This is a genomic window from Aliiroseovarius sp. PTFE2010, from assembly GCF_049943335.1.
GTDB lineage: Bacteria > Pseudomonadota > Alphaproteobacteria > Rhodobacterales > Rhodobacteraceae > JBNFVY01.
Window position 1 is genome coordinate 1 of sequence record NZ_JBNFVY010000007.1, and the last position, 55,120, is coordinate 55,120.

57 protein-coding genes, 3 tRNA genes and 3 pseudogenes (1 of these 63 cut by a window edge) are annotated in these 55,120 nt (G+C 56.7%); 30 read left to right on the top strand and 33 right to left on the bottom strand.

Going from position 1 to position 55,120, the window contains the following annotated elements; all coding sequences use genetic code 11:
* Positions 1-25: 25 nt before the first annotated feature.
* On the bottom strand, positions 26-1,081 hold the full coding sequence (locus ACP2AV_RS10920) for an ABC transporter substrate-binding protein (RefSeq protein WP_426372755.1): 1,056 nt from the start codon (positions 1,079-1,081) through the stop codon (positions 26-28).
* Between the two features lie 60 nt (positions 1,082-1,141).
* A complete protein-coding gene (locus tag ACP2AV_RS10925) occupies positions 1,142-2,233 on the bottom strand; it encodes an ABC transporter ATP-binding protein (protein ID WP_426372756.1) in 1,092 nt (363 codons plus the stop codon).
* A gap of 546 nt (positions 2,234-2,779) precedes the next feature.
* Here ACP2AV_RS10925 and ACP2AV_RS10930 point away from each other — a divergent pair.
* The 3 genes from ACP2AV_RS10930 to ACP2AV_RS10940 all read left to right on the top strand — a co-directional run bounded on the left by ACP2AV_RS10930 (position 2,780) and on the right by ACP2AV_RS10940 (position 5,330).
* Positions 2,780-3,475 (top strand): fumarylacetoacetate hydrolase family protein, encoded by a 696-nt coding sequence (locus tag ACP2AV_RS10930; protein WP_426372757.1) that lies wholly within the window; start codon positions 2,780-2,782, stop codon positions 3,473-3,475.
* A gap of 66 nt (positions 3,476-3,541) precedes the next feature.
* Positions 3,542-4,762, top strand: coding sequence for an MFS transporter (locus tag ACP2AV_RS10935; RefSeq protein ID WP_426372758.1), 1,221 nt, complete (start codon positions 3,542-3,544; stop codon positions 4,760-4,762).
* Between the two features lie 349 nt (positions 4,763-5,111).
* Positions 5,112-5,330 carry an Arm DNA-binding domain-containing protein gene (locus ACP2AV_RS10940; protein ID WP_426372759.1) on the top strand — a complete coding sequence of 73 codons (219 nt, stop codon included), beginning with the start codon at positions 5,112-5,114 and terminating at the stop codon, positions 5,328-5,330.
* 295 nt (positions 5,331-5,625) lie between these two features.
* Here ACP2AV_RS10940 and ACP2AV_RS10945 read toward each other — a convergent pair whose 3' ends face one another.
* From ACP2AV_RS10945 to ACP2AV_RS10955, 3 genes and pseudogenes are all read right to left on the bottom strand, one after another.
* Entirely contained in the window at positions 5,626-6,582 is a 957-nt protein-coding gene (locus tag ACP2AV_RS10945; RefSeq protein ID WP_426372760.1) for a hypothetical protein, read from the bottom strand.
* A gap of 83 nt (positions 6,583-6,665) precedes the next feature.
* Positions 6,666-6,917 (bottom strand): annotated as a pseudogene (locus ACP2AV_RS10950) (cupin domain-containing protein); the annotation flags it as partial.
* A 671-nt stretch (positions 6,918-7,588) separates the two neighbouring features.
* Positions 7,589-7,663, bottom strand: a tRNA-Thr gene (locus ACP2AV_RS10955).
* Positions 7,664-7,839: 176 nt separating this feature from the next.
* On the opposite strand from ACP2AV_RS10955, the gene ACP2AV_RS10960 reads away from it, so the two are divergent.
* From ACP2AV_RS10960 to ACP2AV_RS11010, 11 genes and pseudogenes are all read left to right on the top strand, one after another.
* Positions 7,840-7,980 carry a hypothetical protein gene (locus tag ACP2AV_RS10960; RefSeq protein WP_426372761.1) on the top strand — a complete coding sequence of 47 codons (141 nt, stop codon included), beginning with the start codon at positions 7,840-7,842 and terminating at the stop codon, positions 7,978-7,980.
* Positions 7,981-7,996: 16 nt separating this feature from the next.
* Positions 7,997-9,262, top strand: coding sequence for a UDP-N-acetylglucosamine 1-carboxyvinyltransferase (gene murA / locus ACP2AV_RS10965; protein WP_426372762.1), 1,266 nt, complete (start codon positions 7,997-7,999; stop codon positions 9,260-9,262).
* Entirely contained in the window at positions 9,259-9,738 is a 480-nt protein-coding gene (locus ACP2AV_RS10970; RefSeq protein ID WP_426372763.1) for a DUF2948 family protein, read from the top strand. The genes murA and ACP2AV_RS10970 overlap by 4 nt, the downstream gene beginning before the upstream one ends.
* A 99-nt stretch (positions 9,739-9,837) precedes the next feature.
* Positions 9,838-11,145 carry a histidinol dehydrogenase gene (gene hisD / locus ACP2AV_RS10975; RefSeq protein WP_426372764.1) on the top strand — a complete coding sequence of 436 codons (1,308 nt, stop codon included), beginning with the start codon at positions 9,838-9,840 and terminating at the stop codon, positions 11,143-11,145.
* A 3-nt stretch (positions 11,146-11,148) separates the two neighbouring features.
* Entirely contained in the window at positions 11,149-11,628 is a 480-nt protein-coding gene (locus ACP2AV_RS10980) for a UPF0262 family protein (RefSeq protein ID WP_426372766.1), read from the top strand.
* Between the two features lie 3 nt (positions 11,629-11,631).
* Positions 11,632-12,105: a low molecular weight phosphatase family protein gene (locus ACP2AV_RS10985; RefSeq protein ID WP_426372767.1), complete on the top strand. Its 474-nt coding sequence runs from the start codon at positions 11,632-11,634 to the stop codon at positions 12,103-12,105.
* Positions 12,106-12,222: 117 nt separating this feature from the next.
* Entirely contained in the window at positions 12,223-12,441 is a 219-nt protein-coding gene (gene infA / locus ACP2AV_RS10990) for a translation initiation factor IF-1 (RefSeq protein ID WP_011455993.1), read from the top strand.
* A gap of 14 nt (positions 12,442-12,455) precedes the next feature.
* Complete coding sequence (locus ACP2AV_RS10995) at positions 12,456-13,034, top strand: Maf family protein (protein WP_426372768.1); 579 nt, start codon at positions 12,456-12,458, stop codon at positions 13,032-13,034.
* Positions 13,031-14,068, top strand: coding sequence for a ribonuclease E/G (locus tag ACP2AV_RS11000; RefSeq protein ID WP_426372769.1), 1,038 nt, complete (start codon positions 13,031-13,033; stop codon positions 14,066-14,068). Before ACP2AV_RS10995 ends, ACP2AV_RS11000 begins: the two co-directional genes overlap by 4 nt.
* A 3-nt stretch (positions 14,069-14,071) precedes the next feature.
* Positions 14,072-14,146: pseudogene (gene yacG / locus ACP2AV_RS11005) on the top strand (DNA gyrase inhibitor YacG); the annotation flags it as partial.
* A 200-nt stretch (positions 14,147-14,346) separates the two neighbouring features.
* Positions 14,347-14,421: transfer RNA gene (locus ACP2AV_RS11010), tRNA-Phe, on the top strand.
* Between the two features lie 100 nt (positions 14,422-14,521).
* Here ACP2AV_RS11010 and ACP2AV_RS11015 read toward each other — a convergent pair.
* The 4 genes from ACP2AV_RS11015 to ACP2AV_RS11030 all read right to left on the bottom strand — a co-directional run bounded on the left by ACP2AV_RS11015 (position 14,522) and on the right by ACP2AV_RS11030 (position 18,432).
* Positions 14,522-16,444 (bottom strand): AAA family ATPase, encoded by a 1,923-nt coding sequence (locus ACP2AV_RS11015; protein WP_426372770.1) that lies wholly within the window; start codon positions 16,442-16,444, stop codon positions 14,522-14,524.
* Positions 16,444-16,959, bottom strand: coding sequence for an ABC-three component system middle component 5 (locus ACP2AV_RS11020; protein ID WP_426372771.1), 516 nt, complete (start codon positions 16,957-16,959; stop codon positions 16,444-16,446). The genes ACP2AV_RS11015 and ACP2AV_RS11020 overlap by 1 nt, the downstream gene beginning before the upstream one ends.
* The gene (locus ACP2AV_RS11025; RefSeq protein ID WP_426372772.1) at positions 16,952-18,154 is read right to left on the bottom strand and encodes an ABC-three component system protein; all 1,203 of its coding nucleotides are present in this window, start codon (positions 18,152-18,154) and stop codon (positions 16,952-16,954) included. The genes ACP2AV_RS11020 and ACP2AV_RS11025 overlap by 8 nt, the downstream gene beginning before the upstream one ends.
* Before the next feature lie 71 nt (positions 18,155-18,225).
* On the bottom strand, positions 18,226-18,432 hold the full coding sequence (locus ACP2AV_RS11030) for a hypothetical protein (RefSeq protein WP_426372773.1): 207 nt from the start codon (positions 18,430-18,432) through the stop codon (positions 18,226-18,228).
* Positions 18,433-18,726: 294 nt separating this feature from the next.
* Between ACP2AV_RS11030 and ACP2AV_RS11035 the strand changes: the two genes are divergently transcribed.
* Complete coding sequence (locus ACP2AV_RS11035) at positions 18,727-18,984, top strand: hypothetical protein (RefSeq protein WP_426372774.1); 258 nt, start codon at positions 18,727-18,729, stop codon at positions 18,982-18,984.
* 379 nt (positions 18,985-19,363) lie between these two features.
* On the opposite strand, the gene ACP2AV_RS11040 is transcribed toward ACP2AV_RS11035, so the two are convergent.
* From ACP2AV_RS11040 to ACP2AV_RS11080, 9 genes are all read right to left on the bottom strand, one after another.
* Positions 19,364-20,326 (bottom strand): AAA family ATPase, encoded by a 963-nt coding sequence (locus tag ACP2AV_RS11040; RefSeq protein ID WP_426372775.1) that lies wholly within the window; start codon positions 20,324-20,326, stop codon positions 19,364-19,366.
* A gap of 14 nt (positions 20,327-20,340) precedes the next feature.
* Complete coding sequence (locus ACP2AV_RS11045) at positions 20,341-21,324, bottom strand: DNA-primase RepB domain-containing protein (RefSeq protein WP_426372776.1); 984 nt, start codon at positions 21,322-21,324, stop codon at positions 20,341-20,343.
* A 115-nt stretch (positions 21,325-21,439) separates the two neighbouring features.
* Positions 21,440-21,637, bottom strand: coding sequence for a hypothetical protein (locus tag ACP2AV_RS11050; protein ID WP_426372777.1), 198 nt, complete (start codon positions 21,635-21,637; stop codon positions 21,440-21,442).
* A gap of 2 nt (positions 21,638-21,639) precedes the next feature.
* Positions 21,640-21,867, bottom strand: coding sequence for a helix-turn-helix transcriptional regulator (locus tag ACP2AV_RS11055; protein ID WP_426372778.1), 228 nt, complete (start codon positions 21,865-21,867; stop codon positions 21,640-21,642).
* 101 nt (positions 21,868-21,968) lie between these two features.
* Positions 21,969-22,550, bottom strand: coding sequence for a hypothetical protein (locus ACP2AV_RS11060; RefSeq protein ID WP_426372779.1), 582 nt, complete (start codon positions 22,548-22,550; stop codon positions 21,969-21,971).
* A gap of 17 nt (positions 22,551-22,567) precedes the next feature.
* Positions 22,568-23,755: a tyrosine-type recombinase/integrase gene (locus ACP2AV_RS11065; RefSeq protein WP_426372780.1), complete on the bottom strand. Its 1,188-nt coding sequence runs from the start codon at positions 23,753-23,755 to the stop codon at positions 22,568-22,570.
* A 116-nt stretch (positions 23,756-23,871) separates the two neighbouring features.
* Positions 23,872-25,626, bottom strand: a complete 1,755-nt coding sequence (locus ACP2AV_RS11070) for a hypothetical protein (RefSeq protein WP_426372781.1) — start codon at positions 25,624-25,626, stop codon at positions 23,872-23,874.
* A gap of 144 nt (positions 25,627-25,770) precedes the next feature.
* Positions 25,771-28,620 carry a UvrD-helicase domain-containing protein gene (locus ACP2AV_RS11075; protein ID WP_426372871.1) on the bottom strand — a complete coding sequence of 950 codons (2,850 nt, stop codon included), beginning with the start codon at positions 28,618-28,620 and terminating at the stop codon, positions 25,771-25,773.
* Between the two features lie 424 nt (positions 28,621-29,044).
* Complete coding sequence (locus ACP2AV_RS11080; RefSeq protein WP_426372782.1) at positions 29,045-30,172, bottom strand: tyrosine-type recombinase/integrase; 1,128 nt, start codon at positions 30,170-30,172, stop codon at positions 29,045-29,047.
* Positions 30,173-30,495: 323 nt separating this feature from the next.
* Between ACP2AV_RS11080 and ACP2AV_RS11085 the strand changes: the two are divergent.
* Positions 30,496-31,314: pseudogene (locus ACP2AV_RS11085) on the top strand (recombinase family protein); the annotation flags it as partial.
* 36 nt (positions 31,315-31,350) lie between these two features.
* Here ACP2AV_RS11085 and ACP2AV_RS11090 read toward each other — a convergent pair.
* Positions 31,351-31,641: a hypothetical protein gene (locus tag ACP2AV_RS11090; protein WP_426372783.1), complete on the bottom strand. Its 291-nt coding sequence runs from the start codon at positions 31,639-31,641 to the stop codon at positions 31,351-31,353.
* A gap of 184 nt (positions 31,642-31,825) precedes the next feature.
* A tRNA-Tyr gene (locus ACP2AV_RS11095) sits at positions 31,826-31,909 on the bottom strand.
* A 112-nt stretch (positions 31,910-32,021) separates the two neighbouring features.
* Between ACP2AV_RS11095 and rlmB the strand changes: the two genes are divergently transcribed.
* The 4 genes from rlmB to ACP2AV_RS11115 all read left to right on the top strand — a co-directional run bounded on the left by rlmB (position 32,022) and on the right by ACP2AV_RS11115 (position 35,829).
* Positions 32,022-32,807 (top strand): 23S rRNA (guanosine(2251)-2'-O)-methyltransferase RlmB, encoded by a 786-nt coding sequence (gene rlmB, locus ACP2AV_RS11100; protein WP_426372784.1) that lies wholly within the window; start codon positions 32,022-32,024, stop codon positions 32,805-32,807.
* Between the two features lie 106 nt (positions 32,808-32,913).
* Positions 32,914-33,357, top strand: a complete 444-nt coding sequence (locus ACP2AV_RS11105) for a YHS domain-containing (seleno)protein (protein WP_426372785.1) — start codon at positions 32,914-32,916, stop codon at positions 33,355-33,357.
* Positions 33,358-33,580: 223 nt separating this feature from the next.
* A complete protein-coding gene (locus ACP2AV_RS11110; protein WP_426372786.1) occupies positions 33,581-34,021 on the top strand; it encodes a CoA-binding protein in 441 nt (146 codons plus the stop codon).
* Between the two features lie 422 nt (positions 34,022-34,443).
* Entirely contained in the window at positions 34,444-35,829 is a 1,386-nt protein-coding gene (locus tag ACP2AV_RS11115) for an MATE family efflux transporter (protein WP_426372787.1), read from the top strand.
* Here the strand turns inward: ACP2AV_RS11115 and ACP2AV_RS11120 are convergent.
* Together ACP2AV_RS11120 and ACP2AV_RS11125 are read right to left on the bottom strand one after the other, a co-directional pair.
* A complete protein-coding gene (locus tag ACP2AV_RS11120) occupies positions 35,818-36,237 on the bottom strand; it encodes a hypothetical protein (RefSeq protein WP_426372788.1) in 420 nt (139 codons plus the stop codon). The genes ACP2AV_RS11115 and ACP2AV_RS11120 overlap by 12 nt on opposite strands.
* Before the next feature lie 10 nt (positions 36,238-36,247).
* The gene (locus ACP2AV_RS11125) at positions 36,248-37,450 is read right to left on the bottom strand and encodes a pyridoxal phosphate-dependent aminotransferase (RefSeq protein ID WP_426372789.1); all 1,203 of its coding nucleotides are present in this window, start codon (positions 37,448-37,450) and stop codon (positions 36,248-36,250) included.
* A gap of 81 nt (positions 37,451-37,531) precedes the next feature.
* On the opposite strand from ACP2AV_RS11125, the gene ACP2AV_RS11130 reads away from it, so the two are divergent.
* Positions 37,532-37,849, top strand: a complete 318-nt coding sequence (locus ACP2AV_RS11130; protein ID WP_426372790.1) for a succinate dehydrogenase assembly factor 2 — start codon at positions 37,532-37,534, stop codon at positions 37,847-37,849.
* A 94-nt stretch (positions 37,850-37,943) separates the two neighbouring features.
* Positions 37,944-38,459, top strand: a complete 516-nt coding sequence (locus ACP2AV_RS11135) for a MarR family winged helix-turn-helix transcriptional regulator (protein ID WP_426372791.1) — start codon at positions 37,944-37,946, stop codon at positions 38,457-38,459.
* Here the strand turns inward: ACP2AV_RS11135 and ACP2AV_RS11140 are convergent, their stop codons facing one another.
* The 4 genes from ACP2AV_RS11140 to ACP2AV_RS11155 all read right to left on the bottom strand — a co-directional run bounded on the left by ACP2AV_RS11140 (position 38,460) and on the right by ACP2AV_RS11155 (position 42,107).
* Positions 38,460-39,227, bottom strand: a complete 768-nt coding sequence (locus ACP2AV_RS11140) for a DUF1194 domain-containing protein (protein ID WP_426372792.1) — start codon at positions 39,225-39,227, stop codon at positions 38,460-38,462.
* Positions 39,194-39,622, bottom strand: a complete 429-nt coding sequence (locus ACP2AV_RS11145; protein ID WP_426372793.1) for a VOC family protein — start codon at positions 39,620-39,622, stop codon at positions 39,194-39,196. The genes ACP2AV_RS11140 and ACP2AV_RS11145 overlap by 34 nt, the downstream gene beginning before the upstream one ends.
* Positions 39,623-39,691: 69 nt before the next feature.
* Entirely contained in the window at positions 39,692-41,065 is a 1,374-nt protein-coding gene (locus ACP2AV_RS11150) for a hypothetical protein (protein WP_426372794.1), read from the bottom strand.
* A gap of 46 nt (positions 41,066-41,111) precedes the next feature.
* Positions 41,112-42,107, bottom strand: a complete 996-nt coding sequence (locus ACP2AV_RS11155) for a hypothetical protein (protein WP_426372795.1) — start codon at positions 42,105-42,107, stop codon at positions 41,112-41,114.
* A gap of 195 nt (positions 42,108-42,302) precedes the next feature.
* Between ACP2AV_RS11155 and thyX the strand changes: the two genes are divergently transcribed.
* Together thyX and ACP2AV_RS11165 are read left to right on the top strand one after the other, a co-directional pair.
* Positions 42,303-43,208, top strand: a complete 906-nt coding sequence (thyX, locus tag ACP2AV_RS11160) for an FAD-dependent thymidylate synthase (protein WP_426372796.1) — start codon at positions 42,303-42,305, stop codon at positions 43,206-43,208.
* A 318-nt stretch (positions 43,209-43,526) separates the two neighbouring features.
* Positions 43,527-43,928, top strand: a complete 402-nt coding sequence (locus ACP2AV_RS11165; protein ID WP_426372797.1) for a DUF2177 family protein — start codon at positions 43,527-43,529, stop codon at positions 43,926-43,928.
* Positions 43,929-43,974: 46 nt separating this feature from the next.
* Here the strand turns inward: ACP2AV_RS11165 and ACP2AV_RS11170 are convergent, their stop codons facing one another.
* Positions 43,975-44,181, bottom strand: a complete 207-nt coding sequence (locus ACP2AV_RS11170) for a cold-shock protein (protein ID WP_426372798.1) — start codon at positions 44,179-44,181, stop codon at positions 43,975-43,977.
* 213 nt (positions 44,182-44,394) lie between these two features.
* Here ACP2AV_RS11170 and ACP2AV_RS11175 point away from each other — a divergent pair, with 213 nt between their 5' ends.
* A complete protein-coding gene (locus ACP2AV_RS11175; RefSeq protein WP_426372799.1) occupies positions 44,395-44,709 on the top strand; it encodes an arsenate reductase family protein in 315 nt (104 codons plus the stop codon).
* Here ACP2AV_RS11175 and ACP2AV_RS11180 read toward each other — a convergent pair.
* The 5 genes from ACP2AV_RS11180 to thrS form a co-directional block, all read right to left on the bottom strand.
* Positions 44,688-45,224 carry a DoxX family protein gene (locus ACP2AV_RS11180; protein WP_426372800.1) on the bottom strand — a complete coding sequence of 179 codons (537 nt, stop codon included), beginning with the start codon at positions 45,222-45,224 and terminating at the stop codon, positions 44,688-44,690. The two genes, ACP2AV_RS11175 and ACP2AV_RS11180, sit on opposite strands and share 22 nt — an antisense overlap.
* Entirely contained in the window at positions 45,221-45,952 is a 732-nt protein-coding gene (locus ACP2AV_RS11185; protein ID WP_426372801.1) for a DNA-binding domain-containing protein, read from the bottom strand. Before ACP2AV_RS11185 ends, ACP2AV_RS11180 begins: the two co-directional genes overlap by 4 nt.
* The gene (locus tag ACP2AV_RS11190) at positions 45,949-46,794 is read right to left on the bottom strand and encodes a DUF692 domain-containing protein (protein WP_426372802.1); all 846 of its coding nucleotides are present in this window, start codon (positions 46,792-46,794) and stop codon (positions 45,949-45,951) included. Before ACP2AV_RS11190 ends, ACP2AV_RS11185 begins: the two co-directional genes overlap by 4 nt.
* A gap of 59 nt (positions 46,795-46,853) precedes the next feature.
* Positions 46,854-47,141: a DUF2282 domain-containing protein gene (locus tag ACP2AV_RS11195; protein ID WP_426372803.1), complete on the bottom strand. Its 288-nt coding sequence runs from the start codon at positions 47,139-47,141 to the stop codon at positions 46,854-46,856.
* A 312-nt stretch (positions 47,142-47,453) separates the two neighbouring features.
* Complete coding sequence (thrS, locus tag ACP2AV_RS11200; protein WP_426372804.1) at positions 47,454-49,403, bottom strand: threonine--tRNA ligase; 1,950 nt, start codon at positions 49,401-49,403, stop codon at positions 47,454-47,456.
* A gap of 315 nt (positions 49,404-49,718) precedes the next feature.
* Here thrS and ACP2AV_RS11205 point away from each other — a divergent pair, with 315 nt between their 5' ends.
* From ACP2AV_RS11205 to ACP2AV_RS11215, 3 genes are all read left to right on the top strand, one after another.
* Positions 49,719-50,462, top strand: a complete 744-nt coding sequence (locus tag ACP2AV_RS11205) for an alpha/beta fold hydrolase (RefSeq protein ID WP_426372805.1) — start codon at positions 49,719-49,721, stop codon at positions 50,460-50,462.
* A complete protein-coding gene (locus ACP2AV_RS11210) occupies positions 50,462-50,893 on the top strand; it encodes a VOC family protein (RefSeq protein ID WP_426372806.1) in 432 nt (143 codons plus the stop codon). Before ACP2AV_RS11205 ends, ACP2AV_RS11210 begins: the two co-directional genes overlap by 1 nt.
* A gap of 155 nt (positions 50,894-51,048) precedes the next feature.
* Positions 51,049-51,756, top strand: coding sequence for an alpha/beta fold hydrolase (locus ACP2AV_RS11215; RefSeq protein ID WP_426372872.1), 708 nt, complete (start codon positions 51,049-51,051; stop codon positions 51,754-51,756).
* On the opposite strand, the gene phaZ is transcribed toward ACP2AV_RS11215, so the two are convergent.
* Positions 51,753-53,024, bottom strand: coding sequence for a polyhydroxyalkanoate depolymerase (gene phaZ / locus ACP2AV_RS11220; protein WP_426372807.1), 1,272 nt, complete (start codon positions 53,022-53,024; stop codon positions 51,753-51,755). The genes ACP2AV_RS11215 and phaZ overlap by 4 nt on opposite strands.
* A gap of 114 nt (positions 53,025-53,138) precedes the next feature.
* Between phaZ and ACP2AV_RS11225 the strand changes: the two genes are divergently transcribed.
* Together ACP2AV_RS11225 and ACP2AV_RS11230 are read left to right on the top strand one after the other, a co-directional pair.
* Positions 53,139-54,932 carry a PHA/PHB synthase family protein gene (locus ACP2AV_RS11225; protein ID WP_426372809.1) on the top strand — a complete coding sequence of 598 codons (1,794 nt, stop codon included), beginning with the start codon at positions 53,139-53,141 and terminating at the stop codon, positions 54,930-54,932.
* 156 nt (positions 54,933-55,088) lie between these two features.
* A protein-coding gene (locus ACP2AV_RS11230) for a Phasin (RefSeq protein ID WP_426372810.1) crosses the window boundary here: on the top strand, positions 55,089-55,120 show its start. Its footprint extends 418 nt past the window's final position; only the first 32 of its 450 coding nucleotides appear in the window; the start codon lies at positions 55,089-55,091; its stop codon lies off the right edge, out of view.

A 55,120-nucleotide genomic window follows, 5' to 3' on the forward strand; every position in this document is an offset into this window, starting at 1 on the left:
GGTCGGGGGCGCGGGCAGGGTCAGTTTACTGCAAGAGCCATTCGTTGAACTTCTCGCCCAGGCTTTCGCCGTAGTCGGCCCAGAAAATGCCGTCGGCTTTCAGCCCTTCGTCAAGGTGTGCGGTGGGCAGATCGCCCTTCACATCTTCAGGAACCAGCGCCATTGCCGATTTACGGGTGGGGCCGTATGCCACTTCGTACATGCCCGACAAGGGCTTGGTCTGGGTGGCGTAGGCCACGAATTCCATCGCCTTGTCCTTGTTCGCGGTGCCTTTCATGACGGACCAGACGTCCAGGTCATACACGTGGCTGTCCCAGACCATGGTGAACGGCGCGCCGTCTTCCTTGATTGCGGCATAAAAGCGCCCGTTGGCCGACTGCACGTATTGCGCGCCGCCATCGTTCAGAAGGACGGGGGCCTGCGACCAGCTGTCGTACCAGACGATATCATCCTTGATGGTGTCCAGCTTGGCAAAGGCGCGGGCCTGACCTTCTTCGGTGGCCAATACGTCATAGACGTCTTCCTTGGCCATACCGTCGGCGATGAGCGCCCATTCCATGTTCACCTGCGGGCGTTTGCGCAATCCGCGCTTGCCGGGGAACGCTTCGGCGTCAAAGAATTCGGCGATGGTCGAGGGGGCGTTTTCAGTCGTTTCGTTGTTATAGGCAAAGAGGACTGTCCAGACGATGTTGCCCACGCCGCATTCATTGGCCAGAGCGTCGGGGATGAAATCCTCGGTTGCGGGGGTGCCGTCGTCACCGGGTGGCAGCATCGACGTATCGATGACTTCCAGATACCCTTCCGAGCAGGCGCGTTCCAAGTCGATCACTTCGATGTCGACCGCATCCCACTGGATGTTTCCGGCTTCGACCTGCGCTTTCATTTCGGCCACGCCCCCGCCGTAGTCTTCGAACAGCACCGTGGTGTCGGTCTCGGCCATATAGGGGTCGATCATGTGTTTCTTTTGGGCAGCGCCGTAGGCACCGCCGAACGACGTTACGGTCAGGTTCTGGGCTTGCGCCAGACCAGCCGTCATGGCCAGCGCAGCGGCACCGGCCAACAGTTTGAAAGTTCTTTTCATAAGTACCTCCTTGTCATGCCGGGAAAACGGGGCCCCGGCTGCCCCTGTCATGCGCATCCCTCAGGCGGGGAAGGCAATGCAATCCGTAGTCAGCCAATTCAACTTTGCGTTCTGGCCTTGGGTAAAGGTCGGGGCCGACAGGTCGTTCAGGACCTTGACGACGATTTCGGTCTGGTCGGCCAGCCGGAAATAATAGCGGATAAAATCGCCGACGTAGATGCGGGTCACGTAGGTGACAGCGATGTCATTGTCGGAGGCGTGGGCGGTGGGGTGGATGAACAGCTTTTCGGGGCGGATCGATACCTTTGCCGCGCTGCCCTGCACCACACCGTCGCCTGCTTCTGCTGTGATCTGGCCGCCCGGGGTCGTGATGCGTGCGATCGCGCCGTCGATAGTGTCCACTGTGCCGGAGATAAAATTGTTTTCACCGATGAACTCGGCCACAAAGGCATTCGCCGGCTTTTCATATAGTTGCGCGGGGGGCGCCAGTTGCTGAACGACCCCATCGTTGAACACTGCAATACGCGACGACATCGACAGGGCTTCGGCCTGGTCGTGTGTGACATAGACGATTGTAAAGCCCAACTGTTCATGCAGGCGCGTGATCTCGTACTGCATCTGCTCGCGCAGCTTTTTGTCCAGCGCGCCCAGCGGTTCGTCCATCAAGATCAGCGACGGATCGAAGATCATCGCACGGGCCAGCGCGACGCGCTGTTTCTGGCCGCCCGAAAGTTGGCCGGGGTAGCGCGCGCCAAATGCACCAAGTTCGACCAGATCAAGGTATTCCGTGACGCGCGCCGTCCGATCCGCCTTTGGCATGCCGCGGACGGACAGGGGATAGGCCAGATTTTCGGCCACGGTCATGTGCGGGAACAGTGCGTAGTTCTGAAAGACCATGCCGATGTTGCGTTTGTAAGGTGCGGTCTTGTTGATCGACTTGCCCTTGATGCGAATGTCACCCGAGGTCACGCTTTCAAACCCCGCCAGCATCATGAGCACAGTCGTTTTACCCGACCCCGAGGGACCGAGCAGCGTGATGAATTCGCCCTCGGCCACGTCCATATCAAAGCCCTTCACGACCAGCGATTTCTGGTCATAGCTTTTCTTGACGTTGTCGAATTCCAGAAAGGCGTCCGCGCCAGGTGTCGCCATATGTGTTCGCCGTGCCCCCGCTGTGGTTTTCCGAAGGTCTTGGCGCTCTGCTCAAAAACCCACCGGTCGGTCAAAGGTTAAGCGCGAGTCTTCGCGGCATGCAAGGCGCCCTGGGACATAAACCTGCCCCGGACCTGGAAAACCTTTGCAGGTCTGCCTCTATTCTGGGCGTTTGCCGCCCCCCGTGCAGGCCTTTGATCGCCTCGGATTTACCCAGGCCGTGTTCGTCCGCCCGTGTGCTTTCGATCCGACGTTGTAAAACCCCGTTTGTCAGCTCTTTTACGGTCGCCACACGCAGCGCTCCGGTGGTTTCCGTCAAAGGACTATTGCTTGAACGTCATGATGACCGGTCGGCGCATGTGCCCGCCCATTTCATTGTCTGACTACTATCCTGCATTTTGCCACAGGGTCGGGCGCCGAGCGCGCGGTGAGTGGCCGGAAGAATGTGGATGCTTTTCGCTTTCGGTTTAAGAATTTGCACACTGTTGCCAAATTCCGGCGCAGCAGTTTTGATGGCAACTGGACGGGTCGAAAAGGACAAGCGCGATGGAATTTGTTTTTGAACCACCGCCACCCGCCAGCGTTGCAGTGCGCGATCAGCAGGCGCGTTTTCCGGTCCGCCGCATCTATTGCGTTGGCAGCAATTACGCGGATCATGCCCGCGAAATGGGGCGGGACCCCCAACGCGAACCGCCGTTCTTCTTTTCCAAACCCGCCGACGCTGTGATCGATGATGGGGCGGAAATACCTTATCCTGCGGCGACGAAGAATTTCCATTTTGAAGGCGAATTGGTGGTTGCCATTGGCTTGGCAGGCCACCGGATTCGGCAAGATCAGGCCTTGGATCATGTATGGGGTTATGCCGCAGGGAATGATCTGACCCGCCGTGATCTGCAACAATTGGCAAAAGATACCGCCCGCCCGTGGGATATGTCCAAAGGGTTTGATCAGTCGGCCGCAATTGGCCCGATCGCGCCGGTTTCGGAAATTGGACATGTCACCGGTGGCGCGATCCGCACACAGGTCAACGCGATCCCGCGACAGCAGAGCGATCTGGACCAAATGATTTGGCCCGTACCGGACATCATCGTGTTCTTGTCGAATCTTGTGTCATTGGCGCCGGGCGATCTGATCATGACCGGAACGCCCGATGGTGTTGGGCCGCTGGAGCCGGGGGATGTTGTCAGCGTTGCAATTGACGGTATAGGGTCAGTGACTACCAAAATCGCTCCGATGCGTTGACCGTGACGGCCAACTGGGCGACATGGCTAGCAGGTCCGCCGCCCCGGCCAAAAGGTTGCCACGCATATGACCACCACCCCAGATCAAAACGCAGCACCAAGTGCCCGGGCCTTCGCGTATCCGGGTTTCCGGCTGTTTTACGTTGGATCTGTTGCAGGTACGAACGCGGGTTGGATCTTGCGAATTCTGTTGTCATGGCTGGCTTGGGATTTGACGCGTTCGCCCAGTTTCGTGGGGCTCGTCGCCAGCGCCAGCCTGCTGCCGGTCGCATTTCTGGGGCCGATCTTTGGCGCCGTAACCGACCGGATGTCGATCAAGACAGCGTTCATGCGTGTTACCGCGGCGCTCTTGGTTGTGCCGGTCGCCATGTTGGTGCTGCTGGCCACGGGTGCGATGACCCCGACGGCGCTCCTGATTTTGGCAACGGTCTTTGGGTGCGGCATGGCGGCCTATCACCCGGCGCGCCAATCAATTGGGCCTCGGTTGGTGGACGCGCCAGCGATTGGCGCAGTCGTGGCTTTGTCGGCGGTCAATTTCAATCTGGGGCGGCTGTTGGCCCCTGCGATCGGGGGCATCTTGATTGCCGAAGTCGGGACGGTTCCAGTTGCGGTAATCGCTGTTGCCATGCTGGTGCCCAACGCGGTGATTGCGCCGTTCTTGCACCCGCGGTCCGGATCGGCGCGCCGCGAAGATTCTAGCCTGCGCGCAGATTTGGTCGAAGGTTTTACTGTGGTTTGGCAGCGTTGGCCGATCCGGCGCAGCCTGATGATCGCCGTGGCTTCGCTGGGTTTGATCCGTGGCGTTTCCGAAATCCTGCCGCTTGTCGCGGACGGACTGTTCGAACGCGGCGCTCAGGGTTTGGGTCTGCTCACCTCGACGGTCGGGGGCGGGGCATTGGTCGCGTCGCTTTTCCAGGTTGCGGCGGGCGCGGCGCTTGTGCGGCAGCGGTCGCTGCGCTTTGTGATCATCCTGATCGGTTTTGCCGGGACGCTGGGGCTGGTTTATTTACCGACATTCGAGATGGCGATGGCCGCCGCCGCCCTTATCGGGTTTTCGTCCACCTATGTGGGGGTGTCGCTACAGATCGGATTACAAGCACGCCTTGAAGATGATCTTCGCGGCCGTGTGATGTCGATCTGGATGCTGTCAAATACCGCCTCGACCGCGGCGCTTGCTTTCGTGATCAGTTGGTTGACCGAGGTGATTGGCATGCAAGTAGCGGTGCTTTTGTTTGTTCTGATCTGCACCGCCGCTGTCACCGCAATCTTTTTGACACGGACCGAATAGACCCGCGCTGATACAAGCGCAACCGGTCCAGGGTGGGCGCCGGTTTCCTTGATTCATTTGGCGCCGATCATGGGGCCGGATACCAGGGTGCAGGCGGCATCGTTCGCTAAACAGCCGCGAATGAAAATCACCATGCCCCGCCCGCGAACACAAGATCGGACTTGGTCGCGCAGGTTTTCGACTTTGCGGGGGGGGGGGGCTGGAGAGAATTGTACCTCTATATCTTGGGGCGCCACAGTATATCGGGAAGCGCCCTTTCTGCATATTCTAATGATATTGATTAATCTTCGGTGTTTCGCTGTATCCCGCGGCATACTATATGTTGAGGGTGGACTTTAAGGTGGACCGAATGACACGAGCATTGAACAAGCTATCAACCCAGACCGTGAAAGCGGCGGACGCAGGCAAGTACTCAGACGGCGGTGGGCTCTGGTTTGCCAAGTCAAAGGATGGCAACGCAAAGTGGTTCTTGCGGGTGGTTGTGCATGGGCGCCGGCGCGAGATGGGTTTGGGTGCCTATCCTGCCGTATCTCTGAGAGATGCGCGGGTAGCTCTGAAGGTCGGGTGACAGCACTTCTGGCTGACGGTAGACCCAAGCGTAGTTTTCTATCTCGCCTTCTTCGTCAGTAACTTACCAGCTCACGTCGGCATATCTTCATCATGCCAGGTCGGCTAAGACAAAGCGCCAGTTCCTGCATGTCGGTAACCTGAGCAGATCCCGCTGGGTCGATACACCTTCGCGGCAAGGTTTCTGAAACAACGGTAATAAATGGCCATATTTTCAATGATATAGGGCCAGTTAGCTCGCTTTCGATCCTCGGTTGCGGGCACGCTTTGATAAACCAATATCGTTTACCGAACTTTTATGCCGAAATCCGCTTGAGTTGCTTGGCCAAAGCCTCGTTTATTCTTGGGGTCGTCGGTACAAAGTCAATGATATCCGGCAGATCAAGCTGATCGGGTATCAAGCCGAGACTATCACAAAGTGCGTGATACTCATCGATAGCAGGTGTAAAATAGGATTTGTCGACCGTAATACGTCGAGAAAACGTTGATTGAAGTGTCAATGCGTGATGCGCGAAATCCTCGCTTGCATTGAATTTTATTTCACTGCGTGCATTGCTGACAAGCACTAGGGCTTTGGCGGGTATTTCGTAGAGAGCTCCGTCGTACTCCACAAACGAGCCACTTTTACCGCCATATATGTAATATGGAAGCCAGCCACCAGGGTTTGAAACTTTTTGATTCTGGAAGGGCTGAAGCTCAATGCTCAGAAAATTTCCAATTACTCCAGAGGCATCGCTCTTAAATAGGTCTTTTTGGTGCATACCGAGAATTTTATCATAACCGACGGTACGGAGGCGCTTGATTTCTTCGGATCGCTTTTTAACGTATTTCTGTAGTATCTTCGGATCCCAAATTGAAAACGTATCAAACTCTTTGAGTCTGCGCATTCTTCCGATATTTGACTTCAAATCGTGATAGTAATGTGAGATAAGCGCTTCTACCGGGTTCCGAACTGCTACGATAAACCAGACGTCTCGACCCTCAAGACATGCGGAAATGTTGTTTGCGATCGGGCGCCCGGATTCTAAGTAAACCGGCGAGCAATCCAGATAGAATTTATTTTCGGACGCCTTGGGAAACAATTTCAGGTATCGCGCAAGAGAACCGGTGTTCTGCGATGCGAAGAAATTCAGTTCCTTTCGGACAGGCACGTTAAAATATGCCGTGTCCCTGGAAAGGTTGTCATACAGAAAAGTTGTGCCTGCCTTCGCCAAGCCAGGAACGATCAGGTGTTTAGCTCTGGTTGACTGCATGCTTGATCCTTGTCTTTCTTTCCAGCGCCTTGGCCGTAGTCTGTTCCGCTGACGCCCGGAGTGAGTGCGTTGAACCGGGACTATTATTTTCGCGAATAGATATCTTTGTAGCGGATGATGTCATCTTCTTCGAGATAGCTGCCGGTCTGCACTTCTATCAACACCATAGGCACATTGCCAAGGTTTTCCATGCGGTGAACGGCTTCCAAGGGAATATAGATCGACTGGTTCTCGCTCAAGAGTTTGACCTCATCATCCACCGTCACCCTGGCGGTGTCGGCCACGACGATCCAATGTTCGGACCGGTGTTGATGGCTTTGCAGACTGAGCGCGGCGGAAACCCCAACGCAGTCGCTTGCGTCACCCCTATCGGCCAAGCCGTTCCAGAAGTTGGTTCACAAGGTCTGTCTTCAAGGCAATCGGATCCCTTTACGATAGAATCCAAGCCTATCTTACGAAACGGGGTTGTAAAATAAACGATCTCCCAAGATAGAGGGCCGAAGTTTCGGTCGTCCTGAATACGGGACTAAGGTGGGTACGTCTGGTTAACGTCAAAGAGCAGACTTGCATTTGTCGCGGAGTAGTGAATGTTCACGGTATGTCCCGGCACACGTCATCCAAGAAGCGAATGCCGGCACACGTCACCCAAGAAGCGAATGATTGATGATGCCTTCCCTGTGCGGGTGAAGGTCAAAATCCCTCCAGGGGCCTGGGCAATCTGATAGGTGTCATCCATGATTGGCTCAATGAAGACCTTGGCCGATCCCGCGTTTCCAACTTGCTCGTCCGCAGCATCCACTGCCAAGCTACTGCCTACTATTCTCGAAACCTCGAAGACGCACAGAGATTTCTGGACGCTTTCCCAGGCCTAGAACTTGCCGACGCAGTCGTGTTCTCAGGTATTGCGACAGCATCGAGACGAACACCTTAGGGTGAATCAAAGGGTGGTCTGGCGGGTGAGTTAGATAGCCAAGCTATTGTTATGTTTTATATATCTTTGATTGAGTGGTGCTGCTGGAGAGAATTGAACTCTCGACCTCTCCCTTACCAAGGGAGTGCTCTACCTCTGAGCTACAGCAGCATCGGTGGCGGGTGATTAGACGCAAACGTGCTGTGGTGCAAGGCCATTGATGAGGATTTTTCAGGGCAATTCTGCGCGGCCGGTTGATCGGCCTGCTGACGGTCGGTTCATTGGGCGCATGCAGAAGATCATCGTTGAAACTGGACGCTTCATCACCCCTGCGCTAAAGGGATTGCATGCAGGACAAATCGGAAAAATCGCGCACGCCGAAAGCCCCGAAGTCCCGAGAGGACCGGTTGAAGGCGGCGCTCAAGGCCAACATGGCCAAACGCAAGGCACAGACCCGCGCGCGTTCGACTGATACAAAAGACCAATAATCGAGAGGCAGAGTAAATGGATTCGATCGTGGTCACGGGCAATGGCCCGCTTCAGGGCGACATTCCCATTGCGGGGGCCAAGAACGCCTGTCTGGCTCTGATGCCGGCAACGTTGCTGTCCGAAGAACCGTTGACCCTGACCAACGCACCGCGCCTGTCCGACATCAAGACGATGAACACGCTTTTGGCGTCGCTCGGGGCTGAGATGGCCGTTTTGCAAGATGGTCTTGTCATTACCACCGCCAGCCACGGCGAAATCAACCCGGTTGCCGACTATGACATCGTGCGCAAGATGCGCGCCTCAAACCTTGTTCTTGGGCCGCTTCTGGCGCGTTTGGGCCATGCTGTGGTGTCATTGCCGGGGGGCTGCGCCATTGGCGCGCGGCCAATGGACATCCATATCGAGGCGCTCGAAGCGCTCGGGGCTGAGATCGAATTGAAAGACGGTTACCTGCATGCCAAGGCCCCGGGCGGGCTGAAAGGGGCGGTTCACAAGATGCGTTTCGCGTCGGTTGGGGCGACCGAGAACATGCTGATGGCGGCATCTCTGGCCAAAGGGACCACGGTGATCGAAAACGCCGCCCGCGAACCCGAAATCGTCGATCTGGCCCAATGTTTGCGCAAGATGGGCGCGCAGATCGACGGGGAAGGCACCAGCCGGATTGAAATTCAGGGCGTCGACAGGCTGCATGGGGCAACGCACCCGGTGGTGACGGACCGGATCGAACTGGGAACCTATATGCTGGCTCCGGCGATCTGCGGGGGCGAGGTCGAGTGCCTTGGGGGCCGACTGGAACTGGTTGAGAGCTTTGTCGAAAAATTGGACGCAGCCGGGGTGTCGGTTGAGCAAACTGACCGGGGACTGAAAGTGTCGCGCCGGAACGGGCGGATTCGCGCCGTCGATGTGGTCACCGAACCCTTTCCCGGCTTTCCGACCGACCTGCAGGCGCAGATGATGGCCCTGCTTTGCACAGCCGAAGGAACGTCGGTTCTTGAAGAAAAGATTTTCGAGAACAGATTTATGCATGCGCCCGAACTGACCCGGATGGGCGCCAATATCGAAGTACATGGTGGGCATGCCACCGTCCATGGGGTGGAACGATTGAAGGGTGCGCCGGTCATGGCCACGGACTTGCGCGCGTCGGTGTCGCTTATCCTTGCCGGGCTGGCAGCCGAAGGCGAAACTGTTGTCAATCGGGTCTACCATCTGGATCGCGGCTATGAGCATGTGGAAGCCAAGCTGCAAGCAGTTGGCGCGAAAATTGAACGGATCAAGGAATGAGCGAAGACGCACGCTTTGAAGACGGGGACGAGCACCCACTTGCGCTCAAGGCGCAGGACACCGAGGACCTGCAGGTGATCTCGGCCCTGGTGCAGGACGCGGTTCTGCCCGCCCCTGAGATGCGCTTTGATGCCCATGCGCGCCGTTTTGCGATGCTGATCAATCGGTTCCGTTGGGAAGATGCGGAAAAGGCGCAGCGTGTCGGGCGCCCTGTTGAACGGGTGCAGGCGGTCCTGGTCATCGATGACGTCTTGCATGTGTCTTCAAACGGGATCGACAAACGCGACCCGGACCTTGTGCTGTCGCTCTTGGCGGTCGGATTTGAGCCGGGCAAAGACGGGACGGGCCGCATCGAGGTGACCTTTGCGGGTGATGGGGCGATAGCGCTGGATGTCGAATGTATCAACGTAACGCTCAAGGATGTGACCCGGCCGTACAAGGCGCCGTCGCGCAAGGCGCCTTCACACGAGGTTTGAATTGGCGCCTTTCTGGCCGGCCAAGTAAATGCCTGGTGCTGCGCTGCAGCTATTGAGCGACCGGGGCGCTGCGGATATGCAAGGGTCAAGGAGTTCGCAATGCCCATCCACCTGACCACCATAGATCCCGATTTCGAAGCTCAGTTCGCCGCGCTCTTGACCATGAAGCGTGAAGACAGTCCGGATGTGGATGACGCGGTGCGCAAAATCATCGAAGACGTCCGCGCCTTCGGGGATGATGCGGTGATCCAACTGACAGCCAAGTTCGACCGTTTGGAGCTGACGCCCGAAACGATCCGTTTTTCTCAGGCCGAAATTGACGCAGAGTGCGCGTTGGTTTCGCCCGAAGATCGCGCCGCGCTAGAGTTGGCGGCAGAGCGTATCCGGGCCTATCACACGCGACAGGTCCCGACAGACGAACAGTGGACCGACCCGGATGGTGCAACGCTTGGATGGCGCTGGACGCCTGTTTCAGCGGCAGGGCTATACGTGCCTGGCGGGCTGGCGTCTTACCCGTCTTCGGTGCTGATGAACGCGATCCCTGCCAAGGTCGCCGGGGTCGAACGGTTGGCGGTGACGGTTCCGACGCCGGACGGGGTAGCGAACCCGCTTGTGCTGTTGGCCTGCCAGATCGCGGACGTAGACGAAATCTATCGCATCGGCGGTGCGCAAGCGATTGCCGCGCTGGCCTACGGGACCGAGACTATCGCGCCGGTCGACAAGATCACCGGGCCGGGCAACGCCTTTGTCGCCGCGGCGAAACGGCGGGTCTTCGGCAAGGTCGGCATCGACATGATCGCCGGCCCATCCGAGATCCTTGTCATCGCGGACAAGGACAACGATCCTGACTGGCTGGCGCTGGATCTGCTCAGCCAGGCCGAGCACGACGAAAGTGCGCAATCTATCCTGATCACTGACGATGCCGCCTTTGCTCGGGCCGTTGGCGAAGCAGTCGAGAAGCGGCTTGAAACGCTGGAACGTCGCGCGATCGCAGGCAAAAGCTGGGCCGAATTCGGTGCGGTGATCGTGGTGGGCGATTTGAACGAGGCCGCGGCATTGTCGGATCGGATCGCCCCCGAACACCTTGAGCTTTGCGTGGCCGACCCCGACGCACTGGCCGCGCGGGTCAAACATGCCGGTGCGATCTTTTTGGGTGGGTGGACGCCCGAGGCGATAGGTGACTACATCGGCGGGCCAAACCATGTGCTACCCACGGCGCGCTCGGCGCGGTTTTCGTCCGGGCTTTCCGTGATTGATTTCGTCAAGCGCACCACCTTGGCCAAGATGTCACCGCAAGCCCTGCGCGCCATTGGCCCGGCGGCCGAACGCTTGGCGCAGTCCGAAAGTTTGCAGGCGCATGGTTTGTCCGTGCGCGCGCGGCTTGACCGTTTGAACGAGGAGGCGTGAGACGTGTCCCGGATCAGTGAAATCACGATTGACGACAGTGGCTTGGCCCCGCCCACGCCCGAAATCGAACAAGAGCGCAAGGTCGCGATTTTCGACCTGCTTGAAGCGAACAACTTCGATCTGCCTGCCCGTGACGGACGCGCAGCGCCGGGCGGGCCGTACAAGCTGAACCTGTCGATTCGCGAACGGCGGCTGGTATTCGTATTGATGACGCAGAAAGACGATCATGCGGCCGAATTTCACCTGTCGCTCGGGCCGTTCCGCCAAGTGGTCAAAGACTATTTCCAGATCTGCGAGAGCTATTTTGATGCGGTGAAAAAGCTGCCTCCCAGCCAGATCGAGGCCATCGACATGGCGCGGCGCGGAATCCATGACGAAGGCGGCAGGGTGCTGATGGAGCGTCTTGAGGGAAAGGCCGAAATCGACATGGACACCGCAAGGCGCCTGTTTACGCTGATCTGCGTGCTGCACTGGGGGGGGTGAGCGATGGCAGGTGGCGCGCTTCCGGAATCCATTCTGTTCTGCTGCGACCACAATTCCGTTCGTTCACCCATGGCCGAAGGGCTGATGAAGAAGTTTTACGGCACACGCGCCTATGTTCAATCGGCCGGGGTGCATAGCGACCGCGAAATCGATGGGTTCACCATAGCCGTCTGCAATGAGATGGGCATAGATCTGGCCCGCCATCGTTCCCGGTCTTTCGACGACATGCAACAATGGGGCGATGACATGTCGTCTTACGATCTGGTCGTTGCGTTGACGCCGGCGTCGCAGCGACAGGTTCTTGAAATGACAAGATATTACCATCTGGATGTCGAGTACTGGCCAATCATTGATCCTTCGGGGATCGGTGAAACGCGCGACGAAAAACTCGTGGCTTACCGCAAGGCGCGCGACCAGCTGATCGAACGGCTGGTGTCCCGGTTCGGCCCCCCGATGGACGAAGAAGAAACTGTCTGACGTGGAAAAACGCGTCGAAACACTCTGAATGTATCAATTCCACCTTGAAAAATTGGGCAAGCGGGCGCATTTAACAGGCGCCCGTGTGTTAGGCGGGCGGAAAACTCAGGAGAGAACATGGCCAAGGAAGAAATGCTCGAATTTCCAGGCGTCGTGAAGGAACTCCTGCCGAATGCGACGTTTCGGGTCGAGCTGGAAAACGGCCATGAGATCATCGCACATACGGCAGGCAAGATGCGCAAGAACCGCATCCGCGTTCTGGCTGGCGACAAGGTACAGGTCGAAATGACCCCTTACGATCTGACCAAGGGTCGGATCAACTACCGCTTCAAATAAGCGCGCAGGTGTCTGTGCGCCTTATTCTTGGGTCGGGAAGTCCGCGCAGAAAGGAACTTTTGGCGCAAATCGGGCTGCAACCCGACGATATCCGTTCGCCCGATATAGATGAAACGCCACGGCCTGGGGAATTGCCCAGGCCATATTGCGTCCGCATGGCCCGCGAAAAGGCACAGGCCCTGGCTGTTGTACCGGGCGAACTTTTACTGTGCGCCGATACCACCGTCGCCGTGGGGCGTCGCATTTTGGGCAAGGCCGAAGACGCCGATGAAGCTGCAGCGTTCCTGCGGCTGTTGTCCGGAAGGCGCCATCGCGTGATCACGGCGGTTGCAGTGCGATCGAGTGACCAGATTTGGGAACGCGACGTGGTGACAGCTGTGCGGATGAAACGTCTGTCGGACGCCGAGATCGCAGCCTATGTCGACAGCGACGATTGGCGGGGCAAGGCCGGCGGCTATGGCATTCAGGGCCCTGCCGGCGCGTTTCTGCCTTGGATCGAAGGCAGTTTTTCTGCCGTTATGGGATTACCGGTGGCCGAAACCGCGACATTGTTGCAGGCCGCAGGCGTTGACGTGCTGGGGGCGTGGTCATGAAGGGTTCGGTCGTTGCGCTTGGACAAGTGAACGGACAACGTGTTGCCGCACGTTTCGTTGATGGACAGCTTGATGATTTGCTGGTGGATGCACCTGAAGGCGCGGCGCCGAGCCCTGGCGCGATCTTTCGCGCCAAAGTCGGGCGGCCAATGAAAGGGCAGGGCGGCATCATCTGTGACTTGGGGGGTGGTATGCGTGGATACCTTCGCGGGGCGAAGGCGGTGCGCACAGGCCAGTCCATCCTAGTACAGGTGACCGGGCACGCGGAAGGTGGCAAGGCGACTCCGGTCACGCCGCGGATACTGTTCAAGTCCCGCTATGCGATCGTGACGCCGGATGCCCCCGGTCTGAATATCAGCCGCGCCATCAAGGACGAGGAAGAACGCGTTCGCCTCAAGGAAATCGCCGTGGACATCTTGGCGGATTGCCCGTTCGGGCTTATCCTGCGCTCGGCCTGCGAGGGGGCGGACGAGGACGCAATAGCCGCGGATATCGAGGCGATGCGCTCCACCGCCGAGGCGGTCGTGGCCGATGCCGATGGCGTACCCGAATTGCTGCTTTCAGCGCCGGATGCACATGAACTGGCTTGGCGCGATTGGCCGCATCCCGACGTTATTGACGATTCGGCCAACGCGCTGAACGACCATGGGGTTCATGAAGCGCTCGACGCCACCTTGTCACCGCGCTGCGATCTTGATGGTGGGGCATTTGCCTGGATTGAACCGACACGCGCCTTGGTTGCAGTCGATGTCAACACCGGTCGTGATACTTCCCTTGCGGCGGGGCTCAAGGCAAATCTCGCGCTGGCCCGCGCCTTGCCGCGTTTGCTGCGTTGCAGGGGCCTTGGCGGCGCGATCACGCTGGATCTGGCGCCTATGCCCAAGAAGGATCGCAAGCAATTCGAGCATGTGGTGCGCGCTGCTTTCAAGGCCGATGGCATCGAAACGGCGCTGGCCGGATGGACCCCGCTGGGCCATTATGAACTGCAGCGCAAACGCGAGCGTCTTCCGCTGGCCGATATACTCACAAGGTGACCCATGCCCTGTCCAATATGTGGAAAACAAACTGACGCCAAAGTCCGGCCGTTCTGCTCACGCCGCTGCGCCGACGTTGATCTGGGTAAATGGCTCAAAGGGGCGTATGTGCTCGAGGGAAGTGGCGAAGACGACCCCGATGAGTTGGCCGACGCTTTCGCCGAAGAGGCTGACCAAGACACGTCGCGCCCCCATTGAATTTTTGCACAAAACAGGCTGGACACTGCCCGGCCATCCGTCTAATCAGTCGCAACCCGAAGGCAGCCGCCTTCACCCGTGCCCGGGTAGCTCAGGGGTAGAGCAGTGGATTGAAAATCCTCGTGTCGGTGGTTCGATTCCGCCCCCGGGCACCATTTTTACCAAGTAAATTCAAATGGTTAATGCAGTTACTAGTAAGCTAGTAATTTGTGGTCGTCGCGACTGGGTGCCAATTGGGTGCCGAGGCTCCAATTATCATGCACCCAAAGCACCACCCTGAATTTTAAGAGTTCTGTTTTGTTTGGAGTACGAAGGGCCGACGATATAATCTTCACGGGCCAAAGCTGGGTTTAGTGTCGAAGTAGTCATAATAATTTGATGCGGCGCGCTTTCTTGATCCATCAGGTCAGCTATCGCTTTCTGGAAGTTGCGAACACGGTCGCCTACCATTCCTTTGTCTTCGACGTTGTCCAACAATAGGAAACGCGGATACATCATTTGATGGTCTTTCAACGAAGCTAGCAACATACCTAGGAAAAGGCTGTTCTTCACCACGACCATGCCACTAGCGCTAGTGGTGATATTGGGGTCACCATTGATCGCAAACCAATCGTCTTCGAAGCTGAAGTCAAAGTTGTCCAACGCTTCGAAGTCATTATGCTCTTTGAGATCCTTTTCCAGAACCCGTTTAGTATCTGAGGCGATTTCGGTCTTTACAACGCGACGTCGCGTTTCGCGGGCAATCTCCAGCGCTTCTATAGCATTGCGAAGTTTTGTTACCTCAGCTGAGGCTAGCTCTTTCGCCTCTTTGAGATCAGTGATTTGCTTTCTGAGGTCGGAAAACTTGCTCAGCTCATCAAGTCGAGCGTCAATTTTTCCAAGTTCACGGCTCTTTTCAGAAACCAGCGCGGTTCTTCCATCTACGGAAGCGTTGCGAAGCTCATCAAACTGTTTCATTGCCCGTGTCATACGCGACTTTAGGCCTGTGGCAGATTTCTTGGCCGCTTCCAATTTTTCTACTCGTTTTCCCTGCAGTCGTTTACTCTCGACTATCTGACCGTCGATATCCATTCGGAGCTCAAACAGCTTGGTATCTTTTTCATCTCTGGGAAGCGCTTCTTTGCAAAGGTGGCAGTGTTTGTCGTCTGTATCCGTCAATGGCTGCAAGCAGGCTGGACACAGTTCAAACGGCACGTCACCAATGGCAGAGAACGTCACGGCTGTACGATCAAAATCTTTTAGCAACTGCGCGAGATGATTTAGGAATTGTTCACTATCCCTGATCTCAAACTCTAGCGCTGCAATCTCCCGTTCAGATGAAACCAGTGCGTCCCGATCTTTGCTTATTGCTTGATACAGTTTTCGCCGGTCATTCTCAGCATTTTTCGCGACTTTTGAACTGTCGATGTCATCTTCGTGCAGGGCGACTATTTCCTTTTGAAGCGCCTCCCTTCGGCCCGTCAAATTATTTGTTTCGCTTTCAAATGCTCCTTCAACGAAATTTTCACCCAAGTTGGATGTAGCTCGCATGAGATTGGTCAGCTTTGCCCCAAGTTCGGTCTCACTCTTTTTCTTCTCACGAAGTAAAATTCGCTTGGAGTACAGCTCATTGTTACCAATACCGCATAGAAGCTCCGAGACAGCTTCTCGGGTATCCCTTGGATCGAAGTCTTCACTTCGGAAAATCCGCTGAAACGGCGTTGATTGGTCCACGTACATCAGTCTTAAAATCTGATGCATTGTAATGTTCGAACCCTCGTCACCGGGAATTTCGGGGAGACCAAGCGCCTTGAACAATATTTGACTGAATGTTTGTGAGTGTTCATTGCGAGCGTAGGGAAACCGCTGCCAACCCTCGGCTGCACTCGTCAAACCATCTTCAAGTTTTCCGAAGTAAATTGACATCGGACGGTTGTTGTCTTTCGATACTTCGCGTTTGAGCGTTAGTATTGTCCCGTTTGTAGATATTTCTGCAAAAACAGTTTCGCAATACTGAGCATACTGCTTCCAGTCAGTTAGGTTTCCACCCAGAGCAAAGAAAATGAAATCCAATATCGTTGATTTTCCTGAGCCGTTAGTGCCGTGAATGATGTTCAAACCTGAGTGAAATTTCTCATCATAGGCTCGCTTCCCACTCTTCATAACCACCAGTTGGTTCAACTTTAGTATCGATGACATTACCTAAGTCGCCCTCCCATTTCCAAATTGGTTCTGCGAAATAGACCCATAGGGCCGTCGAGCGGAATGGCGTTTAGATCATTGGCGATGAACGCCAACTGCGCGGAATTTTCAGCCACGAAAGCTTGAATTGTTTGACTTAAGTCGCTGGGCATTCCCTTCTCGGACATCTGAAGCCTACTATCTTTGAAAGAGGGTGAAGAAAGTATATTTTTGGCCACCAATTGGTGCAACGCAGCACGCTGGAATACCTGAAGTTCACGGTACACGATCCGAATATCTGGGAGGTTTATAAAGCTGTCTTTCATCTTGGGGAGGTTTAGTTTTTGTAGTGACCCTCGAAGTTCCCCGAACCCTGTATATTGAATTTCGTGCAAGTACTCTGGAAACAACAAGAATGTGTCGAGCAGTGATGCACGAGAAACGGAAAGACGTCGTGGAGAGGCTGTGATCAAAGCCAACATCCTGAAGCAACAGTGATGCGGGTCTCGCATCGGGTGCCAAATTCTAATCATTTGTCTTGGCCCAATCGATGTGACAGTTCCCTGTCAGGTAAAAAATCGCACTGTGAATATCTGCGATATTGAACAAATCATTTGCTCCGACCTTAGCGCTTAAAGGCTCAAGTAGTTTTGCATGTATTGCGCTGTTGACTGTTATCTCGTCCTCGCCAGATCGAATTAGTGGGGCAACATGTATCCTAAAAAGGGTAAGTATTTCACTTAGGAACTGACGGTACTTTTTTCGGGCACTTGCCGAAATGGCATTTCTACGAACCAGTTTGTGTATGCGTTCTTTTTCAGCCTCAGCGTCGTCAATCTCACGATCACCTTTCCCCCCGATTTCCAGCTTTTCGGCCAACGTCAACCGATCCCCCTTTACGGTGGAGATGTAGTATTCCAAATCATCCAATGATGAATGATCCGAAGTATCTATAGAGGCCGCATCGAAAACCTCTTCGAGGAAATTGTTAATACTTAAAAAACCAAGTTGCTCTTTGTCATGAAACTTACAGATATCGACATGGTTAGCGTCAATTGGCACAGGATCACAGTTCGGAACACCCGGGTTTGCCGAGCCGGAGTCTACGATTGTCACCCCTTTGGTTGGCATCGTCTCGTACAATGCACATGTACTCACGCCCGAGGTCGGGGCTTTGCCTTGGTACCAACCGTGCAATTCTGTCAGGACAGCATTGGCACGCACCAGCTCTTTCGTTTGTCTCGAAGCAACACCCGGGATCAACGAGAGCAGTGTAGGGAGGGATGCCCCTGAGTGAGGGCTCGCAATGAAGGCGACACCCTTGCAGTTATCAAATACAGCTTTCTTTTGTGGCGTCGTTGAGCTTTCACAGGTTCTTAAAATGGCCTTTGCAATGACACCACCGAGGCTATGGCAAATGAACACAATAGGTCTTTGGCCAATTTTCTTTGCTCGCAAAAGCTCTGCTAAACTCGCGGCAACTGTAAATATTGAAAGATCGGGAGCATTGAGAAAAGTGCTGAACTTTGAGGTAGGATAATCCAACCCCCAAATTGCAACGCCGGGAAAGATCTCTGCCAGCCAAACGGGCCAAATCTCATCGTCTGTGCTAGAACTATTCTGCCAACATGTTTGGAATGCATCACCCAGCCCGTGAAGAAAAACGATATCAGCGGCTGGCAATGCATTCGGCGGTGTGTAAATTTCGTTTAGGTGAAAGCTCGACAAGTAGTACCTGCATGGGTTGAATTAATTGCGATCAACACTGCAGAATTACCACATTTTGTGCAAGTGCCTTGTTACTTCCCGTCACCTAGTATTTTCCGAGCTTCGACCTCGGCTCCACTGCCTTTCACCCACTGCCATGGCGTCCGTGGTTTTCGTGTCTTTGCCAGTTCGGGGTTGGCCTTCGCGTCACTGACAGCAGCACGCAGCTTTTCACGGGCCTCGCGTGGGTCGATCTTGAGTTCTTCGCAGAGGGTTTTCAGTGTGATGATGTCTGACATTTTGATCTCCTAGGTTTCTGATGCAGGTCGATAAGACGAGGTCTGCAGGCATGTCAGGGACAACCCCACAACAAATCCCTAGAGCATACGGCTTTAAGCGCGCGTGGCCGCGTTACATTGAGCCAGAGGGCGTTGTGGCCGTGACAAACGTCGTGTTACGACGAAAGCGCCGCTGACGCCAGTGCTGGCCCCTGTGCGCCGCGCAGACGCCCAGTCATCTAGGATTTACCCTGACGCCTATCACTGCTCGATCTTATTGCGCTGTTGCAACCGTAACCAGAAAAGGAGACCACAATGGTCATTCGGGCAACATGGAAATTCAACGGGCAGGAGAAGGTCATTCTTGGAAACTGGCACCGACTGTGGTGCCTGCTATTCGGTCCGCTTTACTATTTATTCAAGGGGATGTTCCTATGGTCGATCTTGTCGCTGATCACAGCCAACGGTCTGTGGATCGGCTTTCCCCTGTACAACCGCACCATCGTGCTGCGCCACTTCCACAAAAAGGGATGGGTTCAAAATGACGCCACGGACACTCTAGCCGATGAGTGAACCCACCCACGCGGCACCCAAATCAGCGATTGCAGATTGTCGTGAAAGCGGACCTATTGAAAAGACTCAGATATTTGGTTCCGCCCCACCTCAAACAGCCTGATCAATAGTCCGCGTGTCGGTCTCGGGCGCATCGGGCCAAGCTTGCCAAGGCAAAGGCAAAGGCAAAGGCAAAGGCAACAATTGACCACAGGGGAATGGGGGGAAGGTGTTTTTTTTCGACGTGCGCTCTGTGGACAGACAACGGGTCATATCGACTACCGAGATTTTGCCCCCCTAGCCGATTGGCGTTTTCGCTGAAGGTCGATCACTTCGATCACATCATCACATTCGAGTCGCCAAAGTGATTTCGTGATCAAAGTGATCGCACTTGCTCAGTTCACGGCGATTCGTACTTGCCGCGTGTTTGCTTCTTCACCTCCCCATCTTTCGCCATGCTTGTGAGCAATTGGCGCACGCTGTCTTGAGGCCTGTCTAACGCTTCTGAGATTTCTTTAGGCCCCATAGGCCTTTCTGCGCTTTTGAGCACATCGATGATCGCTCGTCGTTGGCTCGATATCTTCACGGCATCGCTGTCGCCAAGAATTCGCCAGTATCCATCGTTGAGTTCCACGGTGATGTCGATGTCATCCATTTCTCGCCCACGTCCATAGAGGGTTACTCCATGGCTTTTGCGGTCAAGGATCAGGATGTTATCGACGCCCCCTGATAATCCTGTGGTTCCCGACACCGTGTCCAACGGGTCTTCACTACCCATTTTTCTCTGGTGATGAACGATGATTATTGCAATCCCGTACTCGCCTGCGAGCCTTTGAAGGGGCGCTAGAGTGGCATAGTCGGCCTCATACTCGGTTCTCCTCTTTGAAGCCGACCTGACACACACCAATGTATCGATGATGATCAAGCTAGGGCGGTGTTCCTGAAACCAGTCTTCAAGCTGTTCGCTTCCCCCATCGTCCAGCTTTTTCATCTGGGTCGTGAAATGAAAGTTCTTCGGCCATGTGGCTTGGTCGCCATAGACATGCGCCATTCGTCGTCGCAAGCGCCTCGGATTGTCCTCAAGCGCGCAATACAGCGTCGTGCCTTTCTTGCACGCCCTGTCGCCTAGTGCGTCGCAGCCGATGGCCACAGACATCGCTATATCCAGCGCCATCCATGACTTGCCCATTTTGGGCTTGCCAGCCAGTAACGTTAGACCCTCGGTGATTAACCCCTCAACTAAGAATTCAAGGGGTGGAAACTCCATCGCTTGCAGGTCATTGGCCGAAAAAGTTGTCAGCCCGTCTGACGATGAGGATCGGTTGGACGTCTTCTTGGGAAACCGGGCAACACGCGATTTCATGGAAATCTTCCTACTCATTTGGAGACCTCCTGCTTCGAGACCACGCGGGCGATTTCTTCGTTGAGCTTGCCGAGGTCATGCCCGTGCTTTTCGACGAAATACGGGTTCGGCCAAATTACGCTGGCGATCTCGTCATGACAGGCGCCTGCCTCGTGTAGCGCAGCGATCATGTGGAAAATCTGCGCAGAGCGGTTTGGCTCATATGCCTTTCGGTTGCCCATTAAGGTGCGCGCCTTCGGATGCAGGTCCTTGCGATACTTCCTGATAACCTCCGCTCTATCGAATTTGGTCGGATCGACATCTACCTCGGACAGAGGACCCGTCAGCTTCTTTCGATCTCGCTTCAAGTCGAGCGGACGCGCGCGGATTTTCGTCCAGTTACATGCAACCGTGTGGACGTAGGGTTCGTCGTACTGGGGCTTGTGGTTGACCGATCCCATGAGGCGCAGCATCTTCGTGATCGTCCAGCCGTTCCTGTCGCCACCGTGCCGATATGCGAGAGCCTTGGAGAAACCCTCGGCCTCGTCCGGTTCGTGGTACGTGTCCCATGACCAAAGCGCCTGATACCGATCCTGCGAAGTCTCCCAGACCAAGCTTGGCCACGGGTCATAGGCGTCTGGTTCACTCTCGTCGATATCGCACCACCCGAAACGTGTCGGCAGGGCGTACCGTCGCTTTCGACGTGGTTTGGAGAAGGCATTTGGACAGAAATACTGGTCGTAGTCCCAACGATTGAACTGGGTCAAAAGGTCGAAAAGCTCTGTCGAAAACGCGCCGTTCTTGATCTTGATGGGCTTCTCGATCCACTTGCCGTCCGACACCCTCTTGAAGCCCAAGAAGGTATAGATCGTACCTTTCGGCACTTCCCAGAAATCCCAAACATCCATGAAAAACTGATATTGGCTGCGGGTGACATCTGCGTCGTCGTCAAGGTCCTTAAAGATCCGAGCCGTGTTCTTGGGGTGCCGATTGGGCACGTAGGTTTCTTTCTTCGTCATGTGAATGTCCTTCCTGCAAGCAAGACTTCACTGTTCGCGCGATTGGCGCGGCAGTCTCACTTGCAAAATTGTTGAGGGTGATGGGGCGACTAGCGCCCCATCTCAGTTTTCTGAGTTAATCGAGCTTTGGGGGGAGCCGATCAATATTGATCCGATGCCATTCCAGCACCTGCTCCATCAACCAGACACGTTTCATGATCTGTTTCGGGAACCGGCCTTGTTCTTCCATTTTGACTAGGTCTTCGTAATCATAATGGATGTCGAGATTCTGTAGGCCGTAATAGGTGATTCCAATCAAAAGATTCTTGGTCATAGTCAGCTCGCATCCGCATAGTGCCATGTGTCACGTTCAACGGCGCGCTCAGCGAGCCACTGTTCGATCTCTTTCAGCAGCCACGCGACACTAGTGCCAGCGAGGCGCACACGGCGTGGAAACCGCCCACGGGCCTCCCAGCGCAAAAGCGTACTATTGCTTACGATGATGCCAAGACGCTTTAGATCAGCGCGTGTTGCGAGGGCCTTTTGCCCTTTCGAGATATCCATTGTCTTTTTCCTTCTGCATTGTTGCGTTTGCGAAGGAGCGCTCCGACAAGACAGAAGATGGATCAGGTTGGATCACAATGCGAGCGAAGGTCCTGAATGTCTCAACTCAATGTGCGCTGGTTCTTTCTTTGATCGCGGATAATATCTTGAATTTGAACGTTAAGTTGATCATCTTCACCAGTAATTTCAAAATAAACTCTACGTACGTAGGCAGGCAATATTCCTACCATTTCACCTATCTCGGAGTCCCAGTTGCCGCGAGAAAGGGGGATTTCCGGGAAGTGTTGGTGGAGGTCAGCCAATGCGTCAAAAACGATGGTAAACTTGATTTCGGAATTGTGCGAAATGTCTTGCCCTATCTCGACCTGCATAGTGGCTATGAGGCCGTCCGCCCGCTGCTTCAGGTCGCCTATCGCTTGCCGGATGCCATCGATGGATTCTGCCGGAAAAATGGAATTGATTTCCCAATGTTCGAAATTTGGGAGGCTTTGATCAAGGAATGCAGCTTCCAGCTTTTCGCAGGGAGAAACCACATTGCGTGTCAGCCACTCGACACGTTTGGTCAGCGACTTGTCGAAGGGCGCAATTTCAAACGAACTTGGCATGGCCTCGATCTTAGCGCGCATTGTTCTGCCGCGCTGGCTGATCGTGTCCCAGAAAGCCGGGAACCGCGGATCATCCATAGACCTCAGAATAGAAGCTATATCGGTTCGACACTTGTCGCCGAAGATTTCAGGTTCATTTTCTCCAGTTCGTTTGCCCACAATTCCAGCGCCTCACGCTTCTCGTTGAAATACGTGTAACGATTGTAGGTTGCGCCGACGCCCGAGACGACTCCTGATTTATGGTTGGTCACGGCATCAATCACATGAGGTGCCACACCGATCTTCGCCATACCTGTGGAGGCCGTGCGCCGAAAGTCGTGAAAGCGCCAGTCGGGCGTTCCGTCTGGCAGGGCCGTATCGACGCGTTCTTTCAGTCGCCCGAAACCCGAGATGGGCGAGCGCCCAGTCGTCGTAAACACGAAGTCGCTGTCGAGGAACCTGTGCAGCGAACGCAGGATGTCCACAGCTTGATCTGGCAACGGCACGATATGCAGGCGAGCGTTTTTCACGCGGTTTGCCGGGAGTTCCCAGACGCCCTCTTCAAGGTTGAGTTCTGACCAGCGCATTCCGGCGACCTCGCTCCTGCGCTGCCCCGTGATCAGCAGGAGCTTGAGGAAGGGCCCGAATGGGTAGTCCTCGGCATCGCTGTGCTGCCATATCGTGCGAATTTCAGCATCGCTCAGAACGCGATCACGCTGTACCTCGCGCGTAGGCGGCCTGAGGAGAGCCACAGGCGACGTTTCGATATCGCCGCGCATCACACACCAGTTCATGAGTTTTTTGATCGCTGACAGCGCCCGATTTGCGCGTGTAGGCGTGCCATTGGCGATGATACCGTCCAGCACCTTGCTCACGTCCTGCCGTTTGATCTGGTCGATAGGCCGATCCTTCAATCCATCGAACTTGTGCAAAACGCTTTCGGTGCGCTTCCAGTCTTTCGTGTTTGGCTTTGCATGAAGCTTGATGAACTTGGGGATCATCTCGCCCAGCGTCGAGACCGATGCTTCTGAAACCATAGGGGCCTTTTCGAACTCGCCCAGCTCGACATCACGGGCGATTCCCATTGCGCGGCGTCTGGCGTCGGCAAGGGAGACCACAGGATAAGGACCGATTTTGATGCGCCTTCGCGCACCGTTCGGACGGACCATCGTGTAGAACACCTTGGCACCTGTGGTCGACACACGCACATGTAGGCCGTTTACTTTCTGGTCGCGTACCTCGTACCGCTTTGCAGTCGCCGGAGCCAGCGCGTCGAGTGATTTGGTTGTCAGCATCTGTTTCATGCAGACACTGTAAGACACCCAGAATCCGCGTGTCAGGGTATGGTTTGGGGCAACATCGTTGAGAAGGAAGCGTCCTGAGTGAAACTGAAAAGAAATGGACAGGCTACTGATTCAACCTAAAGTGTGGCGCTGGCGGAGTTTTCGGCCCTGTTCAATGCCGGCACCAACCACTCTGGTCGTTCGCCATCGTATACCTCGTCTACAAACCATAGAAAGGTACACATATCCTTCGGTCTAAGTGCGAGGACGAAATTTACAAATTGCTCTCTTTTTGCAAGGTGATCGCTAGCATCGATGGTTTGAAACCGTATTATTTCAGGGAAGTACTCAAGTGGAAAACCGGCCTTCTTTCGTTCGATTTCTTTCCAGTGAACACTGAGTATTGCACTCAGCATTGAGTCCCAAACGTGCATCGGCATACTGCGTGACGTCATCATCTCAACGTGATGAAGATTGTCGTACATCAAAAGCCCATCTTCGCCACCAAATGTTGCCGACAAATGATCCCAATAAGCATCTTTATCTACGCTCGAAAGATATTCTAAATAGTCCCCGATGTAGTCTTCTTGATGTCGCCGCCAGTTCACGATTATTTGCAAGTCAGATGAGCTTACGAGACTAAGGACTTCGCGCGCCATATCAGCAGATAATCCCTTTAAGAAATAGTGCCGTTCTTCTGTCCAGTGGAACGACATAAATTCGAAATATGCATCTCTCGCCTCCTGACTAGCATTTGAAACTTTCGAAAAATGATCAATTGAAACATCTTGGGCTGCGGGTCTGTGCATGCCTTCTAATCTCGCAAAGGTTTGTACCAAAACGTTCTTCGGCGGAGATTGAAGAACCTTATGGCCAGCGGACCAAAACTGAACGAGAGAATTAACGCCCAAGGCGGCTGCTTGCAAAATTGCTGTTTCTACGGAGAACGCTGCAACGGTGCCCGATATGGCACCAATACTCGCCTCCCCGACACCAGAAGCATAACTAAGTACTTTGGCATTTCGTCGCTCAAGTAGTGACATCAGGTTCGCGATGTTCGCCTCACGTTCGCTTGCCTTTTGTTGCTCAGATAGCCCCTCAACCGGCATAGCCAACTGACCTCGTAGCGCTCTTTTGAAGTCGCCTTTATCTTGCAAGCTATCATAAAAATCTGTCGGCTTGACTTCCCGCAGGTATTTCATCCCCTCAAACTCAAGAAGTGCTGAAACGGACTTTTGAAAGTCTTGGTTGGACTTGGAGTAAAACTCTTTGGCTCCATCGGTATTTCGTAATTCAGGTGAGGGATCAGGGGTCGCAGCCAAGGTGTAGGGATGCAGTTGCATGCCTTCAATAATTGCCACCAGAGCTGTAAGAAAACCAACGTCCGAAGTTGACAAACTGTTTTTTTTGAGTTCGGTGAGAAGGTCTCTCGCCAATTCACTCCACATCGTAGGATGGGGCAGCACTACAACGGCCCCATCTTCCACAAGTGGTTTCAAAGTTAGAAGATTACCTGCGAGTTCGGCAATCCGATCTGATGCACTCTGGGTCGTAACGCCAGATCTGAGGGTCTTGCTGGCAAGAATGTCCCATAAGACAACTCGATCTCCGCAAAGAAGCCCCAACTTGACGAAGTCAGAAAAGTTTCCAGTTAGCCCAAAGCCTACACTTACAATTTCGTTTCTTGAACATCGCCTTTCATACTCTATGGCTTCCTGAGCTGTCGAACTGTGAAGCAGGGCCATCAATTCTTTCGCCAGAGCTTCGACCGTTGTTTCGTCGATTGCTTCAATGGAAACGATTGGGTCTCCATTGGAAGCCCAATTAACCTGTAGCACTTTTTCAAGAACTGACAGGTACTTCAGCGAAAATTCTTTACTTCTATCGTTCATAAGACTTCCCAATTTAGTAGACACTTTTTGACGGGCCCAGCTTCTCGTACCACGCATACTGAATGCTGCACTGATTTTTGTTTCGAAAAGAATCTGTGCTTCAAAAAAAGCGCTTCCATAACTGCTGATCTAGCGGGCCGCATGTTAATGAACTTTAACCCCTGACTTTGCGATCTTCGCCTTGCCCTTACAGCGCGGGAAACTGACACATCCCAGAAACGGACCATATCGCCCCTTTCGCTCGACTAGCCACCCATCTTCACAACTGGGGCAGCTCTGGTATTCGGTACCGCAAGAGCAATTGCTTAGACCGGTTCGTTTGTTCCGAACTGGCAGACCAACGCCGCAGGAAGCACATGCATTCAATGAATGCCCGCAGAGGGTGGCATGTTCGCACCTGTACCATATCCGGCCATATTTGGTCGGGACAGGAACCAGATGCCCACCACATTCGCCGCAGGTATGGTTGAATTCTACTTGGTCGTCAGCGCCTATGGTCCCGTACTCAGGATCATCCAACAACTCGGTAACGAAGGCTGATTGTTTTGAAGCTGAACCCATAAGAGTCACCGATTTTCGGGCGCGTGTCAGCGCGACGTACATAACCCGGCGTTCTTCGGCATTCTCAAAAGGCTCGGCCTCCGGCGAAACAAGGCTCAGGAGTAGGTCATCAACAATTTCTGATGGAAAGCCCGTACGGCCACGAAACATATTCAGGATCACCACATGGTCGGCCTCAAGCCCTTTGGATGCATGGATGGTGCGAAACGAGATGTCCAAATCAGAGAACTTGCGACGCAGTTGCGCGAGATTGGATGGGGCTAGGTGTCGATAACGACCAAGCAACAAAACCGAGACTGGCTGCTCTCGTTGAGCCGTCCCTTGTAACGAGTGAAGCACTTGCTCCAGCTTGCTTTTCTCATCAGCTTTGATTGTTGAGACAACTTTCAACGCAGGCATATCTGACGTGCCAGCTGGTATCACTGTCTTGTTTAACTGGGCCGGGTTCTGCAGCACAAATCTTTTTGCAGCATGCGCGATCTGATCGACTGAGCGGAAAGTTCTTCCCAGATCCACAGTGCGATGAACACCAGATTGCCCATCAAACACGCCCCCAAACTCATCGCCGAAATTTCGCATGAGGTTAATGTCGGACCCGGCAAATCGGTAGATCGACTGCCAGTCATCACCAACTGCGAAAACGCGTGCATCACTGTGTTGGGCCTTTAGAGCTTTGACCAAGCGTCCTCGGCTACGGGATATGTCCTGAAACTCATCTACCAAGATGTGCTTGAACGGGCTGGCGTACTCTCCTGTCTCGGCATACTTGGTTGCCCGAAGGATCATATCTTCAAAGTCGATCCGTCCATTTAATTGTTTTTGGTACTCCAAATAGACAGGCTCAAAGACTGACAGGAATGCCTTGGCACGTTTGCCAAGCTTCAAGGTGCGTCCTTTCTCGGCGCATTCGTCGAGTTGGTATCCACCCCCTTTGTAATGCTTCAAGAAGGTTCCAAGCAGCTGCACAAAACTGTCGGCTTGGTTCAGCTCCACTACCCTGTCAAAGAGCGTTTCTGGTGACCTTGGATTGACAGTTTCGTAGGGCACAATTTTTTCAGCGAGCGATTGCAGCAGCAAACCGTCTTCTCGCTCATAACTGAACGTCTCAATCAACGTCGTTTCGTGTTCGGAGTGGACACCTCGCTTCCAGTCCATGCCAGCGAGATATTCTTCGCAATCTACGAACGGCGCAGTTGACAGCCGATAGGTGCCGTCTGCCGATTTCGTACGTCGAACACCAAAGTGCTCAATGTAAACGCCGCTTTTTGTTAAGCGAAAATCTGGACAGTAGTCACGGAAGCCACCTTCGGAAACCTTATGTTCGTAGTCGGGTTCGTACTCGTATTCGATACCGTTCTCATACAGCCAATTGGCAATCATCAACTCTTCAAAGCTTTTGACCTGCTCTCCTTGAAGGGTGCGAAGATCGAGCTTTTCAATGTAAGTGTAGTAGCTGTGCTTTTTCTTAAAATCCCACTCGCTTTTTTCTTCAAGACGTGTGTGGGAGAACCAGCCCACGATGGACTTTGACACTTCTGACGCCGTTCGGACCAAGGCCCTCAAGATGTCTCGGATTAAGGCTAGGTACGCCTTGTCATCAGTGGCATGGGCAGCCAGAGCTGGCTTGCTTCCTTCAACGGCCCCTATGATGTCATAGGCCAATGAATGGAATGTACGAGCTTCCAAAGGCTCCCCACATTTAGCCTCGATCCGTTCACTCATCTCTTTGGCAACGTCTCTGGCAAACGCCAGCAACAGCACTTCTTCTGGTTTCCTAGCACCAGACTTTAGTAGGTAGCCTGCTTTGGCAGTAATGACGCTGGTTTTCCCTGAACCAGCGCCAGCCAAGACCAGAGTAGCATCTTCATCAGAAACGATTGATTGCCGTTGCTCTGGTGTCAGTGGGTTGCTTTCAAAAGTTTCGAAGAAATCTGTCCACTCGGCGAGCTGACTTTCCTCAAAGGCTGAAATTGCTTGCTGACGTATTTGCCGCGCGTTTCGTACAAATCCCTGTATTTTATCGATTTGATCCCGATGTGCATCCTCTAGAGCCTCGTGTGGTAGCTTGGAAAGAAGACGCTGATCGAGACCATTAGCGCGCTCCAGTATTGGAGACACCACGCATGCTGCCGGGTAGGACGCTGGGTTAGAAAGCTCTCCGATTTCCATCACCAATGCATCAATGAGTGCACGACTTTGTTCAAGGTCGGCCTGAATGGTCGCTTCCCAGTCCGCACGAATGGCGTTTGAGAAATTGACCGCGTCTTCGGGTCGAGCGCCCTTGAGCAAGTGTACTTGTTGGTCATCCAATCGGAGCGTTAGAGACGCACCCCAAAACCCATTCTCAACTGTTGGAGCTGACGCTAGTTCTCTCAGCGTGCCGGAGACCAAAGGCTTGGCCTGCACGACAATCTCGCTCCCATCGTACTCCATGTACTTGGCATGTTTTCCAAAGGGATTGAGGAAAAACCCCACCAGCGGTTTTTGTTGTAGGCGGCTCAATATGCGGGAACTTTCAAATCGATAGGATAGGCAAACTTGGGCCTAGGATATCGGCCATTTCACTTGCTAGAAACCCGAAATGGGGAAGCTAAAAATGCTTTTTGGAGCGTAATGGCCAGTAAGTGTGGCCGTTGGGTGCCTGTTGGGTGCCGATAGTGGTGAGCTTGGATGAAACGGACTGGTTTGCTCTGCGATTGATTGGAGACCACACGGTATTGAAGCAAAACACTTTTTGCGTCGGTTCGAAGCTAAATGCGAGAGTTTGAATGGCTACCTAGGAAAATTGAAAATCCTCGTGTCGGTGGTTCGATTCCGCCCCCGGGCACCATCATTTTAAATACTGATTTGATATCAGTTATTTAGATTGCGCTTTTGTCCCACTCGAAACAACCCCATCTAAAAGTGGGACACTTTTGTCCGGTGTTTGTTCCGCAGACATGCGGCGTAGCGCACTCTCTGCCCTTGTCTTTTGACTGGCGGCACGTGTGTAGCGGGTCACTTCCTTACTGGTCCAGTGGCCCGTAATCGACATGATTTCCTGTTCTGTGCATCCCAGTTCGGCCAGGCGCGCGGCCGCAGCTTTGCGTAGGCCATGAACAGAACAGTTTGAAAGCCCAGCTTCGTCACACCACTTGCGGAAACGATTGCCAAAGCCATTTGACGTAAACGGTCGATTGAAGGCCGTGACTAGGAAAGTCAGGTCCCCAGTTGGAGTTTGGTCAATGATTGTCTGTAATTCCTGTATGATTGGAATTTCCAAGCGGACAGGACTACGGTTTCGCCCCTTGTGCTGGGTGAAGATCAACCAACCGTCTCGGACATGCTGTTTCCCAAAGACGACTAAATCAGCGCGTCTTTGGCCGGTGTAGAGAGCCAGGGCAAGGGCAAGCCGTGCTGGTGTCCCTATGGCGTGGGTGTCCTCAAATTTTTCAATCTCTGCCAGGCTCCAGGAATGGAACCCATCTGCATTGCCTTTTAGGTATTCCACCTTGTCGGCAGGGTTGTCGTCGTGGTGATCATAGCGGAGGGCAAAACGGTAGAGTTGCCGCAGAGCCTTAACCATGCTGTTCGCGGCCTCCGGGCGATCTGCCATTTCGTCGCGGCGGACGCGGATATGGCGGTGAAGCAAAAGGGCAAACGGTTTGTCATCATCACCTTTGTTCTGGCAAAAACGTTCTAGGATCGCGCGGCGGACTTTTTGGGTCCGTGGGTCCAATTCCTGGAACATAGCGCTTTTGAAATATTGAACGCAAAGCCACCTGATGCTGCGCGGGACAACACGGCCAGTTTGTTCAGGCTTGTTTGTCAGTGGTTTTGGTTCGGCAGCGGCGGCGCGATAATCGAGTAAGAACTCGGGCGATCCTGCTGGCCCTCTGAGGCGGGTTTTCCGCCCGTTGCGGCGATAGTATAGCCGCACGTTGCCATGCCTGTCGGTGTCCTCAACAACATACTTTAACCGAAACTTCATAGCACCCTCGAACATCTATTCGTCCCAGGGATTGTGGTCTGAATCATCGCCACCGGGCAAGGCCTCAAAGAATTTGTCGATTAATCGCAAGTCCCAAACGCGCCGTCCGTCTATTTTCTTGGGCTTTGGCATACGTCCATCCGTGACCAACCCGTCGAATTTTGACGTTCCGATCCCAATGTATTCAGCCGCTTCAACGCGGGAAAGCCCCCGACGTGTCGGTAAAGGGACGGCATGTATGTCATGGGACGGCATAGCTTGCATCACAGTATCTCCGGCTCGTTATTAGGTGTCTGTGATCCCCGCCCGCTGGCGGTGACTTCATCAAGCGGCCTGGCATGGTCGCGTTGCTCAGCTACCTCGATGCGCAGCCGGATAAGAGTTACGTGGTCATTTTCGACGATCTCAAGCGCTTCGCGCGGGATACGGAGTTTCACATCAAGCTCCGGCGCGAATTCCAGCAACGCGGCGCGCGGATCGAGTGCCTGAACTTCAAGCTGGACGACTCGCCAGAAGGCAAGTTCGTCGAGACGAACTTCGCTGCACAAGGCGAGCTGGAACGGGAACAAAACCACCGTCAGGTGATCCAGAAGATGAAAGCACGGATCGAGAAAGGCTATTACGTCTTTCATCCGCCTGTCGGCTATCGCTACGACAAGGACCGCACGCACGGCAAACTGCTGGTGCGTGACGAACCTGTCGCCTCGATCATTGCCGAGGCGCTGGAAGGCTATGCCAGCGGGCGTTTCGGCTCGCAGGTCGAAGTGAAGCGGTTCCTGGAATCCAAACCCGACTTCCCCAAGAGCGGCGCAAGCGGCTACGTCCATCCGAGCAAGGTCAAGGACATGCTTCAGCGCGCCGTCTATGCGGGTTACGTCGAAGCGCCGGATTGGGGTGTATCCCTGCGAAAGGGGCATCACGAGCCGTTGATCTCGTTCGCTACCTATGAGCGGATTCAAGGGGTGCTGAGCGGCAACGTCTACGCCCCCGCACGCAAGGACATCAACGAAGACTTCCCTTTGCGGGGATTTGTGCTGTGTGATGACTGCGGTCAGCCGATGACCTCATGCTGGTCCAAAGGCCGCAAGAAACACTACGCCTACTATCTCTGCGACACGCCGGACTGCGTGTCCAAGCGCAAGTCAATCCCGCGTGACGATGTGGAAGACGGCGCAGAGGCGATCCTGCGTGCTCTAGAGCCCGCTCAGCAGCTCTTTGGGCTGTTCAGAGCCATGTTCCTCGACGTTTGGGAAATGCGCCTCACAGAGGCTCGTAGCGCGAAACAGACGTTGGAGCGTCAGATCAAGGATATTGAGACCCAGACCGAAGCGCTGCTCGACCGGATCGTTGAGGCGGCAAGCCCTTCCGTGATTCAGGCTTACGAGGCACGGATCAAAAAACTGGAGCGACAGAAGATCAGACTGACCGAACAGGCGGCCCAGATCGTGCCGCCACGGGGACGCCTGGAGGAAGTTATCGAACACGCCATGACGTTTCTGGCAAACCTCTGGAATATATACGAAAAAGGCAGCCTGGCACTGAAGAGAACAGTGCTGAAACTGGCCTTTTCAGAGCCCCTGCGGTACAGCCGTGATGGAGGTTATCGAACCGCTAATATCACCTTTCCTTTCAAGGTGTTAGCGGATTTTTCAACACAAAAGTGCGAAATGGTGGGCGACCTTGGAATCGAACCAAGCGTGAGTCGCCTCGAGGGAGTTACAGTCCCCTGCCACACCTTGCGGCCTGTCGCCCACTGAGGGCGCTGATTACCGCCGGTGCATCGGCCCGTCAACCTGAAAATCCCTTGCAATTTGCCTGGTCCCCGGTGCAGGTCTGCGCAAGCACGGCCAGAGGGGCAAAGAAGATGAAAAAACCCAAATGGGTTGTCGAGAAGGAACGGTCCAAGCGGGCAGCGGCGCAGGCGACAGTTTGGCTGTTCGGCCTGCACGCGGTGCGTGACGCGTTGATGAACCCGGCGCGCGAAAAATTGCGTCTGGTGGTAACCAAGAACGCCCATGACAAGCTGGCCGACGCGATTGAAACCGCCGGAATCGAGCCGGAAATGGCCGATCCGCGCAAGTTTCCCGCGCCGCTTGATCCCGGTTCGGTTCACCAGGGGGCCGCGTTAGAGGTCAAGCCGCTGAACTGGGGAAAGTTGGCCGATGTCTGTATCGGGGGGACGGGTCTGCCGACAGTGGTCCTGCTGGATCAGGTGACGGATCCACATAACGTCGGCGCGGTGCTGCGTAGCGCCGAGGTCTTCGGTGCATTGGCCGTGATCGCGACCGCCCGCCATGCTGCGCCGGAAACAGGTGCGCTGGCCAAGACAGCCTCGGGCGCACTTGAGCGCCAGCCCTATCTACGGGTGCGCAACCTGGCCGAAGCAATGGAGGAATTGCGCGCCATGGGCTACGTCCTTCTGGGGCTGGCCGGCGAGGCGGACGATCCCCTGGAGACACGGTTGGATGCGGCCTCTGACCGCCCGGTGGCGCTGGTCCTTGGGGCCGAAGGGCCAGGATTGCGTCAGAAAACGCGCGAGATTTGCGACGCATTGGTCAAGATCCCGTTCGTTGGCGAGTTTGGGTCGTTGAATGTCTCGAACGCGGCGGCGGTGGCGCTCTATGCCGCGTCGCGCCGCACGGCAAGCTGACGTTACAGCCGTTCACGCCCGCCGCTGCGGCGTTCACGGTTTCGTATCGGCTCTTTTCAGGCGCAGGGCGGCGCGCCATCCTTGTCACTAGCCAAGGAGTCTCGCCATGATCAGCCGTCGCAGCTTTGTCCTCGCGCTTGCCGTTTTGCCGATTGCAGGGCAGGTGGTTGCCGATGGCGCCATATACACGACCGGGGGAATCGCCATCCGTGGGATGGACCCGGTGGCCTATTTTACACAGGGCAAGCCAGTGCAGGGTAACCCGGATCACGCGGTGATGTGGCGGGGGGCAACTTGGTATTTCAGCAGCGCCGAGAATGCTGAGCGATTCATGCGAATGCCCCGCAAGTACAGCCCGCAATATGGTGGCCACTGTGCATATGCCGCCAGCAAGGGCGCGCTGGCCCCGACCGACCCCAACGCCTTTACCATTCACGATGGAAAGCTGTATCTGAACTTTTCCAAGCAGATACGCGAGATCTGGGCGCAGGACATCCCAGGGAACGTAGAAAAAGCCGATGCAAATTGGCCCGGACTGATCGGCCGTTAACGCCCACTTCACGTTTTGCTTACATGCTCTTCTGTGTCTGAAGAACCTGCCTACATGGTATTGAGAGGCGCGAAACCGGAACTTTCGTGCTTCTGTTCACTGTCCCTCGTTCCGCACTGCGCCCGGGCCCCTCCCGGGCGCTTTTTTGTCGGCTTTGCCCGGGCCCTTCCTAGGCGTTTTTTCTCGGCTTTTCGGCGCGGAACTGCGGTGCTAACATGCCCTCATGAACCAGACTGACGAGCAATTGAAAACCATCCTGAACCGCACCGGCGTCGTGGCCGTGGTGGGTCTGTCACCGAATTCGGCGCGCCCGAGCTATGATGTAGGGCGCTACCTGGGACTGAACGGTATGCGGGTCATCCCGATCAACCCAGGCCACGCGGGAAAAGAGATTCTGGGCGAAAAGGTCTACGCCAGCTTGGCCGATATTCCCGCCGATATACAGGTTGATATGGTCGACATATTCCGCAAACCAGAGCACGTTCCGCCCATTGTCGACGAGGCGCTGGAAACCCTGCCTAACCTGACAACCATCTGGATGCAGCTAGGGGTGGTCCACGAAGCTGCGGCCGCCAAGGCACGCGCGGCGGGTGTGGATGTGGTGATGGATCGCTGCACCAAACAGGAACATCGCCGTCTGGTCGGCGACCAGCGCCCAGGCTGACGCCCTTTCGGGGTGGTTCGGCCGGATATTTGATATGCCGGTTTGCGGCGTGACACCCGAAAAACTCATCCGATTGCGACCCGGGGGCGCCAAGCAGGACCTTTTGGGTGCCCAACCGTTCCGTGAAAATGTCGGCCCCCGTGGAATGGGTGGGGTGGCGCCCACGTATCCAGCTTGCGGCCTTGAGAGCCAGCCCTGCGGCCAAATTGTTGGCCGCGCAGGTGTCGTGTTCGGCCCGTAGGTGCGCGCGGTCTTGCACATGTGCGTTCGGCTTCAATCTACGTTTTCGCATGTCGCAATTTCAGATGCGCAGACACAAGCCCACCCTGCTACCCCTACTCAACGATATTGCGCATTGTAGTGCCGCTGGAAACAGGGACATGATGCTTGATCGTTGTGGGCGTCGGGCGTAGGGCAGGGGCGTGAGAAATCCATCGACATATCGCCGACACGCGCACGCGTTGATTGTGCTGGCTCTGCCGTTGATCGGCAGCCATCTTGCGCAGTTTGCGATCCACATGGTCGATACGGTCATGCTGGGCTGGTACGGCGTCGAAGCGTTGGCTGCGGCGGTGCTGGCGAACGGTTTTTTCTTTATTTTCTTTATATTTGGCTGTGGGTTCGGCTTTGCGCTGATGCCGTTGGTCCCGGCGGCTATCGCGCGGGGCGAGGACGCCGAGGTGCGCCGCGTTACGCGTATGGCGCTGTGGTGGTCGTTTGCCTACGCGGTGCTGATGGTGCCGGTGATGTTGTCGGCCGAGCGCATTTTGCTGGTGTTGGGCCAAGAGCCGCGACTTGCCGAACTGGGCGGCGACTATCTGGGGGTGGCAGTCTGGGGCCTGATCCCGTCGCTGGGCGTCAACGTGTTGAAAACCTATCTTTCGGCGCTGGAGCGCGCAGGAATCGTTCTGTGGGCCACGCTGATGGCCGTGGTGCTGAACGCGGTGCTGAACTATGCGTTTATCTTCGGCAACCTTGGCGCGCCGGAATTGGGCATGCGGGGGGCGGCGCTGGCGTCGGTGCTGGTCGAACTGGCTACTTTTATCGTCGTTGGGATCGTAGCGGTGCGTCTGCGCCCCGAACATGCGCTCTTCGCACGGTTCTGGCGGGCCGATCCCGATGCGTTGCGGCAGGTGTTTGCTATCGGCGTGCCCATCGCTGTCACCACGGTAGCCGAGGTGGGGTTGTTCGTCTGTGTTGCTGTTCTGGTGGGTTGGATCGGCACGGTCGAGCTGGCCGCGCATGGGGCGGCGCTGCAGATTGCGTCGCTGATGTTCATGTTCCACTTGGGCCTGTCCAATGCGGCGACGATCCGCATGGGTCAGGCCCTGGGGCGCAGCGATGTGCGCGCTGTCTGGCAGGGCGCGATCGTAACCATGGTCATAGCGATGATGTTCGTTGTGGTAGCGATTGTATTGTTCCTGGGCCTGCCAGCCCCGCTGATTGGCCTGTTCCTGGATCCTGCGTCCCCCGCGCGCGACGAGGTGATTGCGGTTGGCGTGTCTCTGCTGGGCTTGGCAGCGCTTTTTCAGCTGGCCGACGCGGGCCAGGCGATGACCATCGGGTTGCTGCGCGGGCTGCAGGATACGCGCGTGCCGATGTGGATGGCACTGTTCAGCTATTGGGGCGTGGGAATGCCGACTGCTTGGGTGATGGGATTCCCGCTGGGTTGGGGCGTACAGGGGATCTGGGGCGGTCTGATCACCGGCCTGAGCTGCGCATGGATCCTGTTGGGGTGGCGGTTTTGGCGCGCGCGCAGCTGGATGGACAACATGGGGCAGGCGCCCCAAGCCCCATCAGTCGTCTGAGCCGGAGCGCGCTTTCATCAACCGGTCGGCCTTTTTGCGCACCAACACCGAACGCAGATCGTGCATGGCCAGCAGCAGATCGTCAGTGACCTGTTCCAATTGTTCGTCTTCGGCCCTGGTCTGCGCCCAGTGGGCCGTCAGGTTCAGGTAATCGATCGCGCGGTGAATGTCGTCGACGTCGCGTTTGGCCAAGACAGCCTTGCGTTCGGCCACCCATTTGTCGATCACGGCCATGTCGTCGGGTGTCAGCTGGTACTGTCCGTGGGGTTTGATCTGGCCGTTGTTGATGTTGATGACGGCGATCTGGTCCATATCGATCCGGCGTTGCCGGTTCTCGGTGTCCAGGCGAAACACGAAGGCGCCGTTTTCGCGGACCCGGAAGTAGTAGTCGGGAAGGTCGCCTGACATTTCGCCTCCTTCAACTCAAGCCAGCGCAGAAAGCCTGGATCCGACTACAGGCCTCTTTCAGCGCCTCGTCCGAGGTAGCGTAACTGACCCGGAAGTTCGGCGAAAGACCAAAGGCCGCCCCGAACACGACCGCCACGCCCCGTTCTTCCAGAAGCGCGGTGCAAAAGGCTTCGTCGTCGGTGATAGGGGTGCCACCAGCGCTGGTCTTGCCGATGCAGCCCGCGATCGACGGATAGACATAGAAGGCGCCTTCGGGGCAAGGGCATTCGATGCCATCGGCCGCGTTCAGCATATCGACCACCAGGTTTCGGCGCCGTGTGAACACAGCGTTGTTTTCAGCAATGAAGTCGTGCGGGCCGTTCAGTGCAGCCACGGCGGCAGCCTGGGAAATCGAACAGGGGTTGGATGTGGATTGCGATTGCACTTTGCGCATGGCCGCGATCAGCGCGCGCGGGCCAGCGGCATAACCAATGCGCCAGCCCGTCATGGCATAGGCTTTGGACACCCCGTTGACGACCAGAGTTCGATCATAGAGCCCCGGCTCTACCTGCGCGGGCGTGGCAAATTCGAAATCGTCGAAAGCCAGATGTTCATACATGTCATCGGTCATGACCCAGACATGGGGATGGCGCATCAGCACGTCCGTCAGGGCCCGCAGTTCGCCGCGGCTGTATCCCGCACCCGAGGGGTTCGAAGGTGAATTGAAGATCAACCATTTCGTGCGCGGGGTGATCGCAGCTTCCAGTTTTTCAGGCGTAATACGAAAGCGATCTTCCAGACTGGCTTCTATGAAAACCGGGGTCCCCCCGCCGATCAAAACCATGTCGGGGTAGGACACCCAATATGGCGTCGGGATCAGCACCTCGTCGCCGGAATTTAGCGTCGCCATGAGCGCGTTGAACAGCGCCTGTTTGCCGCCCGACGTCACACTGACCTGATCCGGGGTGTAGTTCAGCGCGTTGTCACGTTTGAACTTGGCGCAGATCGCCTGTTTCAATTCAGGCGTCCCGTCGACCGCGGTGTAACGTGTCTGACCGCTGTTGATGGCGGCGATACCGGCAGCGCGAATATGTTCCGGGGTGTCGAAATCGGGTTCACCCGCGCTCAGGCTGATGATGTCGCGTCCTTGCGCCTTCAGCTCCATTGCCTTGCCGGTCATCGCCATCGTGGGCGAAGGTTTTACGCGGGCCAATGTATCGGACAAGAAGGGCATCACAGCGCTCCGCAATTGCACTTGGGTTGGCGAAGTCTTAGGGTCACGCCGCGTTCTGCACAAGCGTTGTGGCGCGCATGAATGCTGATGGACCCCATCAGCAAGGACGATGCAAAGTCGATGCGAGGATACATGGAATCCAAGGGAAACCGGATCAAGCGCATGAAAATGCGGGCCATGCGGCGCGGGATCAAGGAAATGGATATCGTCATGGCCCGGTACGCCGACGATCACCTTGATACAATGAGCGATGCGGAATTGGATGGTTTTGACGCCCTCTTGCACGAAAACGATCAGGACCTGTTGACCTGGGTTACCGGGCAAGTTGCCGCGCCTGACCAACACGCCGCCCTGATTGCACGCATTGCGGCCCACGCAGAAGCGTCTGCGCGCGGTTGAATTGAATCGCATTTGTCGCGGATTTTCGTGGCTTAACCGAATGTTGGTGAATCATCTTCATGTTGCTTGCGAAAAGCCAAGCGCGGAGAGATTCATGACAATGCATTCGCCAGTTGAACAAACGCAAGACACCGATGCCAGCGGCGACAAGGCGTTTCTGGCCCTATACCTTGAGGAACTGTCGCTGGTGGAACGCCTGCACAGACTGTTGCTTGATGTGATCAAGGACGAATTCGAACGTCTGGGAATCCTTGAAATCAACCCCGTCCAAGCTCTGCTGCTCTTTAATATCGGTGAAAACGAAGTGACCGCGGGCGAACTGAAATCGCGCGGCTATTATCAGGGGTCGAACGTTAGTTACAACCTCAAGAAGATGGTCGAAATGGGGTACATGCATCACCAACGGTGCGAAATTGACCGCCGCTCCGTTCGGGTCAAACTCACCGACCGTGGCAACGAAGTGCGACGTACGATGGAGGACCTTTTCGCCCGCCACGCGGCCGGCATGGATGGACGCGGAATTCTGACCTCTGAAGGCATCGAAGATGTCAACACGGCCCTGCGGCGGATCGAACGGTTCTGGAGCGACCAGATCCGATATATTTACTGATCAGCCTGCGCCCGCCTTTGGTGGGCGTTCAGGCAGCACGCCGATTGCCAAAGTCTGTAACTCGCGCAGCAGTTTGCGCGTTATGGCCGACTTGTAATCAGCGTACGAAGCCGTCACCTCAACGAATGCTTGCGGTCCCTGAATCACCTCGGATCTGAAATAGGCCACCAATGGTGCAAGGTTTGCGTCGATGGTCGTCCCGCCTTGGGGCGACCCGACGACAAGCGCATTGATAGTCGCGCCTGAAAGCAAGGGGCTGTCGCGGACTTCGCGCGGGCGCGGACCTGTATTGGATGGTCCGTCTGCCGATATGTCGAGTGTCCGCCGCCAGCAATCGCGCTGTTGCGACAGGGCCTGGGCCCCGAAAAGGATCGCATCCCCCAACGCTGTGCCCGGCTCGCGCGGGCGCCGTGCGTCCAGGTCTTCCAGCGTTTGCGCGGCGCGGTCCAAATCCTGCCGCGCAGTTACATCCGTCCAGCCAAACAGTACGCGCTTTGAACCGGGGCCGGCCCATTCATAGATATGCAGGCGAACTGTGGCCGCCGGCATTGCCAGAAAGGCCTTTTGGACTTCCAAATCGCGAAGCGCCGCCGCGATCCCTTCGATCTGCAACGCGTATTCGCGCCGGTCCACCGAACCTGACACGTCCAGGCCCAGCGACAGGGCCTGGCGGCAAATCGCCCCTGCCGGCGCACTGTGCAGGATGGCGGCCAAGGCCGCGATACCTGCCCACCTTACCAATGTCCGGTGTTCTCCATGCTGGCCCATGGTTCGGCTGGCGCCAGCGCTTCACCAATTTGCAACAGTTCCACCGAGATGTTGTCGGGCGAGCGGACAAAGGCCATGCGTCCGTCACGCGGCGGACGATTGATCGTCACCCCGTTGTCCATCAGATGCTGGCACATTTCGTAAATGTCGCCGACGCCATAGGCCAAGTGGCCGAAATGGCGGCTGTCCGACGGCAGAGCGTCGTCTCCGTCCCAGTTGTAGGTCAGTTCCACGGGACATTCCGGTTGATTTTCGGGGGCCATGAAAATCAGCGAAAACCGCCCCTCTTCAACGTCGATGCGCCGCGTTTCCTTGAGCCCCAGCAGGGCGAAAAATGCCATGGTCTTGTCCAGGTCTTTGACCCGAACCATCGTATGCAGGTATTTGACTTCCATGCGCGACACCTCCTGTGGTTATGCACAGCATTCTAGCGCGCGGCCGCGTTGGTTCCACCCGATTCCGGTCTAGAACGACGAACGGATCGACAGACCCGCCGACAGGTCGGTTGTTTCATAGCGCGACACGTTGCTGTCCGTAGTGGCCGCCCGCAGCGTCACGACCGGCGCAAATCCCATCATCTGTGCGCCCGAAACCACAAGGTCGACGGTCAGACCAATCGACGTGTCCCGCCGCCCGCCAGGCACGACGGTCAGCCCGGCGACATGGTCGGGATAGAATTTGTGGCCCAGGTCCAGCCCGAACGTCGGATGCACCGCACCCAAGGGATCGGGCGTGGTGTAGCGGAGCGTCAATTGCTGGCCCGTATAATCCAGACTGCGCCCATCGGAATTCGACGTGGTCACGGTCAGCCCGGTTTGGAAACGTCCGCCATTGCCAAGCCGCGCGCCATACCGGCCGCTCAGCGCATATTGGTGTGCGTCCAGTGCCCGGTCGCTGTCAGACCATTCGCGGGTATATCTGAGCTGGCCGAGAAAGCTCTGGCCATCGCCCAATCGCCAAGCTTTTCCTAGCGACAGGCTTGCCGAATGCGCCAGTTCGTCACCACCATACCAGCGTTTCGCCGTCCCCAGTCCAAACGAATAAGGGCCCTTGGCGCCTTCGGGCAGCATGACATGTGTCAGGTCAAGCGCGACGATAGAGTAGTTGAAATCGCTGCCCGTTGCGGTGGGGGCCAGGGCCTGGGCTTCGTCCGTCAGTTTGTGGAATGTGCCGTAGTACTGACCCGATATTGCGGTCCGGCTGCGTGCACTGCCCGCAAGCTGATACCCCAGTCGCGCCGAAACAGACGCGCGGTACCCGGACAACGCTTGCGCATCGCCTGACAGCACGCCGATCGATGGCACCCCATCAATTTCCAGCACGTCCGATTCCGCACCGCCATTGATGTTGGACGACGGTGCGAGAGTGAAGGAAAACGCGCGCTCCCACTTGTCGCGCCGGTCTACTGCATCGAAATCCCGGCGCAATTGCGCCTCTTGTTGCTCTGACGCAAAATCCGATGCCCGCCGCAGCCAGAACTTTGCCACACCCTGTCGCCCCTGTTGCGAGGCCGCCAAGGCCGCCAGACGCGCGGCTTCGTGTTTTAGGGGGCGGTTGCCGCCTGCGCTGCCAAAGGCGCGGCGGGCTTCGGCGCCGCCGGCCTTCATGTGGCCGGCCCGGATCAGGGACGCGGCCAGGATTACGCGGGTCTGGGCGTCTTCGGGCCGCTCGGTGACGACCGCTTCTGACACCAGAACGGCGGTCTTCAGATCACCGTTGGCCAAGGCCGCGTGTGCGATGGCCCGCGCCTGCGCAACCGTCAACTGAATATCTTGTGCTAATGCGGGCGGGGCCCATGCCAAGCCTGCCGCACAGATCATGCCAAATACGTGTTTCATCACCACTCCCTGATCGCGCGGATGCTAGATCAGCGCGCTGCGGGGCTCAACGTTCAAGAACGAAGGTTCCGGTCTCGCGGGTTTCGGTGATGGTGGTGTCTTCGCCAAATCCGTAGGTCGGAATTGCCCCCGCACCAAAATCGACCGACCCGTTTTCGGCGTGATAGCTGTCCATTGTGATGTCCACGACGCCAACGACCGTTTCGGCGCTGTCGCCTTCGAACATGCCGCGCATGGTGCCGAATTCGGAATTGATGTCTGCAACGTCCGTGGCGTCAGGGTCATAATAGTCGACGCGGATTGAGGTTTCGAATTGCCCGTTGTCTTCGATTCCGCCGGCCTGAACAGTACCGATCAGAGCGGGCAGATCGCCCAGATACGTGCCATCGTCCGCATAGAGGCGGCGTCCTGTCACATAGGCCCGCATGGCGCCGTTGTCTTCGAGTTTTTCGAAGTCGACTTCCATTGCCATGTCGCCATCGACCAGTTCGATGCCGGCGGACCCTTTGAACGTACGCAGAGCGACGTAATTGCCGTAATAGTTTGCCTGCCCACTGGTTGGCAGGTCGACGCCGGTGTCGCGCCCGACAACATACCCGCCGAAACCGTGTTCCAGATAGCTGCCCGACCGCGCCACGGATGTCTTGGCATTGCCATCGTCGCTTTCGTTGTAGATCGCGATATAGCTATCTTGGCTGATCGGTCCGTCACTGTCACCGGTGTATTGGTCATCAATGGAGGCCGGATTGCGGAAGAAAATTCGCGCGACGGGTCGTCCAGTGTCTTGATCCAGCACCAAAGCGGTGTCCGCGTAAGCATCGTCGCCATCAAACGGCAGCCCTTCGACCACCAGTTCGCTGCCGCTGATCCGCACGCGCTGCAAGGTATAGAGATCTGTTCCTTCGTTGAATGTCAGGTTGCCGCCCAGTCCTGCGCCGCCTTCGGGATCAGTGCCGCCCCCGCCCAGCGGGTTAGTGCCATCGCCGCTACAAGCGGCCAACAGGGCGAGCGCACCGACGCGCGTTAAACGGATGATCTTCATAACTGCTCCTCGCCTCTGCGGGTTTTCGCCAACCTAGCTTGCGCGCACCATATCGTGTCAACGTTAACCACGAATTGAGGCGCCAGTTTGGCGGCATTGTTGCCTATTGGCCCGTTCTGCATCTTGCGGCTATAGTCGCCGCCCATACCAGATATGCGGAGGCGCATGAGTCGCCCCAAGACCGAGGACACCGCAATGACCCTTTCCCCCGAACAACAGGCCGAAATCGATGAATTGCGCGCCACGCCGCAGCCGACCCTGCGGGCCGTGGCCGAGGGGGCAGAAAAACACCTCTATACCGCTTATCCGGTGCTCGATCATGGCTTTGTGCGGGTGATCGACTATATGGGCGACGACGCGGCAATCTGTCAGGCCGCGCGGGTAAGCTACGGAAAAGGCACGAAATCAGTTCAGAACGACGAGGGCCTGATCCGCTATCTGATGCGCCACTGGCATTCGACGCCCTTCGAGATGTGCGAGCTTAAGTTGCACGTCAAATTGCCGGTCTTCGTTGCCCGCCAGTGGATCCGCCACCGCACCGCCAACGTCAACGAATACAGCGCTCGCTATTCGATCCTGGACCGTGAGTTCTACTTCCCCGCGCCAGAACACGTCGCCAAGCAGTCGGTGATCAACAATCAGGGCCGGGGCGACACGTTGGACGCGGCCGAGGCCGCCCGCGTGCTTGAGATGCTGAAATCCGATGCCATGCGCTGCTATGATCACTACGAAGAACTGATTTCCGACGAGGGTCCGGGCCTTGCGCGCGAACTGGCCCGGATGAACCTGCCCGCGAACATTTATACGCAGTGGTACTGGAAGGTTAACCTGCACAACCTGCTGCATTTCCTGCGCCTGCGAGCCGACGCACACGCCCAATACGAAATCCGCGTCTACGCCGACGAGATTTGCAAGATCGTCGCTGACTGGGTACCCTTTGCCTACAAAGCCTTCGAAGATTACCGCCTGGGCGCGGTGTCGATGTCATCGCAAATGGTCGACTGTGTGCGGCGAATGCTGAAGGGCGAAGACGTGAACGAGGAAAATTGCGGTATGAGCAAGCGTGAATGGCGCGAGTTTATGGCCGTTTTGGATGAGTGAAATTGATACTGCGCCGTATGTTCTGGCGAAAAAGCCCGTGAACATGGCGACACGATTCCGCCCCATCAAGCGGCGCAGACACTAATTTTTGCCATTTCTAAAGGCCTTGGGACTATCGCGTATCCATCCCGGCAAGAGTCGGGCGTGAATTGACCGTCGTTGCGACGGGCCTCAGCACGCCTGTGCGCACATGCGCGACTGGCACCGTCTGCATCCCTGTGATGGGGGCACACGTCGCTGTTCCCGCCGGCAAGGTTGAGAATAAGTGAACCAAATCGCGATAACGCGCGTAATCCTGCCAAACTAGCAGGAGATCCCATGACCGCCCTTGTCCTTTATCTGTCCACCGCCCTGGTGTTTTTGTCGTTGGATGCCGTGATGCTGAAAAACGTTCTGCGTCCGATTTTCGAAACCCACCTGGGCGACCAGCTGGCCGAAGACTTCCGGCTGGGTCCGGCGGCGGTGTTTTATTTGTTCTATGTGGGGGGGCTGGTCGCACTGATATCGCTGCCCGTCCTGCGCGGGGACGGCACGAGCGAGGCGCTGTGGAAAGGGGCACTGGTAGGGGCGATGGCCTATGGCACCTACGAATTTACCAGCTACGCGGTCATGGCGCGCTGGTCGGTGCAGATGGTCATGATAGACGTGGCGTGGGGCACGGTTTTGACAGGCGTGTCAGCGGCGGCAGGCGTGTGGATCACCCGCGCCGTGCTCGGGTAGGGCGAAAATGGGCGCCAGCATTGCCGGCGCCTCTACGTGCACAAGATCAGAGCGCGTGCAGATCCGAGGCCATTGAACGGCCGTCGCGGCCCTCGCGCAGTTCATAACCGATCTTCTGATTGTCGGCCAAACCGGTCAGACCGGCGCGTTCCACGGCGGAAATATGGACGAATACATCGTTGCCGCCATCATCGGGCGCAATGAATCCGTAGCCTTTGGTGGTGTTGAACCATTTGACTGTGCCCGTCGGCATGTCATCTCTCCTTACTGTCGTCTCCGCCCACGATATTGCGGCGGGTGGTGCAGCCAGGTCTTCCAAATCAGTCGGCTGCCCCTTGAAGCAAGAGGAGGACGTGGTAGAAAGTCGTCTGTCACGCCAAAAGCGTGCGCGAAGAAACGCGTAAAAATCAAATGAATTTCTTGTGTCGCGTTGGGCTGAGCGTCAAATCGCCAAAAGGAAGTGCAGATGATCCGGGTTTTCGGGCTGAAAAACTGCGATGCATGCCGACGCGCGGTCAAGGCGCTGGACGCAGAGTTGGTCGATATACGGATCACGCCGCTCAGCCGGGCCGAGTTCCAGCGGTTTTACGATGCGGTGGGCGAAGACCTGTTGAACACCCGTTCGCGCACGTGGCGCGAACTGAACGAAGATCAACGCCTGGACGATCCAATTGAATTGATGATTGCTTTTCCCACCCTGATGAAGCGGCCGTTGATCGACGTCGATGGCGAAGTTTTCCTGGGGCTCGGCCCGGACGTTCACGCAGCGACCGAGCGCTGAGCCGGGCGCGTAAGCGCGCGGTCCGCGGACAGTGGTCCAGCGCCGGTGAAAACCAACGCGACCAGCAAAAACCCCCAGAGCAACCGTTGGTCCAGGATCAGTCCGTCCGGGTTGCGATCGAAAAGCGCCCCTATGGTCGCGGCATCAGCGCCGTGACCGATGATGTCGGTCAGCGATTGTACCACGATAAAGCCGATCATCGCCGCCGCGGCGGGGCGTGTCGCCAACCCGACGACGATCAGGGCAGGCAGGATGAATTCGGCATAGGTTCCCGCCATCCCCACCAACCATTGGAACGCTCCGAATTGGCTAGGATCGTACGCGGCAGCCTGCATTTGCTGTGGAAAAATCTGCGCATAGGCCCCCAGACTGGGGCTAAACGGCCCGTCCAGTTTGGTCAGGGCGGAACTCCAGAAATAGCGCAAAAGAACAGCTGCGAATACCAGGCGTGCCAACGTGCCCAAGACCGGCCGGGCGGCGCCGTCAAGCGGGGCGAAAAGGGCGCGACGGGTCATGAGGCAACTCCTGTGATGGCACCCCCGGCGATGAGCGCCGAAAGCGTGGTCGTTAAGTCAAAGCCGGGGCCGGCGGCAACCATGGCCAGGTTCAGCGATGCCCCGTCCTGCAAGGATCGCACGAACGCAGCGCCCTTGGGGGGCAAAGCATGGCATGTCGGATCGAACCCGGGTCGGGCAATCAGCGTGTCTTCGGGCGCGGGGCGGGGCGGCGGTGCCCCTTCGGCGTTGGCGCGCCAGATCGACAAGGCAGGATGCTTGAACGAAAGTGTGCGCACCGCTGGGGCGAAGGTCAGGCGGGCGCCCATAAGCCGCTCGGTCGGGATTTCTGCGATGGCTTGCGGTGCAATCGGGCGCGCATCCGCTGCGTGATAGGCCCGGGTTCGCGCCCGTTCGATCCGCGCTACATCCGGCAGATAGGCCAAGTGGTTCACCGGCGCGAACCGCTGCAAGAATATCGGAAAGGTGTCCCCGTAGTCTTTCATCATCTGGGATTTGGGTTGGTGGATGCGCAGGTAAACCCCCGCCATGGCGACGAAAAATTCGTCTCCGACCAGTTTTCGCACCACAGGGAACGCGCTGGACAACGCATCCGTCAGGCCAACGGCCACATTGTTGCGATACACGTCGAACCGTTTACCCGCCGGCGCGCCGCCGGGGCCGTGCAAGCCTTGCGGGGGCGGGCGGTCAGGATCCAGAAGCGCTTGTGTGAATTCATGCTGGGTCATGGCGACACCAAATGTGTGGCGGCGCGCGCGGCTTCAGCTTGCAGGGTGGGCCAGTCCGGGACATCTGTGTCCCATTCGATCAGGGTTGGGCGCGGGCCGGTCCGGGACAAGGTATAGCGATAAAGCTCCCAGACGGGATCGACCACAGGCTTGCCATGGCTGTCAATCAACAGGGGTGCGCCGTGCTCGTCCTGGTCTTCGTCGTGACCGCCCAGATGGATTTCTCCGACGCAGTCCAAAGGATAGGCATCGATGTAGGCGCGCGGGTCGGTATCCAGATTCGTCGCCGACACAAAGACGTTGTTCACATCCAGCAGCAACCCGCAGCCAGTGCGGTCGGCCACGACTGCCAGAAAGTCGGTTTCCTGCATGGTGCTTTCGGCGAAGGCCAGATAGCTGGACGGGTTCTCAAGTAGCATCTGGCGCCCGAGCGTCTGTTGCACTTGGTCGATGTGGTCAGCCACGCGGGTCAGCGTGGCCGTGGTGTAGGGCAAGGGCAGAAGATCGTTCAGATAGGCCGCGCCGTGGCTGGACCAAGCCAGATGTTCAGAGAAGCTGGCCGGGTGCAGCCAGTTGCAAAGGGTGCGCAGGCGCGCAAGATGATCTGCGTCCAGCGGCCCTTCACCACCGATCGACAGCCCCACCCCGTGAACGGAAATCGCAAACCGCTGTGCAAGTTGGTCAAGCTGAGCCATGGATCGGCCGCCATCGTTCATGTAGTTTTCGGCGTGGATTTCCAACCAGTGAACCGGCCCCGGATCTTCCAGGATGGCGCTGAAGTGGACGGGTTTGAACCCGACGCCGGGGCGGTTCGGCAGGCTATTGTGGGTTTGGTCAAGCATGGGGTCCTCCGCTTTGTAGATCCGGGCTGTAACCGCCCGGACCCTGTGGCGCGCAGGCGCTAGCCGGCCATGTCGCGCTCGAGCGGCTCGAGCGAGCCCATGCGGTCGCCAGGAAGCTCCATGGTTTCGCAGGTGCCAGCCGGAACCAGCGTCCATGCGTTCCCCTGATAGTCGACCTTGGACGTGCCGGCGCAGGTGGTGCCGGGGCCAGCGGCGCAATCGTTCTGCCCGGCCAGCGAAACGCCATAGCATTTTTCATTTTCTGCCGCTTGTGCGTCATGGGTTTGGGCAAGCGTCGCGGCGGCCACGGCGGCAGCTACGGCAAAGGTTTTGCTGTGATAGGACATTGAGTGTCTCCCTTACATTTTTATCGCGCCGCGTCCCGGCGACGTACGTCATTGGTAGGAAGAACGGAGGCTCACAAGCCAGTCACAGGACTGTGTGGCACAGCGCTGTCAGCGCCTGAAACATACGGAAACGTTGGTTGACCGCATGGGGCATCACGGCTGCAGGGTGCAGTCGCCTGAAGAATGCAATTGCAACCAGGCACTTACGCGCTTTTGCGCGCCACGCGGTCAATGTAACATTTGAAAAGAAAACGGCCCGCCTGAATGAGCGGGCCATTTTGTGTGATCGCAGCTTGTTACATTTATCTGCGTTCAGGCAAGATCGGGCGGGGATGCCTCGGTGGTCAAAGCGGCAAGCACATCGTCGAAAGACTGCACCGTGGTCTGCTTTTCGCCAAGTCGGCGGACGGACAAGGTGCGCTCTTCGACCTCGCGCTGGCCCACGGCCAGGATCACCGGAACCTTGGCCAGCGAATGTTCGCGGACCTTGTAGTTGATCTTTTCGTTGCGAATGTCAGCTTCTGCCCGCACGCCAGCAGCGCGCAGCTTGTCCACCACTTCGTTGACGTAGTCATCGGCGTCAGACACGATCGATGCAACAACCACCTGACGGGGTGCCAGCCAGAACGGCAGCTTGCCGGCATGTTCTTCGATCAGGATCCCGATGAAACGCTCGAAACTGCCAAGCACCGCGCGGTGCAGCATGACGGGACGGTGCTTGTCGCCATCGGCCCCGATGTAACTGGCATCGAGCCGTTCTGGCAGGTTGGGATCGACCTGCAGCGTGCCGCACTGCCATTGCCGCCCGATCGCGTCAGTCAGCGTGAATTCCAGCTTGGGACCATAAAAGGCGCCCTCACCTTCCAAAAGCTCATACCCATACCCTGCGGCGCGGCAGGCACCGCCCAAGGCTTTTTCCACGCGGTCCCAGCTTTCGTCGGACCCGATGCGTTTTTCGGGGCGGGTGGATAGCTTGATGGTCCAGTTGTGGAACCTCAAATCGTCGTAGATTGCTGCCAGAAACTTGATGAACTTGGCCGTTTCCGCTTCGATCTGATCGTCGGTGCAGAAGATGTGCCCATCGTCCTGGGTAAATCCGCGCACCCGCATGATGCCGTGCAGCGCGCCAGAGGGTTCATACCGGTTACACGATCCAAATTCGGCCATGCGCAGCGGCAGGTCGCGATAAGATTTGAGCCCTTGGTTGAACACTTGCACATGGCCTGGGCAGTTCATCGGTTTGAGCGCATTGATCGCCTTTTCGCGGGCATGCTCTTCGTCGACTTCGACGATGAACATGTTTTCCTGGTAGTTGTCCCAGTGGCCTGATTTTTCCCATAGCTTGCGGTCAAGCACCTGCGGCGTGTTCACTTCGACATACCCGTCCCGTTCTTGTTGGCGGCGCATGTAGTCCTGCAGAGTCGTGTAGATTTTCCAGCCGTTGGCATGCCAAAAGATCTGGCCGGGCGCTTCTTCTTGCATATGGAACAAGTCCATCTCGCGGGCCAGCTTGCGGTGATCGCGCTTTGCTGCTTCTTCCAGCATGGTCAGATGCGCCTTGAGATCCTTGCGGTTTTTGAACGCCACGCCGTAAATGCGCTGCAGCATCGGGCGATCACTGTCGCCGCGCCAATAAGCGCCTGCCACGTTCATCAGCTTGAAAGCGTCCGCAGGGACCTGACCGGTGTTTTGCAGATGCGGCCCGCGACACAGGTCCTGCCAGTGGCCGTGCCAGTACATCCGGATCGGTTGGCCATCGTCTGGGATCATGTTCACCAACTCGACCTTGTACGGCTGATTCGTAGCCTTGTAGTGCTCGATCGCGCGTGCACGGTCCCACACTTCGGTGGTAACGGGATCGCGTTTGTTGATGATTTCCTTCATCTTGGCTTCGATTTGGCCAAGATCTTCCGGCGTGAACGGCTCTTCGCGGTCAAAATCATAGTACCAGCCATTCTGGATCACCGGGCCGATGGTCACTTTGACACCAGGCCACAGTTCCTGCACCGCGCGGGCCATGATGTGCGCCAGATCGTGGCGGATCAGTTCCAGCGCCGGGCCGTCATCCTGAAAGGTGTTGATCGAAATGCTGGCATCTTCGGTAATCGGCCACTGCAGATCGTAATGCGCGCCGTTCACAGTGGCGCTGATGGCTTTTTTGGCGAGCGATGGGGCGATGGATGCGGCCACATCTGCAGCGGTCACGCCAGCGTCGAAATCGCGCGAATTGCCATCAGGAAAAGTCAGGGAGATTTGTGCCATATCGGCCTCCTCGTCGGTTTGGCGCCCACGGAACGCCCGATTGCGGGTTGGTTTGGGCCTACATGACCGCAGGTCCGGCGGGTGTCAAGCGCCGGCTGAAAGGACTATCCCACCAGATGGAATTAAGCGCGGCGGTTTGACGCGCCCTTCGGTCATTCGGAACAGCGATAAAGGGGACGTGGCCCGTGGCAGCCTGTCTCACGGCAGCGTTCCAGACCGGTCGTTGGCTGGCGTCGGCGGATGCGCAGTGACGCGCGCGCCGGCGGGCGGTTTTCGGTGCTTGCGGGGCGTCAGTTGCCCGGCTAGCTTGCCGCCATGACGGATTATCTCGACACGGCTTCGGGCCGCCGCATCGCCTATAATTTCAGCGCAGGGCAGGGGCCGGCTATCGTATTTCTTGGCGGGTTCATGTCGGACATGGATGGCACCAAGGCCATAGCACTTGAAGACTGGGCGCGCGCGCAGGGCCGCTCATTCCTGCGGTTCGATTATTCGGGGCACGGCCAATCCTCGGGCGCCTTTGAAGACGGCTGCATTGGCCACTGGTTCGAAGACGCGCGGGCCGCGATCGAAGAGTTGGCCACCGGAAAACTCATGTTGGTCGGCTCATCCATGGGGGGGTGGATATCGCTTCTTCTGGCCCGTGCAATCCCCCAGCGGTTGGTCGGTTTGGTCGGCATCGCCGCCGCGCCCGATTTCACCGAGGATGGGTACTGGGCCGGATTCTCTGACGACGAACGGGCCGAGTTGATGAGCAAGGGTCGTATCATGGTCCCGTCGGATTACGACGCGCCCTATCCGGTGACCCGCGGCCTGATCGAAGACGGGCGCCACCATCTTGTGCTGCGCGAGCCTTTGGATCTGCCATTTCCTGTCAGGCTTTTGCAAGGCACGGCGGACAGTTCGGTCGGGGCGGACCGTCCGTTGCGCCTGATCGATCATGCCACCTGTCCGGACATGCGGCTAACCTTCGTCAAGGGTGCCGATCACAGCTTTTCGACGCCCGAATGTCTGGCTCTGATCACATCAACAATCCAAGAGATCGAGGCGCTATCCTGATGGAGCAACGCATTTCCCTGATCACGTTGGGCGTGGCCGATATGGATGTCGCCGCCGCCTTTTACGATGGTCTGGGTTGGCAGCGCGTGGACAGCCCGGACGGTGTCATCGCCTATGATCTGATCGCGCAAACCCTGGGCCTATACCCCAAGTCCAAGTTGGCCGAGGATCTCGGGATCGCGCCAGACAAGGTCGGCGGGTTTTCCGGCGTCACGCTGGGCCACAATCTGCCCACCAAGGCGGCGGTCGATGCGCTGGTCGCACAGGCAGCGAGTGCAGGCGGCAAGGTCCTCAAACCACCGCATGACATTTTCTGGGGTGGGTACAGTGCCTTTGTCGCGGATCCCGACGGGCACGTCTGGGAACTGGCCCACAATCCGTTTTCACCCTTGGGCCCGAAAGGTGAATTTCGGTGGAACGGGTTCGGGTGAAACTTGGCTAATTCGAACAATACCGGGCAGAAATCCGCGCAAATGGCCTGCATAGCAGTACAATTCCCACTTGCGCCCACCAGGGGCCTTGACGATTGCGCGGAGCATTGTCAGCACGCTGTTCAAGCCCTTGCGACACGGACCCTTGTGACATGATGCCGGAACCTGTAGTTTTTTTGCCCGGCTTCATGAGCGACGCGCGCCTCTATGGCCCGCAATTTGCCGAACTGTCGGCAGAGCGCGCGGTGATGGCTTGCCCCCTTGTCGGCGAGACTGTCGAACAAATGGCCGCATCGATTGTGCCATCGCTGCCAGCGCGCTTTACCCTGATCGGCCATTCGCTGGGCGGGATCGTGGCCATGGAGCTGTTGCGGACCGTGCCGAAACGTATTGAGCGCCTGTGCCTGATGAATACCAACGCGCAGAACGAAACACCACATGTGGCCGCAGCGCGTGAGCCCAACATCATCGCCGCCCGGGCCGGGCGCATAGACGAAGCGATTGCGCAAGAGTTGCGACGCGACTACCTGACCGCATCCCCGGATCGGGGCAAGGTGGTCGAGCTATGGCACCAGATGGGACGCGATCTAGGTGCAGATCGGTTCGTCGCGCAAAGCCGCGCGATGCAAAAGCGCCCAGATCAACAGGCCACGTTGCGGAGGTCGAAAGTGCCGACTTTGCTTATCTGCGGAGCAGATGACGAATTGACCCCTGTTCGGCGGCACGAGTTCATCGAAACACTGATGGCCAACGCCCGGCTGGTCGTTGTGGATGGTGCCGGGCATGTGCCCACACTTGAACGACCTGCCGTGGTGACCCACGCCCTGCGAGAATTTTTGTCGGCTCCGCTGGTGTTGCGTTAGCCGGCCTTCTTCTTTGACGGGTTGGAAACCGCGCGCGGCCCGGAATTCTGGTCGATGAAATCCAGAACCAGCGGGCGAATGTTGTTGCGCCATGACCCACCAGCGAAAATGCCGTAGTGGCCCGCGCCGGGTTCAACGTGCCAGGCTTTCTTTTCCTCGGGCAGGCCGGTGCACAGTTTCAGCGCCGCCTTGCACTGGCCGGGGGCTGAAATGTCGTCTTTTTCGCCCTCGACAGTCTTGACGGCCACGTCTGTTATCTTGCCGATATCGACCTTTTTTCCAGCCACGGTAAAGCGGTTCTGGGCAATTTCGCCTTCTTTGAAAATGCGGTGAACGGTGGACAGGTAGAATTCCGCGGTCATGTCCATGACGGCGAGGTATTCGTCATAGAACTTGTTATGTTTGTCATGTTCGGACGCATCGCCCGACGCCACACGTTTGATCTGCCGCGAAAAGGCCGCCGAGTGGCTGTCGATGTTCATCGAGATGAACGAGGTCAGCTGCAGCAGTCCTGGATAAACCGTGCGGCCCGCGCCCTTGTATTTGAAGCCGACGCGCTGGATCATCGATTGTTCCAGCTGGCCCATCGTTACACGATTGCCGAAATCGGTAACTTCGGTCGGGGTCGCGTCGGGGTCGATCGGGCCGCCGATCAAAGTCAGGGTGCGCGGCTGGGCGGCAGGTTGTTCTTCGGCCAGGTAGGCCGTGGCGGCAAGAGCCAACGGGGCGGGTTGGCAAATCGCGATCACATGCGTCTGTGGCCCCAAGTGTTTCATGTAGTCGACAAGGTAGAGCGTATAATCCTCAATATCGAACTTGCCCTCTTCAACCGGAATGTCGCGCGCGTTATGCCAATCGGTCACGTAAACATCGGCGTCAGGCAAAAGCGACGCAACGGTCGAGCGCAGCAACGTGGCGTAGTGGCCAGACATGGGTGCGACGACAAGGATCTTGCGCCGCATCGGTTCGCGGCCCTGAACGTGCATCTTGATCAGGTCGCCAAAGGCGCCGGGAACTTCGATATCGACCGACACCACGTGGTCGCGGCCATCTTCGCCGACAACGGTATCGATGCCCCAGTCGGGCTTGGCGACCATACGTGCCATGGACCGTTCGGTGACTTCGCCCCAGGCCCCAAGATACGAAAAGAACGGATTGGGCACTGCGGCCACGGCCGGATAGGCGGCTATCGCCTTCGCGGTTGCGCCGAGCCACTCATTGGTGTTCCGCATGGTCTCCATGAAGTCGTAGGTGGCCATATACCGCATGTGATTTCCTTTCCTGTGCCTTTGCACCGAGGCCCGCCTGTTGTTATCGTCAGGTCAGGGAGGGCAGCTGAGCGAATGCTGCAGCTGCAAAAAGTGTAGGGCGGAACAAACCTGATGACAACAGATACCAAAGACGGCAACAGCGATCTGGACCCATTGGGCCAGAATTTGGTTAAAATTGAGGAACTAACGCAACGTCTCGTTACGGCATTGTCTAAAAAAGGCATGCCGAATCCCGATCTGGAAGCGCCCGGACCGGACCTGATGATGAAAGCCAGCGCGGCCTACATGGCTGATTTGATGGAGAATCCATCACATCTGATCGAGCAACAGGTCGCGTATTGGGGCAAGGCGCTCAAACATTTTGTTGATGCCCAGAGCCAGCTTGCCCATGGCAAACTAGAGCCGCCAAAGGATAAGGGGCCGTCTGATCCGCGCTTTACCAGCCCGCTCTGGGACACGAATCCCTACTTCAATTTCGTCAAGCAACAGTACCTGATCAATTCCGCTGCAGTGCAGGATGCGGTCTCTCAGGTTGAGGGGCTTGATGCGCGCGATCGGCGCCGGCTTGAATATTTTTCCCGCCAGATCGTGGATATGTTCTGTCCCACGAATTTCCTTTCGACCAATCCCGAGGCGTTGGAACGTGCGCTGGAAACCGAAGGTCAATCCTTGGTCGACGGTTTAGAGAACCTGGTCCGCGATATCGAAGCCAACCATGGCGAATTGCTTGTTACCCTGGCCGATCAATCCGCTTTCGAAGTCGGCGGGAACATTGCCACCACACCTGGCGCAGTCGTGTTCCGCAATCGCATGTTCGAACTCATCCAGTATGCCCCGACGACTGAACAGGTGCACAAGACGCCTCTTCTGATCTTTCCGCCGTGGATCAACAAATTCTACATCATGGATCTCAAGCCGCAGAACAGCTTGATCAAATGGATCGTCGATCAAGGCTTCACATTGTTCGTGGTCAGCTGGGTCAACCCGGATGCAGACTATGCCGACGTGGGCATCGAAGACTACATCCAAGAGGGCTATTTGACCGCCATAGAAGAAGTCAAACGCAGGACTGAACAGAAAAGCATCAACGTGGTCGGCTATTGCATCGCCGGGACGACCTTGGCGATGACCTTGGCGCTGCTGAAGAAACGCGGCGACAAGTCCGTGAAGTCGGCTACGTTTTTCACCACGCTGACCGATTTTGCGGACCAGGGCGAGTTTTCTGTGTTCCTGACGGATGACTTCGTGGACGGTATCGAACGCCAGGTTAAGGCGGCCGGCTATCTGGACAGCTATTTCATGTCGCGCACATTCAGTTATCTGCGGGCCAATGATCTGATCTACAGGCCGGCGATCCGAAGCTATATGATGGGCGAGGCGCCGCCCGCGTTCGATCTGCTGTTCTGGAACGGCGACAGTACGAACCTGCCGGCCAAGATGGCGGTCCAGTATCTGCGTCAGCTGTGTCAGGACAATCAGTTTGCAACCACCGGGATCGAGCTGCTGGGCGAGCGGCTGCATATCAGCGACGTTGACGTTCCGCTGACCGCGATCGCCTGCGAGACCGATCACATCGCCGCCTGGAAAGCCAGCTATGATGGCATTGCGCAAATGGGCAGCAGCAAGAAGTCCTTCATCCTTTCGCAGTCCGGCCACATCGCCGGAATCGTGAACCCTCCGTCAAAAAAGAAGTATGGCCATTACACCAACCCGGACATGGGGTTGACGGCCGACGACTGGCGCGACGGGGCGGATTTCCATGAAGGCACGTGGTGGCCCCGCTGGGGATCCTGGTTGGCCAAGCGCTCAGGCGCAAAACAGCCCGCTCGCGCTCTGGGTGATTCGGGCGAAACACCGCTCGCCCCGGCGCCCGGAACCTATGTGAAGGCGACGCCAAACCTCTGAACTTGCGCCATTTTGGGCATTATTGCTGCACTGCAGCATTCGGGGTTGATTTTCTGCGCCGCAGCATGCATATTGTTTGCAGACGCAGAAAAAACTCAGAAGCGCAACACGCAAGTACCTGATACTAGGGGCCACGCCCCAGAATGGAGCAAAAAAATGGCTAAGACCGACGACTACACAAAAATGAT

Excerpts from the sequence above, each read along its gene's own strand:
- ACP2AV_RS10920 (WP_426372755.1), bottom strand. The coding sequence starts at position 1,081 with ATGAAAAGAACTTTCAAACTGTTGGCCGGTGCCGCTGCGCTGGCCATG.
- ACP2AV_RS10925 (WP_426372756.1), bottom strand. The coding sequence starts at position 2,233 with ATGGCGACACCTGGCGCGGACGCCTTTCTGGAATTCGACAACGTCAAG.
- ACP2AV_RS10930 (WP_426372757.1), top strand. The coding sequence starts at position 2,780 with ATGGAATTTGTTTTTGAACCACCGCCACCCGCCAGCGTTGCAGTGCGC.
- ACP2AV_RS10935 (WP_426372758.1), top strand. The coding sequence starts at position 3,542 with ATGACCACCACCCCAGATCAAAACGCAGCACCAAGTGCCCGGGCCTTC.
- ACP2AV_RS10940 (WP_426372759.1), top strand. The coding sequence starts at position 5,112 with ATGACACGAGCATTGAACAAGCTATCAACCCAGACCGTGAAAGCGGCG.
- ACP2AV_RS10945 (WP_426372760.1), bottom strand. The coding sequence starts at position 6,582 with ATGCAGTCAACCAGAGCTAAACACCTGATCGTTCCTGGCTTGGCGAAG.
- ACP2AV_RS10960 (WP_426372761.1), top strand. The coding sequence starts at position 7,840 with ATGCAGGACAAATCGGAAAAATCGCGCACGCCGAAAGCCCCGAAGTCC.
- murA (WP_426372762.1), top strand. The coding sequence starts at position 7,997 with ATGGATTCGATCGTGGTCACGGGCAATGGCCCGCTTCAGGGCGACATT.
- ACP2AV_RS10970 (WP_426372763.1), top strand. The coding sequence starts at position 9,259 with ATGAGCGAAGACGCACGCTTTGAAGACGGGGACGAGCACCCACTTGCG.
- hisD (WP_426372764.1), top strand. The coding sequence starts at position 9,838 with ATGCCCATCCACCTGACCACCATAGATCCCGATTTCGAAGCTCAGTTC.
- ACP2AV_RS10985 (WP_426372767.1), top strand. The coding sequence starts at position 11,632 with ATGGCAGGTGGCGCGCTTCCGGAATCCATTCTGTTCTGCTGCGACCAC.
- infA (WP_011455993.1), top strand. The coding sequence starts at position 12,223 with ATGGCCAAGGAAGAAATGCTCGAATTTCCAGGCGTCGTGAAGGAACTC.
- ACP2AV_RS11000 (WP_426372769.1), top strand. The coding sequence starts at position 13,031 with ATGAAGGGTTCGGTCGTTGCGCTTGGACAAGTGAACGGACAACGTGTT.
- ACP2AV_RS11015 (WP_426372770.1), bottom strand. The coding sequence starts at position 16,444 with ATGTCATCGATACTAAAGTTGAACCAACTGGTGGTTATGAAGAGTGGG.
- ACP2AV_RS11020 (WP_426372771.1), bottom strand. The coding sequence starts at position 16,959 with ATGATTAGAATTTGGCACCCGATGCGAGACCCGCATCACTGTTGCTTC.
- ACP2AV_RS11030 (WP_426372773.1), bottom strand. The coding sequence starts at position 18,432 with ATGTCAGACATCATCACACTGAAAACCCTCTGCGAAGAACTCAAGATC.
- ACP2AV_RS11035 (WP_426372774.1), top strand. The coding sequence starts at position 18,727 with ATGGTCATTCGGGCAACATGGAAATTCAACGGGCAGGAGAAGGTCATT.
- ACP2AV_RS11040 (WP_426372775.1), bottom strand. The coding sequence starts at position 20,326 with ATGAAATCGCGTGTTGCCCGGTTTCCCAAGAAGACGTCCAACCGATCC.
- ACP2AV_RS11045 (WP_426372776.1), bottom strand. The coding sequence starts at position 21,324 with ATGACGAAGAAAGAAACCTACGTGCCCAATCGGCACCCCAAGAACACG.
- ACP2AV_RS11050 (WP_426372777.1), bottom strand. The coding sequence starts at position 21,637 with ATGACCAAGAATCTTTTGATTGGAATCACCTATTACGGCCTACAGAAT.
- ACP2AV_RS11055 (WP_426372778.1), bottom strand. The coding sequence starts at position 21,867 with ATGGATATCTCGAAAGGGCAAAAGGCCCTCGCAACACGCGCTGATCTA.
- ACP2AV_RS11060 (WP_426372779.1), bottom strand. The coding sequence starts at position 22,550 with ATGGATGATCCGCGGTTCCCGGCTTTCTGGGACACGATCAGCCAGCGC.
- ACP2AV_RS11065 (WP_426372780.1), bottom strand. The coding sequence starts at position 23,755 with ATGAAACAGATGCTGACAACCAAATCACTCGACGCGCTGGCTCCGGCG.
- ACP2AV_RS11070 (WP_426372781.1), bottom strand. The coding sequence starts at position 25,626 with ATGAACGATAGAAGTAAAGAATTTTCGCTGAAGTACCTGTCAGTTCTT.
- ACP2AV_RS11075 (WP_426372871.1), bottom strand. The coding sequence starts at position 28,620 with ATGGAGTACGATGGGAGCGAGATTGTCGTGCAGGCCAAGCCTTTGGTC.
- ACP2AV_RS11080 (WP_426372782.1), bottom strand. The coding sequence starts at position 30,172 with ATGTTCGAGGGTGCTATGAAGTTTCGGTTAAAGTATGTTGTTGAGGAC.
- rlmB (WP_426372784.1), top strand. The coding sequence starts at position 32,022 with ATGAAAAAACCCAAATGGGTTGTCGAGAAGGAACGGTCCAAGCGGGCA.
- ACP2AV_RS11105 (WP_426372785.1), top strand. The coding sequence starts at position 32,914 with ATGATCAGCCGTCGCAGCTTTGTCCTCGCGCTTGCCGTTTTGCCGATT.
- ACP2AV_RS11110 (WP_426372786.1), top strand. The coding sequence starts at position 33,581 with ATGAACCAGACTGACGAGCAATTGAAAACCATCCTGAACCGCACCGGC.
- ACP2AV_RS11120 (WP_426372788.1), bottom strand. The coding sequence starts at position 36,237 with ATGTCAGGCGACCTTCCCGACTACTACTTCCGGGTCCGCGAAAACGGC.
- ACP2AV_RS11125 (WP_426372789.1), bottom strand. The coding sequence starts at position 37,450 with ATGCCCTTCTTGTCCGATACATTGGCCCGCGTAAAACCTTCGCCCACG.
- ACP2AV_RS11130 (WP_426372790.1), top strand. The coding sequence starts at position 37,532 with ATGCTGATGGACCCCATCAGCAAGGACGATGCAAAGTCGATGCGAGGA.
- ACP2AV_RS11135 (WP_426372791.1), top strand. The coding sequence starts at position 37,944 with ATGACAATGCATTCGCCAGTTGAACAAACGCAAGACACCGATGCCAGC.
- ACP2AV_RS11140 (WP_426372792.1), bottom strand. The coding sequence starts at position 39,227 with ATGGGCCAGCATGGAGAACACCGGACATTGGTAAGGTGGGCAGGTATC.
- ACP2AV_RS11145 (WP_426372793.1), bottom strand. The coding sequence starts at position 39,622 with ATGGAAGTCAAATACCTGCATACGATGGTTCGGGTCAAAGACCTGGAC.
- ACP2AV_RS11150 (WP_426372794.1), bottom strand. The coding sequence starts at position 41,065 with ATGAAACACGTATTTGGCATGATCTGTGCGGCAGGCTTGGCATGGGCC.
- ACP2AV_RS11155 (WP_426372795.1), bottom strand. The coding sequence starts at position 42,107 with ATGAAGATCATCCGTTTAACGCGCGTCGGTGCGCTCGCCCTGTTGGCC.
- thyX (WP_426372796.1), top strand. The coding sequence starts at position 42,303 with ATGACCCTTTCCCCCGAACAACAGGCCGAAATCGATGAATTGCGCGCC.
- ACP2AV_RS11165 (WP_426372797.1), top strand. The coding sequence starts at position 43,527 with ATGACCGCCCTTGTCCTTTATCTGTCCACCGCCCTGGTGTTTTTGTCG.
- ACP2AV_RS11170 (WP_426372798.1), bottom strand. The coding sequence starts at position 44,181 with ATGCCGACGGGCACAGTCAAATGGTTCAACACCACCAAAGGCTACGGA.
- ACP2AV_RS11175 (WP_426372799.1), top strand. The coding sequence starts at position 44,395 with ATGATCCGGGTTTTCGGGCTGAAAAACTGCGATGCATGCCGACGCGCG.
- ACP2AV_RS11180 (WP_426372800.1), bottom strand. The coding sequence starts at position 45,224 with ATGACCCGTCGCGCCCTTTTCGCCCCGCTTGACGGCGCCGCCCGGCCG.
- ACP2AV_RS11185 (WP_426372801.1), bottom strand. The coding sequence starts at position 45,952 with ATGACCCAGCATGAATTCACACAAGCGCTTCTGGATCCTGACCGCCCG.
- ACP2AV_RS11190 (WP_426372802.1), bottom strand. The coding sequence starts at position 46,794 with ATGCTTGACCAAACCCACAATAGCCTGCCGAACCGCCCCGGCGTCGGG.
- ACP2AV_RS11195 (WP_426372803.1), bottom strand. The coding sequence starts at position 47,141 with ATGTCCTATCACAGCAAAACCTTTGCCGTAGCTGCCGCCGTGGCCGCC.
- thrS (WP_426372804.1), bottom strand. The coding sequence starts at position 49,403 with ATGGCACAAATCTCCCTGACTTTTCCTGATGGCAATTCGCGCGATTTC.
- ACP2AV_RS11205 (WP_426372805.1), top strand. The coding sequence starts at position 49,719 with ATGACGGATTATCTCGACACGGCTTCGGGCCGCCGCATCGCCTATAAT.
- ACP2AV_RS11210 (WP_426372806.1), top strand. The coding sequence starts at position 50,462 with ATGGAGCAACGCATTTCCCTGATCACGTTGGGCGTGGCCGATATGGAT.
- ACP2AV_RS11215 (WP_426372872.1), top strand. The coding sequence starts at position 51,049 with ATGCCGGAACCTGTAGTTTTTTTGCCCGGCTTCATGAGCGACGCGCGC.
- phaZ (WP_426372807.1), bottom strand. The coding sequence starts at position 53,024 with ATGCGGTATATGGCCACCTACGACTTCATGGAGACCATGCGGAACACC.
- ACP2AV_RS11225 (WP_426372809.1), top strand. The coding sequence starts at position 53,139 with ATGACAACAGATACCAAAGACGGCAACAGCGATCTGGACCCATTGGGC.